Raw genomic sequence first — 57,671 nt, 5'->3', positions numbered from 1 at the left:
AGGCGATGCTTGTCACGTGGAGTGCGCTACTGTTAGCCCGTTCCGTCGCGGGCTGCCGTGGAGCATTAGAATATGTTCGAGACCTTTGGAGCCGTCTGGTCGGTCGCTATAATTCAATTGTCAGAGGCGAAGTGGTTGTGGGTAGACCTTTGGTCCCGAGCACAAATTGGGCATCCTCAAACTGAGCTTGTGCCGTTGGAGCGACCAAGAGTTGAGGCCGCAACGGGCCATGCTCTGATGCAGATGCGCAAGGCATGCATCCTAACTGACTTGGAAGCCGTGCTGCCGGAACTGGATCGGCTGGAAAAGACGATTTGGCCTGCCAGCCCGGACACGCCAGCGACGGGTGCGGACGGTGTCGCGACGGCCATTACGCATTTTCTTTCGCGTGTTCAGGACGAACTCAAAGCACAGTATTTCTTTCATCTCGACCAACGAGACGTTCCTTTCTTTGTCAACGAGCAGCCGTTCGGGCCACAAGTTGCGGAGAAGTTCGAGCGAGCCAACGAGGATATCGCGGAAGCGGGCAAATGCTTGGCTTTACAGCGTCCCACTGCCTGCGTATTTCATCTGATGAGAGCTATGGAGTCAGCGGTTCAGAGGCTCGGTAAGCGACTGAAGGTCCAAATCGACGTGAAAGTAGAAACTTGGCACCAAATCATGCTTCACGTGAACAAGAGCATTGAACAGTTGCCCTCTAAGACGCCACCGCAGAAGCGGAAGAAAGCGCTCTATGCTGAGTGCTCGGCACACCTGCAAAGCGTGCGATTAGCGTGGCGCAATGAAGTGATGCACCCGAAGCAAACCTATACTCGTCAAGAAGCGCTGGACATTTTCAACGCCACGCGGGCTTTCATGAGTTCAATCGCGCCACTCGTCTAAGCTTCAACCGAACGTAACCGGTGTTCCAGAAATTGGAGAGTTTTGACCAACGGGGATCGTCCGATAGCGAAGCCCCAAGAAGGACGATAGCTCAGCCGTTGAAAGTGGTCACAAGAGGTGGTACGAACCGTACAGCAGCAACGCTGATTTTCGCTGATTTTTCAATGTGAAGGCTGGGTATCCGTCGCCTCGTGTCGGGCGCGCCACTTCCGGGATTCGCGGTTGCGTAGATAACAACTCGCGGCAGAAATACTTGCCATACTTTCTTCGCGCAGTCCGAACCGTCCCAGCGAACGCCGCTGCAACACCATCCGCTCAGCCTGCGTCTTTCTCGAGTTCTGTCGGACACGCATAGAGCCCTATGCGGTCCGGCCACGCTTCGGGGTGCGCGTGGAACGCCGTTTTCATCGGTGTGTCGGTCCGATTGACGTCGGCGGCGCACATCACGCGCGGCCCGTCGTCGCCAACGGCCGCTGCACTCTGCGGACGAACGATGCAGGTGTGGCCGGGAACCTGATGCAGCGTTCCGTCGGGCTTCGTGACCGGCGGCGCCTTGTAGACGCCGACGACGAGCCGCCCCAAATTAGCGGCATCGACGGCGGCCTTGAGCGCTCCGGCGTCCCCGGTCGAGCCAAGCGCGACCCAGCCTGAGGCCGCGGCCGTGGGGCCGGGGTACGTCGCCTCGCCCGCGAGCCAGGCGGCCTGCGCGTTGGCGAGCAGTTCCTGGCTGTGGTTTTTAGGCCGCAAGAGGTAGATGTCGAGCATGAGGCCGACCGCGGCGATGAAGGCGCTGCAATGCGTCTCGGCCTCGGGACCCTGGCCTTCGGGAGCGTTCTGCTGCCCGGTCTGCCAGACGACGCGATGATGGTGGATCCAGCGGGTCGTCAGCGGTAGAGCGTCCAGGAACTCGGTTAGCCGAGGCCCGCCGGCCGGCGTGTAACCCGGCGCCGTGCCTGCGTCGCCTTGCGCCGTGATGGGATCGTCGGACATTTCTTTCCTCCGCTCTGGTTTGATTCCGCCATGCCATAGCGCCGCTTCATCGGGAGCCGGTGAGGACGCCCGTCTAGCGAATGGCTGTGGACCCGCCCGGAACGAATCGGCGCCGCACTCTGCAACGCGCGCCCGATCCGGCGTTTTTGCCTGTCTCATTGTTCTTGCCGGCTATATTCTTGCCGACTATGCGAAAATTGCTTGTTGTGGCGTTCGTGCCGTAAATTGCGAGACCGGTGGCGCCCCGGATCAGGAAAAATCTCGAGAAGTCTACTTCTGCGCGGCAATATAGAAAGTGAGATTTCCCACAGTCTGCTTGAATTTTCGCGCCGAACTCCAGACCTGAGGGGCTCGACGAAGCGCTGAGATTCATTTGAGTGCTAATGAGCGCCCATGTTGGCGAGCGTCCGAGAGCGCTGCGGCTGGAGTTCAGGAAACGCCGCTTGTCGCACATTCCCGCGGCGCCGTGCGATCCGGGAGGATGCCCAGCCGCTCCCCCGCGGCAGCCAACTCCTCGACTTCGACGTCTCCCAATCCTATATTGTGGCCATGACAAAGCTCCTTGATGAAGCAGTGGAGGCCGTGCGTCGCCTGCCGTCAGACGATCAGGATGACATTGCGCGCGCCATCATGCAGCTTGCAGGGTCCGACCTTGCCGCGCCGGTTGTCCTTTCGCCTGAAGAGCGCGAGGCCATTGCCCGCTCCAAGGCCACCGCCAGCCGAGGTGAATTCGCAACCGACCAACAGGTGCAGGCCGTGTGGGCCAAGCACGGCCTATGAGGCTGCGTTATACGCTTCCCGCGCTCGCCGATCTTGCATCGATTCTGGATTACATCGCTGACCGCTCTCCGCGGGGAGCCGCGCGCATCCATACCCGAATTCGCGCGGTCACCGATTTGCTCGTGCGCTATCCGCTGGCTGGCGCGAGGACCGACGATCCCACCATTCGGCGCATCACGACGACGCCGTATCCATATCTCCTCTTCTACGAAGCGACCGACGCAGAAATCATCATTCACGCGGTGCGCCACGGCGCGCGCAATCCTTCCGACAAGGTGCGATCAGAGTGAGCCATCAGCGGTATCCGGCAAGATTTGGCCCCGGCGGCGGAGAATTGGTTGCGGCATCATAGCGCCACTGGAAGCAATGGTGCCCATCTTCACCTGCCCGGGTGCGCCAAATTACACGCATTCCGGACCAAATAGCGCCCAATCGCGGCTTTGAGGCCCAGTCCAGCCGATCCTGCATGAGGGACAAGCGGTGGCGTTTTGGGCGCTGATGGCTTAAAGAGCCCCATCCCACTTAAATTCGTCGGGTCACGCGGCTGTGCATGTTTTGGGCATGCGAGCTTCGATTTCGAGAGCCATTCGATATTTCCTGGCTAAACACCAACCAAGATCGGCCATTTCGTGACATTCATGCCCACAAGTCCGCCGCTCGCCCGAGCCCTGGCGGAGCGCAATTACGACCAGCCGACGCCGGTCCAGACCGCCGTGCTGGCCGGCGACGCCGAAGGCCGCGACCTGCTGGTTTCGGCGCAAACCGGCTCGGGCAAGACCGTCGCTTATGGGCTCGCGATCGCCAAGGATCTGTTGGGTGATTCCGAGCGGTTCGCGCGCGGGGCTGCGCCGCTGGCCTTGATCGTCGCGCCGACCCGCGAACTCGCGCTTCAAGTGCATCGCGAGCTGGCATGGCTCTACCAATATGCCGATGCGCGGGTGGTTTCCTGCGTCGGCGGCATGGATCCGCGGCGCGAACAACGTGAGCTGGCCGAAGGCGCGCATATCGTGGTCGGCACGCCGGGACGGCTGTGCGATCATCTGCGGCGCGGCCGGCTCGATGTCTCGGAATTGAAGGCCGTGGTGCTCGACGAGGCCGACGAAATGCTCGACCTCGGCTTTCGCGAGGATATGGAGTTCATCCTCAAGACCACACCGGCCAGCCGCCGCACGCTGTTGTTCTCGGCGACATTGCCGCGCGGCATCGTCGCGCTGGCCAAGCAATATCAGCAACAGGCGTTTCGCGTCGACGTCGCGGGCGATGAAGGCGGCCACGCCGACATCGAATACCGCGCCATCCGCATCGCGCCCGGTGATGTCGAGCACGGCGTCGTCAACGTGCTGCGCTTCTTTGAATCGCCGAGCACGATCGTATTCTGCAACACGCGCAATGCCGTCAATCATTTGCAGACGGCGCTGTTGGAGCGCGGTTTCTCCGTGGTCGCGCTGTCGGGCGAATTGACCCAGAACGAGCGCACCCAGGCTCTGCAGGCGTTGCGCGATGGCCGCGCCCGCGTCTGCGTCGCCACCGACGTCGCGGCACGCGGCATCGATCTGCCCAACCTCGACCTCGTCATTCACGCCGACCTGCCGAATGATGCGGAGGTGATGCAACATCGCTCCGGCCGTACCGGCCGTGCCGGCCGCAAGGGCGTCAGCGTGCTTTTGGTCGTGCCGGCGCGACGGCGGCGCGCGGAATTGCTGCTCAATCTGGCGGGCATTGATGCGATCTGGGGCAAAGCGCCGGGCGCCGATGAAATCCGCAAGCTCGACCAGGAGCGCATGCTGCAGGATACCCTGTTTTCGGAAGCCAACACCGAGGAAGACATGGTGCTGGCGCGGGCGATGCTCGCCGAGCGATCGCCGGAGGATATTGCCGCGGCGCTGGCGCGGCTTTATCGCGCGCGGCTGCCTTCGCCCGAGGACATGCTCGAGCCCGAGCAAGGCCATGGCCGCTCGCGCGAGGAGCGCGGCCCGCGCAAGGACAGCCGGCCCGCGCGCGATGACAATCGCGACGCGCGACCGCCATCGAAACACAAGAAATCGTCGCGCGACGGCATGGCGGAGGGCAGCGTGTGGTTTCGCGCCGCGATCGGCAAACGGAAGAACGCCGAAGCGCGCTGGCTGCTGCCGATGATCTGCCGCCGCGGCGGCATCGAGAAACAAAGCATCGGCGCCATCCGCATCCACGACACCACAACCGAATTCGAAATTTCCGCTGCGGTCGCCGACTCCTTTGCCGCCCAGGTCAAACGACCCGACAAGGAAGACAACATCCGCATCGAATTGATGAGCGACGCGCCGGCGAGCCCAGCCGCGTTTGCCAAGCCGTCATCGCCGAAGCCGTCTTCCCCGAAGTCTTGGGACGGACCCAAGCACAAAGGCAAGGAGACCGGCCGCGACGCGCGTCACAACGACAGGCCGCGCGAGGAACGAGACTCCAGGCCGCACGGCAAGCCTCATCGCGAGGGCGGCCATCAATTTGACAAGGAATCTGGTCCCAAGAAGAAAGCAGAACACAGGACGGAACCGGGGAATTGGCTCGACACTATTGAACGACCGCGGCATCCCGGCGCATCGCCCGGGAAACCGGCCTTCAAGAAGAAGAAGCCCAAGAAAAAGGATCGCCGCGACTGACCACGGCTCACGGCGCGGTCTCACGGCAAATCCGTACGACGGCGCCGGGTGGCCGTTTGAGAAATTCCGGAAGTGACCATGCTTGAAATGTTTGAAAAGGATCTGCTGGGACTAGCCCAACAAGGCAGATTGCGCGCGCTGCGCGGCCGCGCGGGAGCGGATTTTACCTCGAACGATTATCTCGGGATGGCCGAATCCGATGAGCTGAGGCGCGCGGCCGCAGCCGCGATCGCGCGCGGCGTGCCGGTGGGGTCGGGCGGATCACGGCTGTTGCGGGGCAATCACCCCGAGCATGAAGCGCTCGAGCAGGAAGCCGCGGCCTATTTCGGCGCCGAGACCGCGCTCTATTTCGGCGGCGGCTACGTCGCCAACCTCGCGATCTTCTCGACGCTGCCGCAACGTGGCGACCTCGTGGTCCACGATGAACTGATCCATGCCAGCGTCCATGAAGGCCTGCGCCGCGGCCGCGCCGAGACGCTGAGCATTCCTCACAACAATATCGATGCCTCCGATACGGCGATCGTTCGCTGGCGCGCCAAGGGTGGGAAAGGCCGGCCGTGGATCTCGGTCGAGAGCCTCTACAGCATGGATGGCGACAGCCCCGATCTCGCGGCACTATTGACGGTCGCCGATCGCCACGAGGCGATGCTGGTGATCGACGAGGCGCACGCGACCGGCGTACTCGGGCCGCACGGCCGCGGGCTCGCCGCCGGCTTCGAAGGCCGCGACAACGTCATCACCTTGCATACCTGCGGCAAGGCGCTCGGCACCGTCGGCGGATTCATCCTGGCGCCGCGTATCATTCGCGACTTCCTGGTCAATCGCGCCCGGCCCTTTATCTTTGCGACCGCGCCCTCGCCCTTGATCGCCGCGATCACCCGCACCGCCCTCGAAATATCCCGGACCAATCCGGAGCGCCGCGAGCAGCTTGCCCGGCTGGTGCGATTTGCCGGCACTGAGCTTCGCCGCCGTTGCGGGATTGAAGGCTCGGGCACGCATATCCTGCCTGTGATCATCGGCTCCGATCAGGCCGCCGTCGACGTCGCCGCCGCGCTGCAACGCCGCGGCTTTGACATCAGGGCGATCCGGCCGCCGACCGTGCCGGAGGGAACGGCGCGGCTGCGTATCGCGCTGACGACGGCGGTCGATCAGGCAACCGTGGCCGCTCTGTTCGAAGCGCTCGCCGAGGACATGCGAGCGGCGGCATGAACCAGCGCCTCGTGGTCGTCGGTACCGATACCGGTGTCGGAAAAACAACCTTCGCCGCAGCGCTCGCGGGCGCGCTGGATGGCGTCTACTGGAAGCCCGTGCAGGCCGGCGATCTCGACCAAACCGACGCTGACACCGTGCGGCGGCTCTCGGGCCTTGCGCCCCAACAAATATTGCCGGAGGCCTATCGGCTGAAGACGCCGGCGTCGCCGCATCTCGCCGCCGAGATCGACGGCATCACGATCGATCCCGAGATGCTGGTGTTGCCGGAGTGCGATCGGCCACTGATCGTTGAAGGCGCCGGCGGCCTGCTGGTGCCCCTGACGCGCGAGATCACCTATATCGACATCATCGCGCGCTGGAAGATTCCCTCGGTGCTGTGTGCCCGGACCACGCTCGGCACGATCAATCATTCCTTGCTGTCGATCGAGGCGCTGCGTGCCCGCGGCATCCCGCTCGTCGGCATCGCGTTCATCGGTGACGAGAACGTCGAATCCGAACGCATCATCGTCGACATGGGGCGAACCAGGCGGCTCGGACGTCTGCCGCATCTGACACCCTTGACCCACGCCGCGCTGCGAGACGCCTTCATCAACCACTTCAGCGTCACCGATTTTCGCAAGGACGACGCGTCGTGAGTTCCAAATCCGCGGTATGGCATCCCTTTACGCAGCATGCGGTGCAGCCTGAGGCGATACTCGTCGACGGAGCCGAGGGCGCCTGGCTGCACGCGCCGGATGGTCGCCGCATCTTCGACGCGGTGTCGTCCTGGTGGGTGGTGACCCATGGCCATCGTCATCCGCACATCGTGCAGGCGATCAAGAACCAGATCGATCGTCTCGATCAGGTGATCTTCGCCGGCTTCACGCATCCGCCGGCGGAAACCCTGGCGCGGCAGCTCGTCGCGATCACGCCGCCAGAACTGGAATATGTCTTCTTCTCGGACAGCGGATCGACCTCGGTCGAGGTGGCGCTGAAAATGGCACTCGGCTTCTGGCGCCATCGCGGCGAAAACCGCAGCCGCATTCTGGCGCTGCAAGGCGCCTATCACGGCGATACCATCGGCGGCATGTCGGTCGGCGAACGCGGCGTGTTCAATGCGCCCTATGATTCCCTGCTGTTCGACGTCGAGCGGCTGCCATTTCCGTACCCCGGATCGGAACAGGCGACGCTCGAGGCGTTGAAAGCCGCATGCCGGAGCGGCGGGATCGCCGCCCTGATTGTCGAGCCCTTGATTCTCGGCGCCGGCGGCATGCTGATCTATCCGCCCTGGGTTCTCTCGGAAATGAAGCAGATCTGCCGGGCCCACAATGTGCTGTTCATCGCCGACGAGGTGATGACCGGGTGGGGCCGCACCGGCACGCTGTTCGCGTGCGAGCAGGCCGACGTCACGCCCGATATCGCCTGCTACTCCAAGGGGCTGACCGGCGGTTCGCTACCTCTGGCGGTGACGCTGTGCCGCGCCGATATTTTCGAGGCGCATTTTTCCACCGACCGCAGCCGGACCTTCTTTCATTCAAGTTCGTATACCGCCAATCCCGTCGCCTGTGCCGCGGCGGTCGCCAACCTGGAAATCTGGCAGCGCGAGCCGGTGAAGGCGCGCATCGACCGCATCGCCGCCACGCATGCCAGGCGGCTGGATCGGTTTCGCGACGACCGGCGCTTTGCCAATGTCCGCCAGATCGGGACCATCGCGGCGTTCGACATCGTGACGTCGGATGCCGGCTATCTCGCCACCATCGGGCCACAGCTCTACAAGGATTTCCTGGCGCGGGATGTGCTGATCCGGCCGCTCGGCAACACGATCTATCTCATGCCGCCCTATTGCAGCAGCGATCGCGAGCTCGACGCGGTGTACGACGCCATTGAAGGCGTCGTCGCCTAGCAAGCATCGGCTGCGGCCACCCTTCGAGACGCGGCCGAGGCTGCTGCTCGGGATGGCGGTCGTGGCGTGTTAGCTCGCCACGCACACCATCGTCATCCTGAGGTGCGCGCCATCTTTGGCGCGCCTCGAAGGATGGTGTTCAACTCTGTGCTTGTAGCCATCCTTCGAGGCTCGCAAGAGCTCGCACCTCAGGATGACGGCTGAGTTAGCTTCACATCCTCTCAGGATGACGCTGAATATGCTGGATATGTTAGCTAACGTGTCGGCAGCGGCTGTAGACATATCGAGAAACAAATATGCAACACGCGATCAAGAACTGATTAACCATACCACATTACAACCAGTTCATCTTTTCTGGCGGACTGGGAGCCACCTAATGACGTCGATCTCGGGTGTTGGATCTAATTCATACAGCCCTCTTCAATTACTTCAGTCCGAACTCCAATCGGAAGTGTCGGCCGGCACGGTAAGCTCAAGCGATGCGACGGCGCTGTCGTCCGCGCTGACCAGCATCAACAGCTCGCTTTCCGCCGGCCAGCAATCCTCTTCGTCCAGCGACAGCTCCAGTTCGACCAGCGACAGCAGCTCCGGACCGGGCGACATCAAATCCAAGATCGACGATCTGATCTCGGCCCAGGTTTCCAGCGGTGCATTGACCAGCGACCAGGCGACCGAACTGCAAAACCTTTTCGCCAACACATTCGCTGGCGGCCAGGGCGGTCAAGGCGGCCCCGGTGGCGCGGGCGGACCGCCGCCCGGCCCTCCGCCTTCCGGCGGAGCGTCGTCGGCGGACGGCTCGTCCTCGACCGGCACCGGGTTTTCCATCAGCGACCTGCTCTCTGAAGCGAGTTCTTCCTCTTCGACCAGCAGTTCGTCATCGACCGACAGCTCGTCCTCGAGCAGCGACAGCTCGACGAGCAATGTGCTTCAGGACTTTTTGAAACTGCTGCAGGATGCTCAGTCGTCGAGCTCCGGCTACGGCGCGGCCGGCACGGCGGCAGCGCAGAGTTCACTCAGCGCCTTGCTGGTCAATTATCAGACCTGAAATTCGCCCCATCCATAACACTAAAGCCGCCCCGTAACCCGGGGCGGCTTTTTTGTGTGGGACCGCAACGACGCGCCGTCGCGCCTCATGCGGCGCGGACGGTGTCCATGAACTTGCCGACTTCACGCTTCAGCCGGCTGCTCTCCTTTGAGAGCGACTGCGCGGCGGAGAGTACCTGCGATGACGCCGCACCGGTTTCGGAAACCCCGCGCTGAACGTCGGTGAGATCGGCAGCCCCTTGCGAGGTGCCTTCCGCGGCGCGCTGCACGTTGCGTGAGATTTCCTGGGTGGCGGCGCCCTGTTCTTCGACGGCCGATGCGATCGTCGAGGAGATTTCCGAGATCCGGCCGATGGTCGCCCCGATTTCCTTGATCGCGACCACGGAATCCGCGGTCGCCGACTGGATATCGGCGATTTGCTGACCGATCTCGCCGGTGGCTTTCGCGGTCTGCTCGGCCAGCGTCTTCACCTCGGCGGCGACCACGGCAAAGCCGCGGCCGGCCTCGCCGGCGCGGGCCGCCTCGATGGTCGCATTGAGCGCCAAGAGATTGGTTTGCCCCGCGATGGTCTTGATGAGATCGACCACATCGCCGATCCTTGCCGCCGCCTGCGACAACTGGCTGATGCGTGCATCGGTCTTTTGCGCCTGTTCGACCGCCTCGCTGGCAATGCGCGCGGAGGCGTCGACCTGGCGGCTGATTTCGACCACCGACGACGCCAGTTCCTCGCTCGCCGCGGCCACCGAGTGCACGCTCGCGGACGCATCACTCGACGCGTTGGCGGCGCGATGGCTGACTTTTTGAACGGTATCGGCGGTTTTGCTCAGGGTACCGGCCGATGCTTCGAGCTGGTTCGCCGCCGACGACACCAGCGTGATGATCTCGCCGACCTCGCTCTCGAACTGGTTGGCGAGTTGATTCATATCGGTCTTGCGCTGCTGCGCCTGGCGGCTCTCGACCGCCATTTGCTCCTCGCGCAACCGATTGGTTTCGATCATGGCGTCGCGGAACACGCCGACCGTGCGCGCCATCTGACCGATCTCGTCGGACCGATCCGCATCGGCGACGGGCGCATCGAGTTCGCCTGCGCTCAGCGAGGCCATGCGATCCCGAAGGCCGGTCAGCGGCTTGACGACACTGCGCGTGATCGCCCAGGCGATCGCGATCGACAGCAGCATCAAGAGCGCAATGACGACCGAAGCGGTCCGCACCATCGACCAGAACGAGGTATCGATCGCCGATATGTACTGCGCGGTTCCGATCATCAGATGCCACGGTGCGAAACCCCGCCCCCATGCAACCTTGTCGAGCGGCGTCGGATCGGTGCTGCTGCGCAGGAACGTATAGCGAATGCTGGAGCCGGCCCCGCCCTGGCGCGCGATATCGATCAGCATGGAGGCAAAGGGCAGCCCGTTGGCATCCTTGATCGGGCGCATGTCCTTGCCGAACAAAGTCGGAACGCCGGGATTGGCGACGCAGATGCCGGTCTCGGTGTCGTAGATGAAGACGTAATTGGTGTGCCCTTCGTACCAGAGCGAACTGGCGACCGCGTAGAACCGCGTCTTGGCTTCCTCCTCGGTCATCTTGCCCGCGGCAGCCGCCTGCTGAAAGCCGTCGGCGATCTGCCAGACCGCGTCGACGATCGCCTGCGCCTTCTCGGTGCGCTCCGATATCAACTGGTTGCGCGCAACCAGCAGCACGGAGGTCGCGACCAGCGCCATGCAGATGGCGCCGACAGTGGTCAGGGCGGCGAGCTTCGCCGCGATCGAGCGGTTCGAAAACAGGTTGAGCAGCTTTGACATCGGGATCCGTCCAGTGCGCGGCGCCGAGGGCGCCGTCCGGGCAATGTGTGGTAACACGCTAAACTAGGACGCGAATCGTTAACATCCGATTCAGTTTTGCGGCCATCCGGCAAAAATGCGCCCCGCGCGGGTTAACGCACTCGCGACGATACGAGGGTGTCGCGTCAACGCCCGTTAGCGATGTTCGTCAAGGTAAACAGCCGACTCAAGTTGACGCGTGCACGCCTCGGGTTAGATGATTACCGCAGCGGGGCTGCGTAGCAGCCTCGAAGCCCACTCGAGCCAGCAGGTATATTCATGTCCCGCGTTATTGCCGCGCTTATCGCCACCACCCTCGTCGCCGCCGCGATCCCGACCGCCGCTTTTGCCGGCTGCTATAGCTGCTACGTGCCGCCGCAGCCGTGCGGCACCTGCTATCAGGAACAGTACGTTCGCCCGCAATACCGCGCCGTCGAGCAGACCGTGATGGTGTCTCCCGGCCGCACGATCGCCCACCGCACGCCGGCGCAATATCAGACCGTGATGGTCCCGAAGACCGTGATGGTCGCGCCCGAAGGCGTTGCCTACGAAGAAGTGCCGCCGCAATACGCAACGCAGCAGCATGTCGAGATGGTGTCCCCCGGCTACAGCTACTACGCGCCGGTGCGGCCGCGTTGCGGCGGCTGCGGTTACTGAGCCTCGATTTCCGATCAGTCAACGCGTCCGGGCTTTTTTGAATGCCCGGACGCTTGAGCTGACGCGCATAGCCCGACCCGGGGCGGCGCGACGCGATCTACCGTGCGGATTGAACAGGTTCCGATGCCGGCGCGGCTTGCCCGTTGAGGCGCTTGCCCCATTCGATCGCCCGCACTTCAATCAAACGCCACGATAGCCAGGCGGCCGGCGCCGTCAGCAGGATCGCCACCAGGGTGGTGAGTACCGTGACGACAGACACCGGCATTCCCGCGGCATACAGTTCGAACGGATGCAGAAGCCGGATGGCGAAGCTGACGCCCAACAGATGCAGCAGATAGAAGCTGTAGGAAATCGCACCGAAGAACCTCGCCAACCTGGTGTCGAGAAGCCTGAACAGCGGCGCCGCCGGTTGCCAGACCACCAATATGACGAAGGTCGCCGCGGCGAGGCACTCCAGCAGCGCGACGATCGCCGACTGGTGTCTCGATCCGCAAATGCAGAACACTATCACGGACAGCGCCGCGACCGGCGTCGTCCAGTTCCGACCGATCGCCGACGCCACGCGCTCGCCGCGAAAATGAACCAGGCAACCGACGACGAAGGCGTGCATCGGCGTCAAATTGGTGAAGCCTCCGAGCAGATGCACATATTGGCCGAAGAACGAAAGCACGAACAGCACCGCGATCAACGCCCATAGCGTCCCTTCGCCGCGGTTCTTGAACAGCCACACGCTGGCCAGGATCAACGGCGTCGCCGCGCATTCGACCGTCATCGACCACATCGGCACATTGATGTCGGATTTGATCATCAGCATGTTGAGGATCAAATTGCCGGGCGCGAAATCCCCTTCGTTGCCGACGTAAATTCCGAACTTCCAGTGCAGCAACGCCAACAGAGCGACGATGGCAACCGCGGCTGGAAACAGCCGAAAGACCCGGTTGCGGACAAACCGAAACGGATCGGGGTTGGCGTCCAGCGAGCGCGCCAGCACAAAGCCGCTGATGACGAAGAAGGCCACCACGGCGCCGGTGCCATTGGCGGCAGCAGAAAAGACATCGTAGACGACACGGTCGATCCAGCCATCCGGCGCGCTCGCCGACATCACCGGCGCGACGTGATAGCCGACCACGGTAAGCGCTGCGACGCCGCGCAGGGATTCGATGCGCGGCAGAAATCTGGTGGATGAGCGGGGAGCGGCGACGTCTGACATGGTTCGCTTGGTAGCATCCCGGACCGGCCGCGAACAGGATTTGTCAGGATCGCCTGCGATCGGTCCCCGCGGAAATCTCGCTTAACCGGCCTTCAGAATGAATTTTCGCACCGCCTTGGCGAAGCCTTCGTCCTGATTGCTGTCGGTCACCGCTGATGCCTGCGACTTGACCTCGTCGCTGGCGTTACCCATGGCGATCGAGAAACCGCTTTTGCGGAACATCAGGACGTCATTGGGCATGTCGCCGATGGTCGCGATCTCCTCTGGAGAAATATTATCCAGTCTGGCCAGCGTCAGCACCACCGCGCCCTTGTTGGCGTTGGGGTGGGTGACATCGAGATAATAAGGCTGCGAGCGCGCGGCGCTGGCCCGCTCGCCCAGTTTTTGCTGCGCCAGTTTCTCGCACGACGCGACCTTATCGAGGTCATCGGAGACGCCGACGATCTTGACCGCGTCTTTCAGATCCGCCGCCGTGAATTCGCTCACGACCCTGGCGTCGAATTTCACCGTCCACGCCTCGCGCGCCACGTGCGGCGCCTTGGCGTCGCGGATCAGCCATTCGGTTTCGGTGTAGAGCCAGACGTCGAGGCCCTGATCGAGGATCAGTTGCAGGGTCTCGCGGGCGACCGCCGCATCGAGCAGATGGCTTTCGATCACCGACAAATCGGGATTGACGAACACGCCGCCGTTAAACCCCGCGATCGCGCCTTCGAGCTTGAGCGGCGCGATCAGCATGCTCATGCCGCGCGGCGGGCGGCCGCTGGTCAGTGCCAGCGTAATACCCGCCTCGCGCAATTCGCGCGCCGCGGCCACCGCCTGCTCGGTCAGCGTCTTGTCCTGGGTCACCAGCGTGCCGTCGACATCCGCCAGCAGCAATTTTATGTTCCGATTGTTGCTCATCTGTTCAATCCATCCGGTCAAGCGTGCGCCAACCTGGCATCAGGCCGTCCTAGAGCGGGATGACTTATCCCGCTCTATCTATTTATTTGAGCATGATCTCCGGGCAAACGTTTTGCGTTTGTCCCGAGGGAAAACCGGTATCCACTTTTCCGGATCATGCTCTAGCAACCGCGACCTCGAAATCGGCGCCTTGCCAGCGGTTTTGCCCGGGCCAGAACATCGTAAAGCGAACAACGCTTCCGGCGGCCAGAGGTTCGGTCGGCAGATCTAGGACATGAATCCCAAGGCCGGTCGCGACCGTCGGGCTGTCGGCCATCGTGGTCCAGTTGTCGGTCGACCAATGGACCCGGGCCTCGTCGGGGAATTCCAGCCGCAGCACGCGGCCGGGCGCGATGCCATCGATCGTTGCGGTGAGTTGCCAGATCAAGTGCGCCGGTGGCGGCGTGTTCTTGATATAGCGGTTGAACGTCTGCGGCGGCATGTCGAACACCGCATTATCGCGCAGCGAGCGCAGCAGCTTGATGTGTTCGGCGTGCGCCCACACCAGTGGCATCGCGCTGCCGGAAGGCCGGCCGAGAAACAATTCCCGCCCCGGGATATCCTCGCCGTCCCAGATCTGCTCCGGGATCAGGCCGCCGGAACTGGCGGAGGCCTCCAGGGCCGCGAGCAGCCGCCGCGCCTCGTCGGGGCGGCCGGCGGCGATCTCATAATGCGCGCGCTCGCCGGTCAGCAGCGGCCACAACCGGCCAACGCCCACGCCATCGAACGGCGCGCCGTCGTCGTGCTCGCCATAGCCGTCGTTATTGTAGCGATACCAGTAGGAGCCCGTCGGCAGTTCGCGCCGCAGCAGCGCATCGATGGCTTTCACCGTATTGAGAATGCGCGGATCGGCGGCGGCGCGCAGGCCAAATCGCACCAGCGCCAGCGCGTCGGGGCTGATCAGGAGCCCGGCTTCGATCGCTTCATTGCCGTTCGCCCGGTTCTTGATCGGGATCAGCCCATGCGACCGCGCATGGGCGTCGCCGGAGGCATAACCGATGCGCATGTAATAGCCGTCGACGCCGAGCTTGCGCGAGATTTCGGTGTCCCGCGCATAGGCCCAATCGTCGATCTGTTCGTTCCAGCTATCGGCGGTTTCGGTCAGGTATTTCGCAATCGCGCTTTCGCCGGCGGCCGCCATCGCCTCGGCCGCGGCGAGCAGCGCCGAGATTTCGACCGCAATGGTAAAGGCGGAATAGCCGCCGTCCTCTTCCCAGCGATCCTGCTGGGTCGCGGGCCCGTTGCGTACCATATAGCCCGCGGCGCCGCGGATCATGCTGGTGTAGCGGACGCGATCCGCCGGCGGGATAGCACCCGCGCGCAGCAGCATGTCATACAGCAGGATCGGAAAGCCGGTCTCGTCGATCTGGATGCCGCCCCAATAGGGGCGGCCGTCGAGCCACGAGTTTTGCGACCAATGCCCGTCCGCTTCCTGGATCGCGACCAAATAATCGAGCACGGACTTCGCCGACGCCGTGGCGCCCGCAGCCAACAGACCACCCGCGGTTTCGACCAGGTCGCGCGGCCAGACCAGATGATAGCCGCCAAGATCGTCATCGCCTTTGGCATAGCCCCAGGGAATCGACAGGCTGGCGATAATGGCGCCCGAGGCCTCATCGCGATGCGTGGCCAGCACCGCCGTGCTGACGCGGTACCGGTTTAGTCCCTTGCCCAACCGCTGCGGATCGCCGATGTCATCGAGCGGCAGCAAATCGGCCTGCCTTTGCCGCCAGCCCTCGCAATAATGTTCGAGCACAGGCGCCAGCGGCTGTTGCACGCTGAGCTGCGCGCGCAATCCGGCTTCCTCCGGCAGCATGCCGAAGCCGATCGCAAGCACGGCGTGCCCGCCGGATGCCGCAAGATCGAGCGTGCCTGAAAGGGCGACGTTGCCATTTTCGGCGCGCTGCAATTCCTCTCGCAAGCCCTCGCCTTGCGAGAGGCTGTGCCAGCCATCGGAAATTCCGACATAGCCCGCCGAACGCGCCAGCCAAGGCACCGAGGATGCCACCGCGAGCGAGGTCCCCCTGCCCTCGGCGAACAACATCGGCTGTCCCTTGAAATTGCCGTACCAGCCGGTGTTGTCGGCACCGGCGTTGACCAGATGCGGGGCAACGATGGCATGAACCTGATAATCGGAGAGCGACCCCGCCAGCGCTTCGAAATGGATCTGCTGCAACACCACCTCGCGCAGCGGATCGGAGAACACCGTCTTGGAAATCCGGTAGCGGCCGTCGATCGCGGTGTTGACCAGCCGAAACGCGGGAACGCCGTCTTCGATCATCTCGACCGTTTGATGGGTGTCGCGCTTCTCTTCCGAAAAATAGCCGCGCGCGGTGACGATGAATCCGAAATCCCGGATGCAGGCGCTATCAAGCCGCGGCGCGTAGATCTCGTTGAGGATGCCGTGGCTGATCGTGAACCAGACCCGGCTTTCCGCGCGCGCAGCGGTGCCTACCGCGCTCTTGGCGCTCGATGTCCAGCGTGGCGGAATTCCATGCGATCCTGTGAGGTCGTTCAAACGCACCAACCCTGTTTTACAAACGGCTTTATTGGAAGCATCGGTATTAGAACCATTGGGAGCATGAGACTAGCAGCGCCCGGTTGGAAGCGTCCATCTCCAAAGCCGACGCTGCGGCTGCGCTGATGAACACGGCCTTTCACGATCCAATCACAATTTCACCACCCGATGCGGCCCGATACGATCAAGATCATGAAATCGTGATATCGTTCACATAACAATGAATCGCCCGTTCTTATTCTCGGCGCACCGCCATGAGAGGTGAAGCCGATGAACAGTTCGCGGACCCGTAAAGCGACCCTCCTCGCCATTGCCATGCTGGCCCTTGTCGGCGCCGCGGCATTTGCGTCGGTCGAATTGACCCGGCCAAGGCCGTTTGCCAGCGTGATGCTGAACGGCCCATGGCAATGCACCAGGACCGCGGGAATCCTCACCGTCTGCACCAAGAAGCCGGGCTGAGCCCAAGCGGGTTTTACCGCGCCGGTGAGCATCTGTCGCTGCAGGGCAGCGAGAACGCCTGTCGCGATCAGGCCCGCTATTCACCCGTCATATTCTGTGAGACATTACTGCGTCTCACAGCGTTTGGAGCGCTTGATATGGCGATTGCAGCATTGACGGGCTGGACCAGCGAACAAAAGCATGTCGTCGCGGCGAGCTTTCTTGGATGGTCGCTGGACGCGTTCGACTTCTTCCTGCTGGTGTTCGTGCTGAAGGACATCGCCACCGAGTTCCACACCGATATTTCAAACGTCACGCTGGCCATCCTGCTGACATTGGCCATGCGCCCGGTCGGCGCGTTCATTTTCGGCCGCGCCGCCGATCGCTGGGGCCGCCGGCCGACCTTGATGGTCGACATCCTCTTGTACTCGGTGCTCGAATTCGCGTCGGGCTTCGCGCCAAGCCTGACGGTGCTGATCATTCTGCGCGCGTTGTACGGCGTCGCGATGGGTGGCGAATGGGGCGTCGGCGCCTCGCTGACGATGGAAACCATTCCCCCGCATGCCCGCGGGTTCGTTTCGGGCCTGCTGCAATCGGGTTACCCGACCGGATATTTCATGGCGTCGATCGTCTATGGCGTGCTGTTCCCCTATATCGGATGGCGCGGCATGTTCATGGTCGGCGTGATCCCGGCACTGCTGGTGCTTTACATCCGGCGCAACGTGCCGGAATCGCCGAGCTGGAGCAAGGAAGTCGCGGTCGAACGCGGCGGCACGCTCGCGGTGCTGAAATCGCATTGGCGGCTCGGCATCTACGCCGTCGTGCTGATGACCGCGTTCAATTTCTTCAGCCACGGCACGCAGGACATCTACCCGACCTTCCTCCAGGTGCAACACGGCTTCTCGCCGCACGTCGTCAGCATCATCGCCGTGGTCTACAATATCGGCGCGATCATCGGCGGGATCCTGTTCGGCACGCTGTCGGAACGGTTCGGCCGGCGCCGCTGCATCATCATCTCGGCGCTGCTGACCTTGCCGGTGATCCCGCTATGGGCGTTTTCGGATAGCCCCGTGATGCTCGCGATCGGCGCCTTCCTGATGCAATTCACGGTGCAGGGCGCCTGGGGCGTGATTCCCGTCCATCTCAACGAATTGTCGCCGGACAATGCCCGCGCGACGTTTCCCGGCTTCGTCTACCAGCTCGGCAATCTGCTGGCGTCGGTCAACGCGACGCTGCAGGCCGGCATTGCCACCTATTTCGGCGGCAATTACGGCCTGGCGCTGGCCATCGTCGCCGGCACGGTTGCGATCGTGATCGCGGTGCTGACGGCGGTCGGCACCGAGGCCAAGGGGGTGGCGTTCTCCAAGGCCAAGCCGGCCGCGGCCTAAATTACAGAAGCGTGACGTGGGCGGCTGGGAACCTGGCCGGCTTCGATCAGTTGGAACGTCAAATGGAGGACCGGCCATGAACACAAGGATCCTGGCAATCGGTTGCGTCATTCTCTCGACACTGCTGCCGGCGGCGGCGTTTGGCCGCGGTGGCGGAGGCCACGGAGGAATGCACCACTCGTCTTCGACGACGGGCGGTGCCGCAGGTACCTCGCCAGCCGCGCCCGGAACCAATTCGCTGGGAACCGCGCTGTCATCTTCCGGCACCGGTGGCGCCACCAAGGGTGCCGCGCTCGGCAGCGGCGATCCGGCCGTCGACCAGGAAGACCGCAAGGCCGCCAAGATGATTTCGTCGATCTGCAGGGGCTGCTGACGAAAGAGGTCGCTGACGCGCGCCGTTCAGTCACGGCGATCGCGACAGATCAGCCTCAAGAGCCTGACCGATCATCGCGGGAGCCGGATTTAGTCGTTGTAGAAGCTGTCGTAGTCCGAATAGCGGTCCCGGTGATGCCAGCGCGGCTCCAGCGGTCGCCCGAGCGCGACGCGCGGATTGACGCCGCAATAGAGCCCTCGCCCGGAGGCGGCGGCCATGCAGGACTGCATGCTCACGTAAGAGCAATCGCCCGGAATTCCCCAGTCCTTGCCCTGGATGCAATAGGGATAATCGAACGCGGCGGCGGGACCCGCGCCGGCCATCATCGCGGCGCTCGCCGACAGCAAACCAAACAGTGCCAACATGGTGCGGCGCATCGTCATCTCCTCTGCGTGGGCCTTGTTCGTATCGGTCCTAACGTTCAACCCTTTGGGATTTATTGCTGCCTCGGGATCAAAACAAGGCCGCCTCGGGAAGGTTCCCGGCCGCGGCTAATCGATGCGCAGGCCCGCGAACTTCACCACCTTTTCCCATTTCTCGGTCTCGGCCGCGATCATCTCGCCGAACGCTTCCGGCGTGCTGATCAAGGGGTCGCCGCCGAGCTCGATCAGGCGCTTCTTGACCTCCGGGTCGGCCAGCACCGCGTTGATCGCCTGGTTGAGCTTGGCGATGATCTCCGGCGGGGTCTTCTTCGGCGCCCCCATGCCGAACAACGCACTCGCCTCATAGCCCGGCACGGTCTCGGCGACGGTCGGCACGTCAGGCAATTCGGGAGACCGCGTCGCCGTCGTGACCGCCAACGCCCGCAAGGCTCCGCCTTTGATGTGTCCGATGATCGAGGGCATGTTGTCGAAGATCACCTGGACACGATCGCCGAGCAGGTCGGTGATCGCGGGCGCCGCGCCCTTATAGGGCACGTGCAGCATCTGGGCGCCCGACATCGCCATGAACAATTCACCGGACAAATGCACCGAGGTGCCGTTGCCGGATGAGGCCATGTTCACCTTGCCGGGATTGTCCTTCACATAGGCGATGAATTCAGCGACCGTCTTTGCCGGCACGCCGGGCGCGACCGTCATCACATTCGGCACCCGGTTAAAGGACGCCACCGGCGCGATGTCGCGGATGAAATTGAAGTTGAGGTTGGCGTAGAGTGAAGCGTTGACGAAATTCGCCGGATTGACCAGCAGTACCGTGTAGCCATCGGGCGCGGCGTTGACCACCGATTCGGTGCCGATATTGTTGCCGGCGCCCGGCTTGTTCTCGATGATGAATTGCTGGCCCATCCGCTCGGAGAGTTTCTGGCCGATCAGCCGCGCGATGATATCGGTGGCGCCGCCGGCCGGATATCCGACCACGAAGCGAACCGGCCGGGTCGGGTAATCCAGCGCCGACGCGCCACCCGTCGACCAGGCCAAGACCGAAAGCCCCATCGCGACCAGACCGATCGCCGCGCGACGTGATGCCATGCCGTTTCTCCCTTTCGGTTTTCTCTTTGCGTTTTGTTGGCGTCTACTTGGCGTTTTCTTGCCGTTTTCACGAATCCGGAAAGCCAGGGTTCGTTGCTGTTGAACTGGCGTGGGCCGGCGTTGTAACAAACAACGCCAAGTGCGGCCAGTGCGGCACACCCGCGTCGGACCGCGACGAAAGGATAATGCATGCCGGTCAAGATCCATGCGCTCGACCATATCGTGATCAACGTCTCCGATGTCGCGCGCTCCGCCGAATGGTATCGGAAAATCCTGGGCATGGAGGTCAGGGTATTCGACCCGGGCCAGGGTAAACCGACGCGCACCTCGCTGATTTTCGGCAACCAGAAAATCAACGTGCGGCCGCGCGACGCCGACACGGTGGAATGGTTCACGGCGGACCATGTCGCCGCCGGCAGCGACGATCTGTGTTTTCTGACCGGCGCCACGCCGCAGGACGTGGTCGCGCACCTCAAGGCAAGCGGCGTCGCAATCGAGGAAGGCCCGGTGGCGAAACAAGGCGCCCGCGGCACGCTGCGCTCTGTCTATTGCCGCGATCCCGACGGCAGCCTGATCGAGATTTCGTCGTATGAAGACGGGGCGGATTAGGCGAGATAGGACACCGTCATCCTGAGGTGCGAGCCCCTTGGCGAGCCTCGAAGGATGGCAACACGTGCGGCCATCCTTCGAGACGCGGCGAAGACGCCGCTCCTCAGGATGACGGCGATACCGTCATTTGCCCCCCGCGCGATCCAATGGCACGATACTCCCAAGCATAATGATAAGGGCGACCGCCAAGGCCGCCCGCGGGAGGATTAATGTCGAACGCACACCGCGCGCCGGGCGTCGTGGGACCTTTTGCCGGGATGGACGTGCCGTGGCTGCTGCGGATGCAGAGCCAGGCGCGCAAGGACCATCCGTTCCTGATCTGGGCGCCGTTCGACGCGCCGGCGCGAAGCTGGAGTTACGGCGAATTTCACGAGCGGGTCGGCGCGCTGGCCGCAGGCCTGGTCAAGCGCGGCATCCGGCCCGGCGAGTATGTGCTGATCCACCTCGATAATTGCATCGAGGCCCTGCTGGCCTGGTTCGCCTGCGTCGAACTCGGCGCCATCGCCGTCACCACCAACACCCGCTCGGCGCCGGCCGAGATGGAATATTTCGCCGGCCATTGCGGCGCCGTCGCCGCCATTACCCAGCCGGCCTATGCCGAGACGATCTCGGCGCATTGCCGGAGCCTGCGCTGGCTCGCCGTGATCTCGCACGATTCCGGCGCCGATCCCGCGCCCGGCAACGCCGCGCCGCGCGGCGATCGCTTCGAGGCGCTGTTCGCCGACAGCGTCGACCGGCCGCGGCGCGCCGCCGATCCCTCCGCCCCCTGCAGCGTACAATATACGTCGGGCACCACGTCGCGCCCGAAAGCGGTGCTGTGGACCCACGCCAATGGGCTGTGGGGCGCCAAGATCAACGCGTCGCACCAGGATCTGCATGCGGGCGACGTGCACCAGACTTATCTGCCGCTGTTCCACACCAACGCGCTGGCCTATTCGATGCTGGCGAGCCTGTGGGTCGGTGCGACCTGTGTGATTCAGCCGCGCTTTTCCGCGAGCCGGTTCTGGCCGGTCGCACTCGAACATGGCTGCACCTGGACCTCGACGATCCCGTTCTGCATGAAGGCGCTGCTCGATCACGAGATCCCGAAACAGCACAAATTCCGGCTGTGGGGCACCGCGGTGTGCGATCCACCGGTCTTCGCGCGCTTCGGCATCAAAATCATCGGCTGGTGGGGCATGACCGAGACCATCACCCACGGCATCATCGGCGAGGTCGATCAGCCCAACACCCCAATGTCGATCGGCCGCGCCGCGCCGGAGTATACCATCCGCATCACCGACGATGACGGCAGGCCGACCGAGGTCGGCGGCACCGGCAATCTCTCGATCAAGGGCGTGCCCGGGCTGTCGCTGTTTTCGGAATATCTGCACAACGAGAAAGCCACCACCGAGAGCTTTGACGAGCACGGCTATTTTGTCACCGGCGACCGCATCACGATGCTGGAACACGGGTTCGTCAAATTCGGAGATCGCGCCAAGGACATGCTGAAGGTCGGCGGCGAGAACGTCGCGGCCTCCGAAATCGAGCAGGTGATCGCGGTGGTGCCCGGCGTCCGTGAGGCGGCGGTGGTGGCCAAGAAGCACCCGATGCTCGACGAGGTGCCGGTGGCATTCATCATTCCGCATGCCGGGGTTGGTGGCTCGCCTGCGGAATTGCACGACACGGTCATGACCGCCTGCCGCAGCGCGCTGGCGGATTTCAAGATCCCGCGCGAGATCCGGTTTGTCGACGAGATGCCGCGCTCGACGCTGGAGAAAGTGGCGAAGGCTGAATTGCGCAAGATGCTCGATTGAGCCGCCGCTTTCGGAATCGCGCTTAATTCACCTCAAACCGAACGGGCAGTTTCTTCGGGCCGTTGACGAAGGTGGCCTGCGTCATCTTCACTTCGCCGTCGAGCGCGATCGACTTCAGCCGCGGCAGCAATTCCTCAAACAGGATCCGCATCTCCAGCTTGGCGAGATATTGTCCGAGACACAGATGCGCACCGTAGCCGAAAGCGACATGTCGGTTCGGCTTGCGGTCGCAGCGGAAGCTGAAGGGGTCCTCGAACACCTCCTCGTCGCGATTGCCGGACGCATAACACAGCATCAGCCAATCACCTTTGGCGATGCGGCGGCCGCCCAGTTCGGTGTCCGCGGTCGCCGATCGCATGAAATGCTTGACCGGCGTCATCCAGCGAACCGCCTCATCGACCAGACCCGGAATCAATTCCGGATGGGCTTTGACCTTGGCGAATTGTTCCGGATTTTCGGCCAGCGCCCAGATCGCACCGGCCGTCGACGATGACGTGGTGTCGTGGCCCGCGGTCGCGACGATCATGTAATAGCTCGTCGCATCATGGTCGGGCATGTATTCGCCGCCGATTCTGGCGTTGGCGATCACGGTGGCCAGATCGTCGCGCGGATGACTGCGCCGCTCCTCGGTAATTTTCCTGAAATAGGCACCGAAATCATTCACGATCGACTGCATCATGCCGGCGAACTGCTCGGGCGAGAGTGCCTCCCTGACCCGCGCCGTATCGGGGTCCTGCGATCCGAACAGTTCCTGCGTGAGCTTGAGCATCCTGGGTTCGTCCTGTTCCGGAACGCCAAGGATTTCCATGATGACGTGCAGCGGATAGCCAAGCGCCACGTCGGCGACGAAATCGCAATGCCCGTCCTTCTCCAGCATCCGCGCCACCGTGCTGCGGGCGATATGACGGACGCGCGCTTCGAATTTCCCGAGATTGGCGGGCATGAACCAGCCCTGCGTCAGCGCGCGGTATTTCGGATGATCGGGCGCGTCCATCTGAACCAGGGAGCGCACCAGGTTCGGTCCGCCGGTGATCCTGCGGATGCGCTCGATGCCCGCGCGTGCCGTCAGGACCGTCGCGCGGTCCGCATTGTGGAAGAGATCGTTCTGGCGGCTGATGGCCTGGATATGCGCGTGTTTGGTGACGACCCAGAACGGATCGAAATTCTCGGTCCGCGCAACCCCGAGCGGATTGTTGGTGCGGAGCCATCGATAGCTTTCATGAAGGCGGTTATCGGCATAGGCGGCCGGATTGACGAGGGTAGCTGCAATGTCCGGGGGAATGTCGACATTCCCGTTGAGGGTCGTTGCGGTATCCATGGATTTTCCTCCGCTCTCCGGGAGCCATTATACGCCGGCTTGGTCCTGTTGTAGAGCAAGACCGAGCGGTCGGCGGCCTGTTCACCCGCCCGAGAGTCATCTAGATTTGGTCGGCTGCCACATCCCATGCTTGCGTTGGGCAGCTAACCATGGCGACCCGAAGTCCCCGTGCGATCAAAATCAAGAAAATCAGGGGAGAGCGGACATGACGGGGATCAGCCAGCAATCAAGAATATCCACTAACCGATTGGCTCGATCTCTCGCGCTCGCGGTCTTGTGTCTCGCCTGGCCGGCCAGCATCGCCTGGGCGCAGTCAGCCGATACGATCCTGTTCAACGGCAAGATACTCACCGTCGACAAGGATTTTTCGACCAAGCAGGCGCTCGCGATCGCGCACGGCCAGGTACTCGCGACCGGCACCTCGGCGGCGATGAAGAAGCTCGCGGGCGACAGGGCCAGACTGATCGACCTCGGCGGCCGCACCGTCATTCCCGGCCTGACCGACGGTCATATCCACGGCATCCGCGCCGCATTGAACTTCGGCACGGAAGTGAACTGGGTCGGCGTGCCGACGCTGCGGGAGGCGCTGGCCAGAATCAGCCAGGCCGCGACAACGCAACAGCCCGGCAGCTGGATCGTGGTGGCGGGCGGTTGGACCGAGGAGCAGTTTGCCGAGAAGCGGCGCCCGACCGCGGCTGAGGTCGTGGCCGCGGCGCAGGACCATCCGGTCTACATCCAGCATCTCTACGACTGGCTGTTGCTGACGCCGAACGCGATGGAGGCGCTTGGCATCCACGATGATGCGGACGTCACCCCCGGCGGCAAGCTCGAGCGCAACAGCGACAACCAGCCGACCGGCGTGGTGATCGCCAACGGCAATGCGCTCGGCAAGATCTTCGACAAACTTCCGAAGCCGACCCTGGCGCAACAGGTCGAGGGCTCGCGGAAATTCTTCAGCGAGATGAACAGCCTTGGCATCACCGGCATCGTCGATGGCGGCGGGGTCAGCATGTATCCGGCCAACTATCAGGCGGTGTTCAAGCTGTGGCACGACAAGCAGCTCTCGGTACGCATTGCCTATCACCTCTGCGCGCCGAAGCCGGGCAGCGAACTTGCGGATTTGCAGAACCTGACGCAGTTGCTGCCGCAAGGCTTTGGCGACGCCATGCTGCATTTCAACGGACCCGGCGAGATTCTGGTGTGGGCCGACTGGACCGACGGCGACATCACGCCCGACGGCAAGGCGAAACTGGCAGAGTTGCTGCGCTGGGCCGCATCGAGGGGCTACACCATCCAGATCCACTGGAACCCGGACCGCACGGTGCATGACCTGCTCGATATCGTCGAAGGCATCGAGAAGGATTACCCGGTTCGCGATCTCAGATGGACCGTGCTGCATCTGTACAACGCCTCCGAGGACAGCCTGAAGCGGATGAAGTCGCTCGGCCTGATCTGGGGCGTTCAGGACGGCCTGTATTTCGGCGGCGAAGCGCTGCAGCGCGAGGTCGGCGTCGATGCGGCGAAGGCGATGCCGCGGATCGCAACGGCGATGAAGATGGGATTGACCGTTGCCGGCGGCACCGACGCGCACCGCGTATCGTCCTATAATCCATTCGTTGCGCTGCAATGGTATCTCGACGGCACGACGATCGGCGGCGTGCAGACCCGTGGACCGGAGCAGGCCCCGAGCCGCCAGCAAGCGCTGCAGATGTACACCCGCAATTCCGCGTTCATGGCCAATGACGACAACCGGCGCGGAACGCTTGAACCTGGCAAATTCGCCGATCTGGCGGTGCTGTCGGCCGACTATCTGACCGCACCGGTCAACGAAATCAGCAAGATCAGATCGGTTTTGACGATGGTCGGCGGCGACGTGGTGTATGCGGCCGCGCCGTTTGCGGAGTTAGCTGCGGGGAAGGCGCATTAGTTCGTCATTGCGAGCCAACGGGTCCGGCCTCTGGCCGGCCCCGTTGGCTCGCAATGACGAGGGAATGACGGCGGATCGCTCGCTAAGCCCCGAGCGCCACCGGACGGAATGCCTGCAACAGATGCTGGTCGAGCTTGCCGCCCATCTGCTCCATCACCTCAAAGGCTTTGGCGTGGGTGAACGGCAGCCGGTAGGCCCGCTTCTCCACCAGCGCGGCATGGATATCCACGATCGTGGTCAGGCGCACGATATCGCTGATCTGGTTGCCGCTCAGTCCGTCCGGATATCCGGTGCCGTCGAGAAACTCATGATGGTGCAGGATCACGTCCAGCATCTCCGGTGGAAAGCCGCCCTGGTCGGCCAGCGCATCGAAGCCGAGACGCGGGTGCTTCTGGATCTCGACCATCTCCTCGACGGTGAGCACGCCGGGCTTGTCCAGAATGGCCACGGGGATATACGCCTTGCCGACATCGTGCAGCAACGCCGCGCGCGCCAGCCGCCGCTGGTCGTCTTCGCGCATGCCGAGATGCTGCGCGAACGCCACGGCAAAGCCGGTGACGAACAGGCAATGGCGGTAGCTGTCGGTGTGGTGGCAGCCGACGGTGGTCAGCCACTCCCGCAGCGAGGAATGCTTGATGGCCTTGAGAATCTTGTTCTCGGCCTGGACGATGTCGTCCATCGTCAGCGGCACCCCGGCCGGCAGCTTCTCGAAGATCTTGACCATCACCACGTGGGCTGCGGCGACACCATTGTTCAGGGTCTGGCCGTGATCGGTCGCGTCGTAGCCATCGCTATCGGGGAATGAGGAGCGGATGCGCGCCAGAATCCCTTCCGCATCGAACGGGCGCGAAATCGTATCCGTCGCGCCGAGCGCCCAAGCCTGCATCGAGCCGTGGTGAAGCGCGTCGGCGAGAACGAACAGCCGCGGCAGGGCGCGATAGGCTTCGCCACGCAGCTTGTTGCGAACCCGCTGCACGCTTTCGGCGGAGCGCAAATTGATATCGACCACGATCCCCGAGAGGTTGCGGGCGGGAACTTCGGGAATATCCGAAGTCAAGATGGTGTCGACCTCGCTGACGGATTGCAGGATGCTGGCGAGTTCGCTGCTCTGATCGCTCCGATCCGACGCCAGCAGCAACCGGCGTTTGGTCGAAGTCTTGTTCGCTAGAGCTGACATGGGTCCCCTTTGAGCGCGGCAATTGGCCGATGCAAAGGTTACCTCGGAACCGGTTCCTTCCGGCTTAATAGGCGTCATCAACGATCGCTTGCCGCGACGTCTAAAAATTTAGCGATTATCCGGTTCCACGGTTCCACCTCGAGGCAGAAACGGTTCCGCCGGAAGCTGAGGGCTTCCGGCGGATCGATCTTGATGACGATGCGGTCGCTTTAAGCCTTCATGGCTGCCTTCACCGCCTCGGCCGTGATTGGCAGCGAGCGCACGCGGGCGCCGCTGGCATTGAAGATCGCATTCGCGAGCGCGGGCGCGATCACCGTCACCGCGGGTTCCCCGACACCGGTGGCTTTTTCACCATTGGCGATCACGCTGATGGCGACTTCCGGCATCTGACTCATCCGCAGTGGCGTGTAGGTATCGAAGTTGGTCTGTTCGATCGCGCCATCCTTCAGCGTCGCCTTCTCGTACAGTGCGAGCGAAAGTCCCCACAACGCCGCGCCCTCGACCTGGGCCCGGATGTTGTCGGGATGCACCTGGGTGCCGACGTCGGTGGCCACGGTCAGCTTCTTGACCTTGATCTCACCGGAATCGGACACCGCGACATGGGCCACGCACGCGGTCCAGCTTGCCGTCGCCCGTTCCTGCGACGACACGCAGGCAACGCCCATGCCTTCGCCCTTCGGGAGCTGCTTGCTGCCGTAACCCGACATGCCCATCGCGGCGAGCAAGGTGTTGCGCAAACGTTGCGCCCCACCGGCATTGGCGCCCTTGCCGTCGAGCATCTCGATCCGGTATTGCGCGGGATCCTTGCCGGCGGCATGGGCGAGTTCGTCGACCATGCTTTCGACCGCCCAGAAGGTCCAGCCCGGCGCCACCGACCGCAACTGTCCCGACGGGGTGGCGTTGTGGGCCATCTCGTTCTTGATCGCGCGCACATTGTGATTGGGCACGGAATAGAAGAAGTCCGCGCCGTTCACGGTGAAGGCATCCAGCGCACCCTTCTTGTCGACCGAGGGCGACATGAAGTCCGGGATTCCCCAGCGCTGAGTCGGCCACGCCGAGACCACGTCATGGTTCAACGCGATCAATTTGCCATCGGCATCGACGCCCGCTTTGACCTTCTGCAAGGTCAGCGGCCGCGAGAAGTCCATGGTCATGTCGTTTTCGCGGCTGTAGATGACCTTGACCGGCTTGCCGACGGCCTTCGCCGCCTGCACCGCCGGCACCATCATGTCGGCGTCCAGCCGCCGGCCGAAGCCGCCGCCCAGATACATCTGATGCATCACGACGAATTTGGGATCGACCCCGGCCGCACCCGCCGCGATCGCGCCGGAGCGCGTTGCGAACTGGTTGCCGGAATAGAGGTGCCAGATATCGCCCTGCAATTGCGCCGTGGCGTTCATCGGTTCCATCGGCGCATGGATGTTGATGCTGGTGGTGTATTCCGCCTCCACCACCTTCGCCGCGGTGCCGAATGCCGCGGCGGTGTCGCCCTCCTTGACGAAGAACTGCCCGGAATCGTCGAGCGCTTGAAGCCGCTTGGCTTCCGCAAATAGCGACTCGCTCGACACCTTGGCGTTCGGACCGCCGTCATAGTCGATTTTCAACGCATCGGCCGCGCGGCGGGCATTGGCGTAGGTGTCGGCAACCGCCACCACCCATCCGGTCGTGGTGGCCGTCTTGTCATCGAGCACGACGGCCTTGATGAAGCCCGGCACTTTCTTGGCCGCGCTGTCATCGACCGATTTCACCGTTGCGCCGTAACGCACCGGCGGTGTCACGACCTTGCCGTACACCATGCCCGGCAGCATCACGTCGATGCCGTATTTGGCGGTGCCGTTGGTCTTGGAGGGGATATCGATCTGCGGAACCGAAACCCCGATCATGGTGTACTGGTCGGGCGTCTTGAGCTTGATGGCCTTGAGTTCGTCCGGCGTGAAGGTCTTGGTCGCCTTTCCGCTCTTGACGATGTCGGCATAGCTCATCGATTTCTTCGACTTCGGATGCGAGATCGTGGAGTCGTGCACCACCAATTCGCCTGATGGCACGCCCATCGAGGCGGCGGCGGCTTCGGTCAATGCCATCCGTCCGGCGGCGCCGGCGCGGCTCATCGCGTCGTAGTTCATCATCGTCGACCAGCTACCGCCGGTGATTTGCGCGCCGAGCACGGGATCGTTGAACTTCGGATCGTTGGACGCAAGCTGGACCCGCATGTCCTTCCAGTTGGCGCCGAGTTCCTCGCAGATGATCTGCGCCATGGTCGATGCAATGTGCTGGCCCATGTCGGCCTTGCCGCAGGTGACCGTGACAATCCCGTCGGGTGCGATCGAATACCAGACGCTGGGGTCGAAATTGCCGGTCGCGGCAAACGCCGCATCGGCGCCGAGCAGACCGGGTACGCCGGAATAGCCGAGCGCAAGACCGGCTGTGGCACTGCCGACCAGAAACGAGCGGCGACTCAGATCGGCAGGCGTGCCGGCGGCGATATCCTTGTCGAGTTTGACGTGCGTATTCATGTTGCTCTCCGATCGGTGGCCGTGGATGCCGTGCGCATTTCGGAGGCCGCGCGCATAATCGCCTTCTGAATTCGTGAATAGGTCATGCAGCGGCAGAGATTGCCGTCCATGTGTTCGACCACCTGTTCCTTGGTCGGATCGGAGTTCTTGGCGAGCAGCGAGGCCGCCTGCATGATCTGGCCGGACTGGCAATATCCGCATTGCGGAACCTGCTCGGCGATCCATGCCTTTTGCAGCGGGTGGTCGCCCTTGGCGCTGAGCCCTTCGATGGTGGTGATTTTCTTGCCGACGGCATCGCTGAGCGAGGTCTGGCAGGATCGTACGGCTTCACCGTTGATGTGAACCGTGCAGGCGCCGCACAGGCCGGCGCCGCAGCCGAACTTGGTGCCGGTCATCTGCAATTGTTCGCGGATGACCCAGAGCAGCGGCGTGTCGTTCGCCGCCTCGACGGACATACTCCGTCCGTTGATAGTCAGGTTAGGCATTTCCTCTTTCCCCTGCCGGTGTAGGAAGCCGCTTACGGCGGCAACTCACTGTTGGGTCATGGCTGGCGCCCACCGGGTAAGCGCCAGTTGCATGCAGGATGATACCGTTCGCATCGCGAGGCAATGCAAATTAGAATCGGTCGAAGAGAATAATTTCTCGGAGTTTCTGTTGTGCACTGCGGCGAACGGCTGCCGCGCGGTCCATCGACAGGTCAAATCAACTCGCCGAATCGACTTTGCATATGCGTCGGCGCTGCTAGCGTTTTTGCGCATTTCACAACGGCGAACGGATCGCGCTAGGATGGCGGCGCACACCGTTTGATCCGGCAGGCCGCCAGGAAATCCCAAGATGCCAACGATCGATCGCGACGGGACCAAGATCCATTACGAGGTCCATGGCAGCGGCCCGCCGCTGATCCTGACCCACGGCTATTCATCGACATCGGCGATGTGGCAGGGCCAGATCGAGGCGCTGGCGAAACGCCACAAGCTGATTGTGTGGGACATGCGCGGCCACGGCCAGTCCGATTACCCCGACGATCCGGCGGCCTATAGCGAGGCGCTGACCGTCGGCGACATCGCAGCCCTGCTCGACGAGGTCGGGGCCGCCAAGGCCATCGTCGGCGGGCTGTCGCTCGGCGGTTACATGTCGCTGGCATTTTACCGGGCGCATCCCGAACGGGTCAGTGCATTGCTCATCATCGATACCGGACCAGGCTTCAAGAAGGACGACGCCCGCGAGGCCTGGAACAAGCGCGCGCACGACACCGCCGACCGCTTCGAGCATCACGGCCTCGATGTCCTCAAATCCGCCAGCCGCGAGCGCTCGAGCGTGAGCCATCGCGACGCCTCGGGCCTCGCCCGCGCCGCGCGCGGCATGCTGACCCAGCGCGATGCCCGGGTGATCGAGTTATTGCCCGAGATCAAGGTGCCGTCGCTCGTGGTGGTCGGCGCCGACGACACGCCGTTCCTCGCGGCCTCCGACTATATGGCGGCGAAGATTCCCGGCGCGAAGAAGGTGGTGATCGCCGCCGCCGGCCACGCCGTCAACATCGACCAGCCGCAGGCGTTCATCGACGCGGTGGTGCCGTTTCTCGATGCGCTGCCGCGCGGCGCCGAACAGGTGGCTTCATGACCAATAGCCGGCCGTATCGCACCACGTTTGTGGCGCTGATGTCCGTTGCATCAGTCGGCTTGGTATCAGTGACCTTGGCATCCTTTGGCCCAGCCGCGGCGCAATCCGCCGCATCGGGCAACGGCACGCATTCCCCGCCCTTCACCACGACGCTGTCGAACATCACGCCGCTGGTGGTCGGGATGAATCTCGACGACGCCACCCAGGCGCTGAGGACCCAATTGAGTTACGTCAGCGGCCGTCCGGGCGATGAAGTCTTTCTCGCCCACCGCAATGTCGGCGGCAGCGGGTTGTTCGATCATAACGACCGGCTCTATCTGCAATTCCGCCAGGGCAGGCTGGCGGCGTGGAAGGGCGATTGGGGCCATAACTGGATGTGGCAATAGCCCCGTTTTCCGCGCGTCCTTGCCAGCCGACGACGCGGCTTGCGACGATCACCTCTCGAACGACGACGACCTCTAGACGCAACCCCTAACCAATGGATCAATCGTGGGACAAGATATCAAGCTGACGGCTTCGGATGGTTTTCAATCGGGCGGCTACCGGGCCGAGCCCGCGGGCGCGCCCAAGGGCGCCATCGTGGTGATCCAGGAGATCTTTGGCGTCAATCACCACATCCGCGCGGTCTGCGACCGGCTCGCCGGCGCCGGCTATGTCGCGATCGCGCCGTCGATCTTCGACCGCATCGAGCCCCATTTCCAATCCGGCTACTCGGCCGACGAGGTCGCGGTGGCGCGCAAATTCGTCGCCAATCCGGACTGGACGGCCATGCTGCTGGACACCCAGGCTGCGATCGATGCGGTGAAGAATGTCGGACCGGTCGGGATCATCGGCTTTTGCCTCGGCGGCAGCATCGCCTATGCGGCGGCGACCAAGCTTGAGGGATTGTCGGCGGCGATCGGCTATTACGGCGGCGCCGTCGTTCGTTTCGCCGACGACAAGCCCAAGGTGCCGACGCAACTGCATTTCGGCGAACAGGACCATGGCATTCCGCTCACCGACGTCGATACCATCAAGGCCAAGCGGCCAGAGGTCGAGGTCTATGTCTATCCGGGCGCGCAGCACGGCTTCCATTGCGACGAACGCGCAAGCTATGACAAGGCCAGCGCCGATATCGCCTGGCCGCGCAGCCTCGAGTTCTTTGCCAAGCATTTGAAGTGATGTGATCCGCGTCGTACCCCTGAAGGCGCGTATCCAGCAAGGCCTGTAGCCCGGATGAGCGCAGCGATATTCGGGACAGCAGTCCAGGATGTCGCTGCGCTCATCCGGGCTACGACCACAACTCCGCGATCTCGCGACACGATAGATTTATTTGATCGCGCGACCGCGGATCGAGCTTTCTTCAGAACCAGCGCTCGCCGACCAGCACGGTATCGCCGGGGCCGAGCGGCGTGCCGAGCGGCACCACGGCGCGCATCGAGCCTGACGCGTCGGTATGGGTCAGCGTGACCGAGTCGCGCCGCGCCCGTGGCGAGAAGCCGCCGGCGATCGCCACCGCGCTTTCGACGCTCATATTGGGCACGTAGGGATATTGGCCGGGAGCGGCGACCTCGCCGAGGATAAAGAACGGCCGATAGGATTCGATTTCGACCGCCACCGACGGATCGCGGATGTAACCGTTGCGCAGTTTGGCGGTGATCTCGGAAGCCAACCCCGCGGGCGTGCGTCCGCGCGCCGGCACCGCGCCGATCAGCGGCATCGTGATCGAGCCGCCGGCATCGATCGCATAGGTGTTGGTGAGACCGTCCTGGCCGAACACCACGACCCGCAACTTGTCACCGGCGTCGAGCCGATAGGCGGAATCATAGGCCACGGGCTGAGGCGCGGCCGCGTAGCCGACCGGCACCGCGACCGGGCCAGCTGCATATCCAGGCGCATAATAGGCTGGGCGCTGCGAGGCAAAACTGTTGCGGAGCGCGCTGATGGCGCCGCCGCCATCGTTCGAAGGCGCCGCGACCACGACGCGCGGCGATGCCGCATAGGGCTGACCATAGGCCATGGCGTCGAGATCGCCTTGCGGCTGCACGGTCGCGACCGGCCCGGATGCGTGCATGCAGCCCGACAGGCTGAGCGCAGTCATGGCGGCAATCATCGGTAGTCGAAACGCGCGCACAACCCGCACTGGTGCCATCCCTCATAGCGAGACAGCTCAAGTCTTGCACCCTTTATGGTTAACAAATGGTATTTGCCGGCCAACATGGCAGCCGGCGCCGCAGCTCCAGAGCATTTCTGGTTCTGATGGAATCAGAACCAGAAATGCTCTAGCTTTTGTTTTGACGCGTTTTCTTGACGCGAACCGGTACCCACTTCGCTCGAAAACGCTCCAGCATCGACGCGGCGCCGACGCCGCGTCAGCTCCTGGAATAGCCGATCAACGGCTTGCGCGGCCGGAACAGCAACATCAGCAAAATACCGGCGATCCCCATCACCGCGAAGACCGGCTGATCCAGCACAATCTGGATGACCTTATTCCAGAGCCAGGGCGCGTGGCTCTCGACCCAGGCGTGAAAGGCCGTCTGGCTGGATTGGTGGATGTCGTTCCAGAAGTCGCCGAACCGGGTGAAACGCAAGGTCTGGTCGGCCACCCAGCGCGCGCCGTCATAGACCATGAAGATGAATCCGCCGGCCAGCAGCAGCAGCCCCAGTAGTCGGAAAAAACCGCGGATCATCCGTCATCCTCTCACTGGCACGCCCGAAAGCCGTGCCAGCATTCGAGCCCGATGACGTTTTCCCGAAACGTCATTCCGCTCTATCCCGTTATTAAAGCATGATCTTTTCGGGAAACCGGCACCCAACTTCCCGGATCATGCTCTAGCGGGACGGCACAAGAAATTCAACCTCATCAGCAGCTTATCGGCCTTCCCCGGTCCGGTCGGCCGGTTCCGAAGCGGCTGGAAGGCGTTGACGCTGGTAGCCGCGCCCTCTATAAGACCGGCAATGGCGGCAGGCGCAATCCTGCCGCCGCTATTCTTTGAACGGCGCCGCGATGTGAGCCTTTTCGCTCCAGCAATGGCATCCCTCGAGAATACCCGGAAATACACCAGCGTCGATCAATTGGTTGAACGGCCGGCGCGTTCAAGTCCGACCAACCACGACCGGTCCACGCCCAAGGAATTTGAGAACATGGCCAATACCACTTCCGCCAAGAAGGCGACCCGCAAGATTGCCCGCCGCACCATCGTCAACAAGTCGCGCCGCACCCAGATGCGCGGCGCGGTTCGCACCGTCGAAGAGGCGATCAAGAGCGGCGACCGCGATGCGGCACTGAAGGCTTTCGCGAGCGCCGAACCCGAACTGATGCAGGCAGCGCAGCGCAACATCATTCACAAGAACAATGCGAGCCGTAAGGTCTCGCGGCTCGCCCATCAGATCGCCAAGCTCGCCAAGTAACTCGCCAAGTAAGCTGATCGAGTGAGCTGATCGAGACAATCCGATTGGGGCAACCGATTGGACTGTTCCGATGGAATGAGACGATCGGAAACTGAACTGATCGAAACAAACATTCGTCAAAGCCCGGCTCTGCCGGGCTTTTTGTTTTTCGGTCCTACGACCTGATGACCGCACGACGAGCCGCGCGTCATATTTCTATCCGTAGTTTTACGCGGTGCCGTTTTGATGCACCGGAAACTTTGATGGCTCGGAAACATTGCGCATTGCGGCGGTCAACTGGCGCTCGATGCGATCCGGATGCGATCGCTCGTGATTTTCGATCGGAAAAAATACCGCGCGGGAGTTACCCTCAAAAACAATCGCGAAAAGCTCCGCATCGCTAGTCACTTATCCACATAGCGAGGCCGAGCGGTTTGAAAAACGCGCTTCTTGCGATCAAACGTAAATATTTTGTGAAAAAATTTCTCGATTGTGGCGAGATTTGTGACAGTGCCCGGCGCGCGCGATTCTGTGCGCTGATTCAAAACGTTGCTTTCGAGCTTCGCGCTTGCAGCGCCGCAACACCGACGAAGACTCTCTCGCCGCCAGTGAAACAACGGATTGTCAGAAGTTGTGCATAGTGTATTTCTTTAATCGTTCGCGGCGCCCACGGCTCTCCAGATCAGCGCGATTAGAGAACCAGGGGCGAACGTGCAAATCGGCGGCGGTGTGCGCGTAAGCGGCGTTTCCAAGCGATGATCGGGTTGTAACTCATAGCAAATATGAGGACGGCGGTTCTGTGTCGAAATTTCTCAAGCGAGGCCTCGGTCTCGTTCGCGTAAAAATGAGAGATAGGCATCGGCCGGTGAACCCGTCGCGCGGACGCGAAGCAAGTGAACGAGGACGGCGGGCTGAGGTGTGCGGCTAGCGACTGAACGATTTTAAACTTCAGGCGTTGCCGACCGAATTTGAAATATGTGCGGACTGACAACTTGCCGTGGGCAACCGCGGTGGGACGGGGAGGTTGTATGCTTTACGGTATCATCGCGGCGGTCGATCAGATTTCATTTTCAAATGACAGCGAACTGAATGCCCCCTCGGGGGCGGCCGGTACACGGCCACCCGCGTGCGCTCCGGACAGGCCGTCGAGTACGCGCTGACCTCGCGGAGACCCCTCGCTTTCAACCCATGATTTGCCACGCGGCGTTTCGCCGGACGGCTGGTCTATGGCTGAAGACGAAGCCCCGCTTGAGGTCACGCCGCGCGAAAGTCTCGCACGGCGGTTTTCACCCATCCAAGAATTACTCCTTTTTGAAAAGTCATCGGGAAATGTCGAACATGGAACAGGATCGCTGGTCACGCGTGAAGGGCCGTCTGCGGACGAGCGTCGGAGAAGACGTCTACACCAGCTGGTTTGCGCGGATGGATCTGGAAAGCGTGCAGTCGGAAAGCGTCCACATGTCGGTTCCGACACGGTTTCTCAAGAGCTGGATCCAGGCCCATTACGCCGAGCGCGTGCTGTCGTGCTGGCAGGCCGAGATGCCCGAAGTGCACCGCATCGACCTCACCGTACGCACCGCGATGCGATGCGCGGCGCCGGCCAAGGACGCCCCCGCACCGGTCGATGCGCGCCGCTCCGAGCGAACCGACAACCGGCCCGCGCAAGAATTGCGCGCTACCGCGATCGCGCCGGTTTCCGCCAGCCATGACGCGCTCGGCGGCTCGCCGCTCGATCCGCGCCTGACTTTTGGCAGTTTTGTCATTGGCCGCTCGAATACGCTGGCGCACGCCGCGGCCCGCCAGGTCGCGGAAGGACGGCGTGGCGACAGCGTGATGTTCAATCCGCTCTATATCCATGCCGGCGTCGGCCTCGGCAAAACCCATCTGCTGCAAGCGGTAACCTGGGCCGGCAATTCCGGCAGCGAGCGCAAGGTGCTGTATCTCACCGCCGAAAAATTCATGTACGGCTTTGTCGCCGCGCTGAAGACGCAGACCGCGCTGGCCTTCAAGGAAGCGCTGCGCGGCATCGACGTGCTGGTGATCGACGATCTGCAATTCCTACAGGGCAAATCGACCCAGGCGGAGTTCTGTCACACCCTCAATGCGCTGATCGACGCCGGGCGTCAGGTGGTGATCGCCGCCGACCGCCCGCCATCCGATCTGGAGAGCCTCGACGATCGCGTGCGCTCGCGGCTGGCCGGCGGCCTCGTGGTCGAGATGGGTTCGCTTGGCGAGGAATTGCGGCTAGGAATCCTGAAGTCCCGCGTCGCCGCCGCCCGCGCCCATCACGCCAGCTTCGACGTGCCGGAACCGGTGCTGGATTATCTGGCGCGGACCATCACCCATAATGGCCGCGATCTCGAAGGCGCCATCAACCGCCTGCTGGCCCATTCCAAGCTCAACGCCCAGCCGGTCACCCTGGAAATGGCCGAGCGTGAGGTGCGCGACCTGATCCGCCCGCAGGAGCCCAAGCGGATCAAGATCGAGGACATTCAGCGTGTGGTGGCCCGGCAGTACAATGTCAGCCGCTCGGATTTGTTGTCGTCGCGCCGGACCGCCAATGTGGTGCGGCCGCGCCAGGTGGCGATGTATCTGGCCAAGACGCTGACCTTGCGCTCGCTGCCGGAGATCGGCCGCAGGTTCGGCGGACGCGACCACACCACGGTCCTGCACGCCGTGCGCAAGATCGAGGCGCTGGTGGCCAAGGATGTGGCGCTGTCCGAAGAGGTCGAATCGCTCAAGCGCCAGTTGCACGAATAGACTCCAAGTATGGACCCACGGCTGCCGAGCCGCGCCGGCCCGGCACTATCCCTCGTTGGACCGCTCCGGCGCATGCCGGGGCGGTTCCGTAAATGGGTCGCCGCCACGGCAAAACGTGGGGAACGGGGCCACGCATCTCTTGCGCTGGCGCGCCATCCGCGCCACCTTGGGCTCCCCCACGGGCCCGATCAAATCCAGCTTTGATCGGGCCCTCCGGGTCTCAAACGCCCGGCGCGCCCTTGGGCCGCCACGGCTTTTCCATCTTCGGATCGGGCGGGTATTGCTATGAAGGTTACCGTCGAACGCGCGCAACTCCTGAAATCGCTGGGGCACGTCCATCGTGTGGTCGAGCGGCGTAACACCATCCCGATCCTCGGCAACGTGCTGCTGCGCGCCGAGAGCGCGCGGCTGTCGCTGAAAGCCACCGACCTCGACCTCGAGGTGACGGAAACCCTGCCGGCGGAATCCGCAACCACCGGGTCGACCACGGTGCCGGCGCATATGTTCTACGACATCGTGCGCAAATTGCCCGACGGCGCCCAGATCGTGCTGGAAGGCGACGGCGATCGCTCGGTGCTGGCGATCCGCGCCGGCCGGTCGCGCTTCACCCTGCAAACGCTGCCGGAAAACGATTTCCCGGATCTCGCCGCCGGCGACATGACGCATTCGTTCACGCTTGCCGCCTCCGACGTCAAGCGGCTGATCGACCGCACGCAATTCGCGATCTCGACCGAGGAAACCCGTTACTATCTCAACGGCATCTATCTGCACGCGGCCGGCAGCGCCAAGGCCGCGACCCTGCGCGCGGTCGCCACCGACGGGCATCGCCTCGCCCAGATCGACCTGCCGCTGCCGAAGGGCGCCGACGGGATGCCGGGCGTGATCGTGCCGCGCAAGACCGTCGGCGAGGTGCAGCGCCTGATCGAGGATAGCGAGGCCGAAGTCCTGATTGAATTATCGCAAGGCAAGATCCGCTTCACCATCGGCAATGTGGTGCTGACCTCGAAACTGATCGACGGCACATTCCCGGATTACGGCCGCGTGATCCCGCAAAACAACGACAAGGAACTGATCGTCGACAAGAAGGATTTCGAGGCCGCGGTGGATCGCGTCTCGACGATCTCTAGCGAACGCGGCCGCGCGGTGAAACTGGCGCTGTCGGCGGGCAAGCTGGTGCTGTCGGTGACCAACCCGGATTCCGGCAGCGCCACCGAGGAGCTGGAAGTCGAATACGCCTCCGACGCGCTCGATATCGGTTTCAATTCACGTTATCTGCTGGATATCGCCGCCCAGATCGAGGGCGAAGTCGCGGTGCTGCGATTGGCCGATCCCGGCTCGCCGACGCTGGTGCAGGACAAGGACTCCAAGGGCGCGCTCTACGTGCTGATGCCGATGCGGGTGTAGGGATTCTCTAACTGTCATTGCCGGGCTTGACCCGGCAATCCATTCCCTTCAGAAAATGAGCTATTGGGTATACATTCTCGCCAGTAAGCCCGGTGGAACGCTATACATCGGCGTCACGAACAATCTGATCCGCCGGGTTTACGAACATCGCGAGGGCTTGGCCGAGAGCTTCACCAAGCGCTACGGCATCAAGATGCTGGTCTATTTTGAAGAGCACGACACGATAGCTGCTGCACTTCAACGCGAGAAAAATATCAAGCACTGGTCTCGCGAATGGAAGGTCGACCTGATCGTCGCAGGCAATCCTGACTGGAAAGACCTATATGATGAAATTGTCCGCTAGCGCGGACGATGGATTGCCGGGTCAAGCCCGGCAATGACGACTGAGATTATATGACCCCCTCCCGCATTCATCGCCTCAGCCTGACGCATTTCCGCAATTATCGGGCGGCGAGCCTGCAGACGCGGGGGGATGTGGTGGTGCTGGTCGGGCCCAATGGGGCCGGCAAGACCAATTGTATCGAGGCGATCTCGTTTCTGTCGCCGGGGCGGGGCCTGCGCCGCGCGACGCTCGACGATGTCGCCGACATCGAGGGCGACGGCTCGTGGGCGGTGTCGGCCGAGGTCGAGGGCGCGCTGGGACTCGCCACGCTCGGCACCGGGATCGACGCGCCGGGCAGCGAGGCCGCCGCCAGCGGCCGGCGCTGCCGGATCGATCGCGAGGCGGTGAGTTCGGCGACCGCCTTCGGCGATCATTTGCGCATGGTCTGGCTGACGCCATCGATGGACGGGCTGTTCACGGGAGCAGCATCTGACCGGCGGCGGTTCTTCGACCGGCTGGTGCTGGCGATCGACAGCGAGCATTCGGCGCGGGTCTCCGCACTCGACCGCTCGCTGCGATCGCGCAACCGGCTGCTCGAGGTGCGTAATTTCGACGATCACTGGTGCGACGCGATCGAACGGGAAACCGCCGAGCTCGCGGTCGCGGTCGCGGCAACGCGCGGCCAGACCCTGACAAGACTGGCCGCGATGTTGCGCGCGCGCGGTGCGCAATCCGCCTTTCCCGCCGCCGATATCATGCTCGACGGCTGGATGGAAAACGCGCTGATGCACGAGCCGGCTACCGCCATCGAGGACCGCTACCGCGACATCCTGCGCCAGGGCCGCCCTCGCGACGCCGCGGCGGGCCGTACGCTCGACGGCCCGCATCTGACCGATCTGCAGGTGATCTACGCGCCGAAGAACATGCCGGCGCGCGACGCCTCCACCGGCGAACAAAAGGCGCTGCTGATCGGGCTGGTGCTGGCGCACGCCACTCTGGTCGCGGAAATGACCGGCATCACCCCGCTCTTGCTGCTCGACGAAATCGTCGCCCATCTCGATCCCGCCAGGCGCAAGGCGCTGTTCGATGAACTGGCAAAACTCGGCGCCCAGGTATGGATGACCGGCGCCGACCCCGCGGCGTTCGCCGAACTCGACACCTCGGGTGAAATTTTCAATGTCGAGAACGGCCGCATCACGCGGCGCGGCTGACGGCGCGGACGCGGCTGATTTGAACCGAAAGCGCCGCGGCCGCGACTAGCGTTGGGAGCCGAACGGACCCGCGCCATCGCTGCCGCGCGGGCGCCGGGCATCGGCAACATACCGGAGATCATGAATGGCTGAAACGACGGGCGGGACGCCGGTCCCGACACGCAAATGGTTGCTGGCTGTCATCGTTGCGCTGGTCGTGGCCCAACCGATCGCCGCCCGTGCCGACGACGGACTGGTCGATGTCCGCACCTTGCCGCGCCTTGAGGGCGCCGTGGAAGACACCAGCCGCACCAGCTCGAATAAGTTGATGTACATCGTTCCAACGGGGCTCGCCGAGACGACCCCTGCGATCAAGCGGCTGTTGGGCGCCGACGGCTGGGCGCAGTACACACAGCCGCTGGAAGACGCCGGCACCTCGCTGTTGTTCAAGAAGGGCCGGCAGGGTCTGTACGTGTCGTTTACACAGCGGCCGAAGACGCCCGACCAATCCTCGGTGTATTATGACGCCGGCCGGATCAACGCCAACCTGCCGTTTCCCGATGGCGCCGCCGATATCGTGTTCGACGAGAACCGGCCTTATCTGAACTGCGTCAGCACCGCCACGGTCGACGCCACGCTCGATTTCTTCCGCCAGGCGCTCCCCGCGGCCGGCTGGTCGCCGCTCTCCGCCGCCGACGCCGCTGCGCGCTGGCCCAACGTCAGCCTCGACGACAAGATCGAGAACGGCGCGCGCGCCTATTACCGCCGCGACGGCGATTCCGGGCAGGCGCCGATCATGCTTTCGTTGCAGCGCCGCACCGACGGCAAGACCAACGTCGATATCAGGATAGTGCCGTTCGCGCTGGTCCACGATCTCGGCAACGGCAGCGAGATGGCGGGCTTGCCGACGCCGGATCATATCAAGACCTTCGGAGGCGAAGGCCGCGCGGATTCCAATATCCGCAAATTGCGCGGCACGGTCATTGCCGAAATACCGGCGGTGCTCGGGTTTTTCCGCCGCGAGCTCGCCGCGCGGAACTGGCGAGAAGAGACCAGCGGTGCGACCGTCACCACCGATGACGTCACGCTCAACTTCTCCTCGGCGGAAGAGACCGCCGTTCTGAAGCTCGGAAGCAAATACGACCTGACCACGGTCAGCTTGGTCACGCAGGTCAAGCCCACCGCGCTCGCGGCGCGGGCGAAAGCCAAGAAAGAGGCTGACGACAAGTTTTTCAGCGACGCACAGGCTACGGCGAAGTCGCTGATGGCAACCGATGAAGCCCGACGCATGGCCCAGGCAGCCAACCTTTCGGACGCGCCGCTGCAAGCCCGCGCCGACAACATCGCGCCGGTGCCGGTGCCTGAGGGTGCAGGAACCGTCCAATTCAGCGCGGCTGAAGGCCGGCTCGAATTCGATTCCTCTTCGAGCGTTCAGGCGCTGGCGACGTTCTATCGGGGCGCCCTCAAATCGATGGGCTGGAAGGAAGAGCCTTCGGTGATCAACAAATCCAACATGGTCGTGATGGAATTCGCCAAGGGCGGCAAGCGGCTCTCGTTCACCGCGCTACAGATCGGCCCCAAGGTCAATGTCAGCGCCAGCGGATCGGGCCTCGTGATGGCTGCCGCCGAACCGGACCCGGCCGGCCAACGAAAGCCCTCGGCGGCGGCGGCGCAGACGGCGGCGAAGGATCTCGAAGCCGATCCCGATTCAGCGCTGCCGGTGCCAAAGGAGCACAGCATGAGTTCGCTCGGAACCGGGAAAATGCCCGGCAACGAAACGCCGTTCCGCCGGGAGCTCGACGCCAGTGTCCCCGCCGACATCCATTCAGTGCTGGCCTTTTACCGCGGCCAACTCGGCAAGCTTGGCTGGAAGGAGATCGCCGATCGGGCGACCGTAAAGCCGGATCAGGCCCAGCTCGCATTTTCTTCCCCCGAGGGACCGGCGATCCTGAAGCTCGGCCGCCTCGATGGCGAGACCACGATCAACCTCGCCCAGAAAATTCCAGCGGCAGCCGCGAAGGCGGATGTTGCGCCGAGACCCGGCCAGGCCAAGCTGTTGCTCGGCAATCTCGGCGACAGCGACGCATCGTTGACCATCAACAAGCAGACCATCAAGGTCGCGGCCGGCGCCGGCGGGCCGGGCGTAAAAGGACCGACGCTCGAACTGCCGCCGGGCAAATACCAATATTCGGTGAAAGTCGCGGGCGGCCCGGCTCAGAACAATGAAATCGAGGTCGCCGCGGACGATGCCTGGGGGCTGATGCTGGCGCCCGACGCCACGGTGCTGGCGTTGCACGTGTACTGACGCAAAGAGCGCCATCACGGACGGCGCTGGCGTTAAAAATCCGGATTTGGGGACCCGGCAATCGGTCCTCGAATCGCGCTTTTCGAGAGCCGCCGAATCGGCTTTCCGTCGGCTTGAAAAACCATCAAAAAATCCCATTTATTCAATAGTTTATTGATGAGGGCTTTGCGCTAGGCGTGAGGCCTGTTTCATGGCATAATTAAGTCCATCAGCGCCCAATGTGCGCAGCTGATTCGGGACATCCTCGAAGGCCTCACATGACAGAACCTGCCCGGCAGACCACCGCCGACACTGAGCATTCCATCCCTGTTGAATACGGCGCGGAATCGATCCGGGTTTTGAAGGGCCTCGACGCCGTGCGCAAGCGGCCGGGCATGTATATCGGCGACACCGACGACGGCTCCGGCCTGCATCACATGGTCTACGAAGTCGTCGACAACGCGATCGACGAGGCCTTGGCGGGCCACGCCACCGCGGTGGAAGTCGTGCTCAACGCCGATGGCTCGGTCACGGTGCGTGACGACGGCCGCGGCATTCCCGTCGACATCCATAAGGGCGAGGGCATTTCCGCCGCCGAGGTCATCATGACCCAGCTCCATGCCGGTGGAAAGTTCGACCAGAATTCCTACAAGGTTTCGGGCGGCCTGCACGGCGTCGGCGTCTCCGTCGTCAACGCGCTGTCGAGCAAGCTGCAATTGCGGGTCTGGCGCGACGGCAAGGAGCATCTGATCGAGTTCGCGCATGGCGACGCGGTGGCGCCGCTGAAAGAGGTCGGCGACGCCAATGGCAAGCGCGGCACCGAGGTGACGTTCCTCGCGTCCACCGAGACCTTCACCAATGTCGAATATGATTTCGCCACCCTCGAACATCGCTTGCGGGAACTCGCGTTCCTGAATTCCGGCGTCAATATCGTGCTGTCCGACATCCGTCACGCGGTCGAAAAGCGCGAGGTGATGCGCTACGATGGCGGTGTCGAGGAATTCGTGAAATATCTCGACCGCAACAAGAAGGCGATGATTCCGGCGCCGATCATCGTGCGTTCCGAGCTGAACGGCATCGGGGTCGAAGCCGCTTTGTGGTGGAACGACAGCTACCATGAGAACGTGCTGTGCTTCACCAACAACATCCCGCAACGCGACGGCGGCACCCATCTGGCCGGCTTCCGCGGCGCGCTGACGCGCCAGGTCAATGGCTATGCGGAAGCCAACGCCAAGAAGGAAAAGATCGCGCTGACCGGCGACGATTGCCGCGAGGGCCTCACCGCGGTGCTGTCGGTCAAGGTGCCGGATCCGAAGTTTTCCTCGCAGACCAAGGACAAGCTGGTGTCCTCGGAAGTGCGCCCGGTGGTCGAGAACGTCCTCAACGAGGCGCTCGCCGCATGGTTCGAGGAACATCCGGCCCAGGCCAAGGAAATCGTCGGCAAGGTGATCCAGGCCGCCGCGGCGCGTGAAGCCGCGCGCAAGGCGCGCGAACTGACCCGCAAGAATCCGCTCAGCGTCTCCTCGCTGCCCGGCAAGCTCGCCGACTGCCAGGAAAAAGACCCCGCCAAATCCGAACTGTTCATCGTCGAGGGCGATTCGGCCGGTGGCAGCGCCAAGATGGGCCGCAACCGCGAATTCCAGGCGGTGCTGCCGCTGCGCGGCAAGATCCTCAATGTCGAGCGCGTGCGCACCGACAAGATGCTGTCGAGCGAACAGATCGGCACCCTGATCACCGCGCTCGGCACCGGCATCAGCACCGATTTCAGCGCCGACAAGCTGCGCTATCACAAGATCATCGTGATGACCGACGCCGACGTCGACGGCGCCCACATCCGCACCCTGCTGCTGACCTTCTTCTACCGGCAGATGCGCGAACTGATCGATCGCGGCCACCTCTATATCGCGCAGCCGCCGCTCTACAAGGTATCGCGCGGCAAGTCCGAGCAGTACCTGAAAGACGAACGCGCGCTGGAAGACTATCTGATCGAAACCGGTCTCGACGATTGTGTCTTCAAGCTGGCCTCGGGCGAAGACCGCAGCGGCCGCGATTTGCAGGCGCTGGTCGAAGACGCACGGCTGATCCGCGGCACGCTGCATAATCTGCACAGCCGCTATAACCGCAAGGTGGTCGAGCAGGCCGCGATCGCCGGCGTGCTGAGCCCGAAAATCACCAGCGACGTCGCCACCGCCAATGCCGCCGCGGACTATATCGCGCGCCGGATGGATGCGCTGGCCGACGAGGTCGAGCGCGGCTGGGTCGGACGTTTCACCGAAGGCGAGGGCTTCTCGTTCGAGCGCACCGTGCGCGGCGTCAAGGAAGTCGCCATCATCGACGACGCGCTGCTCGGCTCCGCCGACGCGCGCAAGCTCGACGATTATGCCGCCAGGCTTCAGGAGGCCTATCCGAAGACCGGCCTGCTGCGCCGCAAGGATACCGAGACCGCGATCCACGGGCCGGTCAGCCTGTTCGAGGCGGTGACCGACGCCGGGCGCAAGGGCGTGACGCTGCAACGCTACAAAGGTCTCGGCGAAATGAACCCGTCCCAGCTCTGGGAAACCACGCTCGACACCAACGAACGCTCGCTGCTGCAGGTCAAGATCAAGGAGGTCGACGAGGCCGACGACATCTTCACCAAGCTGATGGGCGACGTGGTCGAGCCGCGCCGCGAGTTCATCCAGGATAATTCGCTCAGCGCCAATGTGGACGTGTAAAGCGGGTGGCCCCCGTCCAGTACATCGTTGAAGGCGGCCACCGGCTGACGGGGACTATCGAGCCGTCCGGCAACAAGAACGCCGCGCTGCCGATCATCGCCGCGGCATTGTTGACCGAACATCCGGTGACGCTGGAAAACGTGCCGCGGATTCGCGACACCGAAACGCTGGTCGAGCTGATCCGTTCGGTCGGCGCCTCGGCCGAATGGCAGGGGCGCAACACGCTTGCGATCCATGCCAAGGAAATCCGCGCCGCCGATCTCGATCCGGATCTGTGCGCCCGGATTCGCGCCTCGATCCTGCTGGCCGGCCCGTTGCTGGCCCGCTGCGGCGAAGTCGCGCTGCCGCCGCCCGGCGGCGACGTGATCGGGCGGCGGCGTCTCGACACGCATTTCCTGGCCTTCGAGCAGCTCGGCGCCACCGTCACCGCGACCCACCGGCTTGAATTCCGCGCCGCGCGCCTCACCGGCGCCGACGTCTTCCTCGACGAACCCAGCGTAACCGCGACGGAAAACGCGCTGGTCGCCGCGGTCGCCGCCCACGGCACCAGCTATCTGCGCAACGTCGCCTCCGAGCCGCATGTGCAGGACCTCGCGCATTTCCTGGTGATGCTCGGTGCGCGGATCGAAGGCATCGGCACCAACACCATGATCGTGCACGGGCCGGCCACGCTCGGCGGCGGCCGCTATTCGATTGGGCCCGATCACATCGAAGTCGGATCGCTGATCGGGCTCGCCGCGGTGACGCGCTCACCGCTGCGTATCGCGCGCGCCGGCGTCGAACATCTGCGCTCGATCCGGATGGGTTTTGAGCGGCTCGGCATCGTCTGCGGCGTCGAAGGCGATGATCTGGTGGTGCCTTCGGGCCAAACCATGAAGATCCGCGACGATTTCGGCGGCCATGTGCCGAAGCTGGAAGACCAGCCGTGGCCGGCCTTCCCGGCCGACCTGATGTCGATCGCGATCGTGACCGCGACCCAGTGCGACGGCGTCATCCTGATGTTCGAGAAGATGTTCGAGTCGCGGATGTTCTTTGTCGACAAGCTGATCTCGATGGGCGCCCGCATCGTGCTGTGCGATCCGCACCGCGCCATCGTCGCCGGACCGAGCCGGATGCACGGGGCGTCGATGATCTCGCCCGACATCCGCGCCGGCATGGCGATGCTGCTGGCCGCGGTCTGCGCCGAAGGCACCAGCACCATCAACAACGCCGACCAGATCGAGCGCGGCTATGAGCGCATCGACGAACGCCTCAACGCACTCGGCGCCAAGATCACCCGAGTCCCCGCGCGAACGGAGTAGCGTGCGACGCTCTCTTCCCTTCTCCCCTTGTGGGAGAAGGTGGCGCGGACGAAGTCCGTGCCGGATGAGGGGTAGCAACATAACGAGAGGCTGAGACCCCTCATCCGCCTTCGCTTCGCGAAGGCACCTTCTCCCACAAGGGGAGAAGGGAAAGAAGCAGGCGACACACTTTCAGCCGGCGACGGTGCTAACAGTCCCTCATGTCTTCCCTCGACAAAATCGCATCAGCATCACGCGCATCACCACGCGCGCCCCACCGTCTCGGCCATGAACTGACCGAGACGCTCGCTTTGGCGGTGCCGATGGCGCTGACGCAGTTGAGCCAGATCGCGATGATGGCGACTGATCTGGCCTTCATCGGGCGCCTCGGCAACGAAGCCGTCGCCGCGGCGGCGCTGGCGGGCACCATCTACTTCGTCAGCTTCACCATCGGAATGGGACTGGTATCGGCGGTGGCGCCGCTTGCCGCCCAAGCCTTCGGCGCCCGCGATCCGCGCCAGGTGCGGCGGGCGCTGCGAACCGGGCTTTGGGCGGCGCTGCTGATTTCGCTGCCGATCATGCCGTTCTCGCTGTATGGCGAGCCCATCCTGCTGGCGCTGGGCCAGGCGCCGGCGGCCGCGCGTCTGGCGCAGCATTATCTGTTCGGCCTGGTCTGGGGCGTCATGCCGGCGCTGTGGTTCATGGCGATCCGCGGCTTCATGGGCGCGGTCAACCGGCCGCAGCCGGCGTTGTGGATCACTTTGGCGGCGATCCCGGCCAATGCGCTGCTGGTCTATCCGTTGATCTACGGCGAATGGGGATTTCCGCGGCTGGAATTGTTCGGCGCGGGGCTTGCCACCACCACGGTCAATTTCGGCACCGTGCTGGCGAGCCTCTGGTTTGCGACACGCCGTCCGCCGTTCCGGAAATATCGCGTGCTCGGACGGATCTGGCGGATCGATTGGCGCCTGATGCGCCAGCTTGTCGCCATCGGCGCGCCGATCTCGCTGTCGTTCATGATGGAGTATGGGATGTTTTCCTCCGCGGCGCTGCTGATGGGCCTGATCAGCACCACCGCGCTGGCGGCGCATCAGGTGGCGTTGCAGGTCGTCGCGACCCTGTTCATGGTGCCGTATGGCATCTCGATGGCGGCCACCGTGCGGGTCGGGCACGCCATCGGCCGCAACGATCCGGGCGCGGTCAAGCGCGCCGGGCTGGTCGCGATCCTGCTGGGGATCGTTCTCGTCGCCGGCTTCACGCTGGCCGTGATCGCCGGCCGGTTTGCCATCGCGCGGCTTTTTTTTGGCGTTGCCGAGGACGCCAGCACCACCGTCGCGCTGACCGCCAATCTTCTATTGATCGGCGCGACATTCTTTATCGCCGACGGCATCCAGACCATCGCCGCCGGATCGCTTCGCGGCATGAACGATACGCGGATGCCGCTATTATTCGCCGCGATCAGTTACTGGTTGATCGGATTTACCCTGGCCTGCCTGCTTGGTTTCCAGACCGAACTTGGCGCCATCGGCGTCTGGATCGGACTATCGGTCGGGACCGCGATCTATGCGACACTTCTGATCTTGCGTTTCCGGCTGCTGGCGAGCAGGCTCGCATCATGATCAGGGTTCAAGAGGTCGCGCCCGAAATTGACGCCGGTCCGCTGCTGTCGGGCGCGCAATTCGCCGATGCGTTTCGCATCGATGTCGCGGGCCGTACGCTCGATGCGCGGCAAGCCGCGCAGCGCATGATGGGACGGTCGCCGCGATGGGTCGAAGCGCTGCTGACGCTGCGCCATCTCGTGGTCGCGCCGCTCGGCTTGAAAACATCGGGCAACACCGAAAACCCGCCGCGCGAGACCATCGGCCTGTTTCCGATCCTGACCCAGACCCCGGGCCGGCTGGTCGCGGGCTTCAACGACAAGCATCTCGATTTCCGCGTGGTGGTCGACGTCGCAACGTCGGGACCTGATGACACGTCCGGCCAGCAGGTCACCGCGACGACGCTGGTCAAGACCCACAATGCGCTGGGCCGGATCTATCTGGCCGTCATCAAACCGTTTCACCGCGTGATCGTGCCCGCGATGCTGCGGCAGATCGCAGCGTAACTCACCGCAGCGGCGCAACCGGTGCGCCGCTGCGAGCGAACGAGGTTGATAGAATCAGCCTTTACTGACCTGTTCGCCGAGTTCGGCATTGGTCATGGCGCGGCCGTTGAAATTCCATGCGCCGTCGACGGCGTGAACGACGTTGATGAAGATGCGATCCCGAGGTTGCTTGCCGCCGGACAGCTCATGGATGATGTCGGTCGCTTCTGAGAAATAGCCGAGCTGGATGTCGCGATCGGCGAAGGCAAACGACGGCACCTTCCACTCGACGATCGCAATCGGCGCCTCCTCCATCGCGCTGAAGGTCTCGTGGCTCGGCAGCACCCGAACCTCGCCGATGACGTTGGGCAGCATGGCCTTGTTGCCGGTCAGGCCGTGCCATCTCAGCATGGCTTCCGACAGTCGCGCGAAGGCGATTTTTTCCTGGCCTTTGGGCAGAACACCTTCGGTAAGGGTGAGTTGGAGCGGCATGAGGACCTCCCGGACATTGAGAAAGCTGCCCAAACGCGGTATTGCGAGTTGGGTTGCGATCGTTACATAACGATCGTGATGTTGTTAAAATAGCGATCGTTATGCTGTCAAGCATAAAATAACGATCGCAATGTAATTGAGGTCTGCCGTGTCGAGATATGCGCCGGGACACCGGGAAGAAGCGAGGGCCCGAATCCTCGTGGCGGTCGGCCGTGGCTTTCGCAAGCGCGGCTATGGCGGCATCGGCGTCGACGGCTTGGCCAAGGAGGCCGCGGTCACGTCAGGCGCGCTGTATGGCCATTTCCCGTCTAAGGAAGCGGCCTTCAAGGAGGCTGTGGTCGCCGGCCTCGATGAGCTGCGCGCCGGGATCGAGGCGTTGCGCGCCGAGCACGGCGTCACATGGATCGAAATCTTCGTCGATTTCTATCTTGGCTATAAACGCACCTGCGAACTCGGCGACAGTTGCACCTTGCAAAGCCTGACGCCGGAAGTTCAGCGTTCCGACAGCGAGACCAAGACCGCCTACGAAGCGCGGATGAAATTGGTTGCGGATGCGGTGGCCGACGGACTTTCCGGGGCGGACGCGGCGGACCGCCTGCAGCGCGCCTGGGCGTTGCTGGCGATCCTGACCGGCGGCGTAACATTGGCGCGCGCGGTGGAAGATCAAGCTACTTCAGACACGATCGCTGCGGCCGTTCGCAAGACGGCGCTCGCGGCGGTCGATTGACGCCATGCAAAGCAAGGGTCTGCCCCGCCATAGCGCATGTTGACGAGGCGCATGGGCGGCCTTAACCAAAATTCCAATGAGACTAACGAGGCAACGCCGAGGCACACGATGGCCAACGAAACCGCAACGCTCGCAGCTTACGTCGCCGACCTGAAATTCGCCGATATCCCTCCGCACGTGCTGGAGCGTGCCAAGGTTCTGACACTTGATTTTCTCGGCAGCGCCATCCGGGCCCGGCGCGATGCGGAATCCACGCCCTCGCTGCTCAAGATGCTGGAAGCGCTGGCGCTCGACGGCAAGGGCCAGTCCACCGTCTTCGGCGACAGCAAGACCTGGACGCCCGCGGTGGCGGCACTGCTCAACGGCGCGCTCGGCCACTCGCTTGATTTCGATGACACCCATGCCGATTCCTCGCTGCATGCCAGCGCCCCGGTGGTGCCGGCTGCGTTCGCGGTCGGCGAACTGGTCGGTGCATCGGGCCGCGATGTGTTGACCGCGATCGTCGCCGGCTACGAGGTCTGCTGCCGGCTCGGCAATGCGCTCGATCCGACCTCGCATTACGCGCGCGGTTTTCACCCCACCGCAACCGCGGGGACCTATGGCGCGGCGGCGGCCGCCGCCAAATTGTTCGGCCTTTCGAAAGACCAGATCGTAGCTGCGTTCGGCGTCTCCGGCAGCCAGGCCGCGGGCTCGCTGCAATTTTTGGTCAACGGCGCCTGGAACAAGCGCTATCAGGTGGGCGCCGCCGCCATGAACGGCGTGATCGCAGCGACCCTGGCGCGCAATGACTTCATCGGCGCGACCGAATCGGTCGAAGGCAAGCATGGCCTCCTGGTCGGCTACAGCGACAACGCGCATCCCGACAAGGCCGTAGCGGGGCTCGGCGATATCTACGAAACCATGAAGATCGGCGTCAAACCCTATCCGAGCTGCCGCTATACCCATGCCGCCCTCGATGCTTTGATCGCGATGCGGCGCGAGCACAATCTGACGCCGGACCAGATCAGGAAAGTCGAGATCGGCCTGCACCGCAACGGCATCACGCTGACCGGCGATGCCGCCACCAAGCGGCACCCGACCTCGATCGTCGGCGGCCAGTTCTCGATGTTCTTCACCGGCGCGGTGGCGCTGGATCAAGGCCGCTTCGGCTGGGACGATTACGAACGGCTCGGCGACGCCGCGGTCGATGCGCTGGCCGACAAGTTCAACGTGGTGCAGGATGATCGGCTGGAAGTCGGCCGCACCCATCCGTTCGGCGCGCGCGTCAGCATCACCACGGACGACGGCGTGCATGAACGGCTCTACGCCGATCCCTCCGGCGAGCCGAGTTCATTTCCGGATGCCCAGGCGATGCAGCAGAAATTCCTGACGCTGGCCCGCCCGGTGTTGAACGGCCGCGCCGATCAACTCGCCGACGCGATCCTGTCGCTAGAACGATTCGATCGGGTCGAGCAAGCAACGCAGTTGGGGCGGCAATAGAGCAAGATAAGATTGGATTCAGCCGGGGTTATCCGCGCGCTTCCCTTCACCTCTCCCCGTCGGGGAGAGGTGAAAAAAACGCAACCCATCGAATCAAAGTTTCGACAGACGTAGAGCACCTAGCTTAGCCGCTATTCGCGCTTCCGCTCTTCTTCGGGCGGCCTTCCGGGCTGCGCCGGTCGCGGGGGCGGCGCGGCGGCCGGTCGTGGCGGCTGCGGCGGACGCGCTTCCTGAACTGGCGGTCGCGGCTGTTCAGCGCGCGGCGGGGGCTGTCGCTGTGGCTCTTCCACTCTGGGCGGCTCGGCCCTTGGTGGCTCGGCCCTTGGCGGTTCAGCTCTTGGTGGCTCAGCCCTCGGTGGCTCAGCCCTTGACGGTTCGGCTCTTGGCGGCTCTTCGACCCTCGGCGCTTGTCTCGGCGCTTCCCTGTTGATGTCACCCGGCCGCGGCTCGTTGGGGCGCGGCGCCTCGGCAGAGCCTGGCCGAGCTTCAGGTTTCGGCGCTTCCCGGTTCGGCTCCACGCCGGGCCTTTCCGAGCCAGGTCTTTCCGAACCAGGCCTTTCCGAGTCAGGTCTTGCGGCACCGTTCGGCAGCGGCTCGTTGCCGGGTCTGGCCGCAATCGGCGTGCGCGATCCGCGCACCACGCCGGCGCCCTGGAACACACCGGCGCGCGGCGTCGCCGCGATCGCGGGCTCGCCGTGATTCTGCTTGGAGAATAGCGACCGATCCCGGCTGGCGGTTTCGACCTGCTGACGCTGAACCGGCGTTGCCTCGACGTGCCGCTCGCGGCCGAACGCCTCCTGTTGCGGCGTCGGCCTCGCCGCGATGCCGCCATTGCCGCCGTTGAAACTCACACGCGTGGAATTGTTATGCACCACCACCGTCTCATTATAGATGTTGGTGATGTGGATGCTTTCCACGTTGTTGACGGTGCGATTGTAGAAGAACGCGCCGTTATTCCAGCGGCCGCCGTAATAGCCGTCGCCGTTATATCCGTAGCCATAGTCGACCCCGCCGTAGAAGCCGACTTCGTGCCCCCAATAGCCGGGGTAGAAGGCATAGCGGCCCTCGTTCCAGCCCCAATAGGCCGGCGTCCAGAGCAGGTCGCGCTGCGGCGGCTCGACCCACGTTCCCGGCACCCAGTAATAATCGACCGCTACGGGATCCCATGCCCAATAACCGGGGACCCAAAGATAGCCCTCAGCCGGAATAACCGGTTGCTCATAGTATGGCAGCGGCGGCGGCGCGACATCGACGCGAATGTCGACCGATATTTGCGCTCGAGCCGGCGCAACCAAGATGGCGGCAGGCGCAGCACTCAACATCAGTGCAAGCACTGAAGAGCGGATCATTCGCATCGGGAGATTTTCCTGGTCAAGGCAGAGGGCGGGACGGCATAACGCCATTCGCAGTACTTGGTTCCCGATCCGGATCGTTCGATAGCGAGCGCTGATCGAAACCTCACATCGAGTTGCGGCTCGCGGATCGGGCCCCACCGCCGGTTGCAGCGATGACATCGCTGACAAGCCGCGACACGCCGTCGACGTCAGGCCAGTTCGGCGACAGGCCGAGCCGCACGATCACCAGACGCTCGGATGGAACAATGATGACATATTGCCCGATCGTTCCCTTGGCAAAGAACGCATCGCGCGGCCAGCCATGATGGATGCGATAGTCGGCACCAAAGCTATCGCCCTGGTTGGTCCAGAAGCCAGCGCCATAGCCGACCCAGGCATTCGGCGTTGGCGACGCCGAATATTTGACCCAACCTTCGGGCAGTATGCGTTTGCCGCCGACGACACCGTCATTGAGATAGAGCATGCCGAAGCGTGCCCAGTCGCGCGCGGTCGCCAGCATCTGGCTCGATCCTTCCGGATTGCCCGAGGCGTCGAACTCCAGCGTGACGTTGCGCATGCCGAGCGGGCCGAACAATTCCTGTCGCGCGAAACGCAGCACATCCGCCGCGTGGCCGCCAACCGCCTCGCGGATCAGTTGCGAGAGAATGACATAATTGCCGTCATTGTAATTCCAGGCGCTGCCGGGTGGCGTTGCAAGCTCCAGGCTCTCGGCATAGCGCGCCATGTCCGATTCCATGAACTTCATGCGGTTGACCGGCTCCAGCGCGGCGCCGAGCGACGCCGCGAGCGAACTGCCGATCGCAAGTCCCGCGGTATGACGCAGCAGATGATCGACCGTGACCGCGCGCCTCGGATCGCCAGGGCTTTGCCACGCCGCGACCGGCGCGGGCCGATCGAGCGCAAGCTTGCTCTGCCGCACAAGAATTCCCGTCAGCGCTGACATCACCGACTTGGTCGCGGAGAAGCCGAGGATCGGCGTGTCGATGCCGTAGGCCTCGGCGTAGCGCTCGGCGACGATGTGGCCGTCTTTCAATACCACGACGGCCTTGGTGTGGCGGCGCGGCGGCGCCTCGGGCTCGGCAAACGCGCGGTCGAGCGCGGCATCGAGTTGCGGATTGATGGGCGCGACCAACGCCGGCCCCGCGATCGCAGGCAATAACGCCTCGGGCTGTCTGGTATCCGCCGTCGGCACCGCGAGTTCGGCGACGGCATTGCCATGATCGAGAGTGCAACCAAACCCGTCGCGATAGACGGCATGGCTGCGGCCGAGGCCCAGCAATGTCACCGTGACGTCCTTGTGCGCGCGATCGACATCGGTGCTGAGCGCCCACATGATCAGGCCGGTACCGGGCATCGCCTCCGTGGTCTCGGCGAGCACGCGATCCGGATCGAGGCCGGACACAAAAATCGACGAGCAGAGAATGCCGGCGACGAACCCGGTGACCACCTTGGGAACATCGCGCGCGCGTGCCGTGAAAGCGAGCGTGCTCAGCGCTGTCGTGGTCGCCAAGATAAGGACAAGGATCAGGATAAGGCGTCGTCGGGTCATGGCGAGCTCCGGCATGGCGCTTGATGCGCGTACCAGCCATCAAGCCGAACAGGCTGCGGATCGCTCGCCGGATTTGAAAACGGGCTGGTCGAACTTGGAGGAGGCCTCGCCGATTCCGAAAATTCCAAGAAATTATAATGACTTATAGCGTCAGATCGCGGGCGCCTTGAGGCGGCGATACTCGGTCGGGGTCACCCCCGTGATGGCCTTGAAGGCGCGATTGAAGGGCCCCAGCGACTGGAAACCGGCGTCCATCGCAATCGTAATCACGGGCACCTCGGCCTGCGTCGGATCGGCCAATGCGGCCTTGGCTTCCTCGATCCGGTGGTTGTTGAGAAAAACATTGAAGTTGCGGTAGCCGAGCCGCTGGTTGATCAGCCGCCGCAATCTGTATTCGGGTATCCCGAGCTTGGTCGCCAATGCGCCGATGGTGACATTGTCGTGGCGATAGATCCGTTCATCAGCCATCAGGCGCATCAGCGCGTCCAGCAGCTTCCGATCGGCGGCGTTCGATTCCTCGACCGCAACCGGCCCGCCGGAAACTTCCGCCACGGATACGGCGGGGGCCACGAACAAATCCGACGCGGTGACATTTGTCATCGCATAGGATATCGCGGCGACGATACCGGCAAGCATGACGGAATTGACCACATTGGCGATATCCGCCGTATCGCTGCCGCGAATGAATATCTGCAGCATCGCGTTGATGCCGCCGTAAAGCGCGGCCGCGCCGACAATGAAGAGCCGCAGTCGTCGGCGGCGCTCAACCAGATCCTGCGACCATGAGGCGATGGTCTGCCAGACGGCGAGCCCGATAAAACTCAGCGCGAGCAGGTTGATCGCGATAATCGACGCCCGTGCGTAGCCCGCTGGTGCGATCCACATGCAATTGACGAAACTGAACGCCGCTACCGCGGCCCAGACGACCGCGTGCCACCAGCGCAGCGTAAATGCATCGTCGAACAGCGCCCGTGTGAACAGCCAGAACACCACGACGTTGCCGGTCGACAGCGCGATCAGAGGCGCATGCCAGATCGAGACCGGTGCCGGCGAGCCGATCGCAGAGGTGACGGCGTGCGCGGCCGACCCCAGCGCCAGGGCAACCGCCAGCCGTCCCGCGACGACGGTGCGAAAATCGCGAAACAGCGATGCGGCCAGCACCAGCAGCAAGGCCACGGTACCGGAACGCAGAGCAATATCCAGAACGGCAAGCGGCATCACATGGGCCCGATCCAACAGGACGTGGCGGATTTTACGGGAGATCGCTGGTTTGTTCAATTTGTCGAGGGTTGGCCACCCGCAATGTCATCCCATGAGGCCGGGACGACGCCGAGGTGGCTTGGGCTGCGATTGCTGCTATGATCGCCGCGAACATCCCGGAGACTTCTCATGAGCTGGCTTCCCTCCAGCGATCCCGTTCTCGGCGATCCGCAATCCTGCGATGCGCTTGAACTCGTCATCGTGCCGCGCACCCGCGACCTCGGCGACGGGTTCGAGGTGCGCCGCGCGCTGCCGCATGGCAGGCGCCAGATGGTCGGTCCGTTTATTTTCTTCGACCATTTCGGCCCGGTGCAGTTCATCGCCGGCAAGGGCATGGACGTGCGCCCGCATCCGCATATCGGGCTTGCCACCGTGACCTATCTGTTCGACGGCAGCATCATGCACCGCGACAGCGAGGGCAATATCCAGGAGATCCAGCCCGGCGCGATGAACCTGATGACCGCCGGCCGCGGCATCGCCCATTCCGAGCGCACCCCCGACGTGCTGCGCCGCGACGGCCAGAAGATGCTCGGCCTGCAAAGCTGGATCGCGCTGCCCGCAGGCTCCGAAGAGATCGCGCCGTCGTTCCAGCATTATTCCGCGGAAAGCTTGCCTGTGGTCAGCGACCGCGGCTTCACCGCGCGGATCATCGCCGGCAGCGCCTTCGGCGCGACATCGCCGGTGACGATGGTCTCGCCGTGGTTCTACACCGAGGTGACGGCGCAAGCTGGCGTCAGCCTGCCGCTCGATCCCGATCATGAGGAGCGCGCGATCTATGTGGTCGATGGCGAAATCGAGATCGCGGGCGAGCGCTACGAGCAGGCGCGGCTATTGATCTTCCGGCCCGGCGACCGCATCACCGTGAAGGTGCTGAAGCCGACGCGGATGATGTTCCTCGGCGGCGACGCGCTGGAAGGCCCGCGCCATATCTGGTGGAATTTCGTCTCTTCCAGCCAGGAACGCATCGAGCAGGCCAAGCAGGACTGGAAAAGCGGCCGCTTCGCCCATGTTCCCAACGAACACGAGTTCATTCCGCTGCCGGAATAGACTTTCCTCTGTTGTCCCCGCCGTGTCCCGCGCTTGCGCGAGGCCGCGCATGCCATGAAAGCCTGATTGATGAACACGATGCTCGCCAGCGATCTTCCTCTGCCACGAATCGGACGCGGCAAGGTGCGCGATATCTATGCCGTCGGCGAGGATCGCGTCTTGCTGCTGACCACCGACCGCATCAGCGCCTTCGACGTGGTAATGGCCGAGACCATCCCGATGAAGGGCGCGGTGCTGACCCAGATCAGCGCCTGGTGGTTCGCCCAACTCGAAGGCGTCGTTCCCCATCACATGATCAGCGCCGACGCCGATGCCATCATCGGCGAGGTGCCCGCGTTGGCCGGCCATCACGCCGCGCTGGCCGGGCGCGCCATGCTGTGCAAGCGCACGACCGTGTTCCCGATCGAATGCGTGATCCGCGGTTATATCTCGGGCTCGGCGTGGAAGGAGTATGCCGCGCAGGGCACGCTGGCCGGCGAGAAGCTGCCGCCAGGCCTGCTTGAGAGTGCAAAACTGGAGCCTTCGATCTTCAGCCCGGCAACCAAGGCCGAGACCGGCCACGACGAGAACATCACGATCGGGCGGATGCGCGAGATCCTCGGCGAGGAGGTCACCCATACGCTGGAGAGCATGACGCGTGCGGTCTATACGCTCGGCGAGAAAATCAGCCGCGACCAGGGCATCATCATCGCCGATACCAAATTCGAATTCGGCCGCGACAAGGACGGACGCATCATCCTGATCGACGAGGTGATGACCCCCGACAGTTCGCGCTTCTGGGCGGCGGACGTTTACAAGCCCGGCCAGCCGCAACCGAGTTTCGACAAGCAGCCGCTGCGCGATTATCTCGACGTCGAGCGCCACGCCGGCCGCTGGAACGGCGACGCCCCGCCGCCGCCGTTGCCGGCCAGCGTCGTCGACGCCACCAGCAAGCGCTATCTCGAAGCCTATCGCCGCGTCACCGGCGCCGAATTGGTGATCTGAGGAGCCAAGTCCGGCGCAGCGGGTTTTGCATCGGGCGAGTGCCGTCGTCCCGGCGAAGTAGCCTGTGAAGCTGTCTCGGACGTCATCCTGAGAGTGTGAGAATGTTTCGTTCTGGCCCGCAGAATTTTGCATTTAATGGTCGGGAGGACACATCGACCGGGAAATTTTGGCTGA

At 63.4% G+C, this 57,671-nt stretch carries 50 protein-coding genes; 33 read left to right on the top strand and 17 right to left on the bottom strand.

The window, feature by feature from the left end:
- Window positions 1-72 precede the first annotated feature (72 nt).
- Entirely contained in the window at window positions 73-882 is an 810-nt protein-coding gene (locus GSQ88_RS12940; RefSeq protein WP_159008145.1) for a hypothetical protein, read from the top strand.
- Between the two features lie 315 nt (window positions 883-1,197).
- On the opposite strand, the gene GSQ88_RS12935 is transcribed toward GSQ88_RS12940, so the two are convergent.
- Window positions 1,198-1,872 (bottom strand): hypothetical protein, encoded by a 675-nt coding sequence (locus GSQ88_RS12935; RefSeq protein WP_159008144.1) that lies wholly within the window; start codon window positions 1,870-1,872, stop codon window positions 1,198-1,200.
- Between the two features lie 549 nt (window positions 1,873-2,421).
- Here GSQ88_RS12935 and GSQ88_RS12930 point away from each other — a divergent pair.
- From GSQ88_RS12930 to GSQ88_RS12900, 7 genes are all read left to right on the top strand, one after another.
- Complete coding sequence (locus GSQ88_RS12930; protein ID WP_159008266.1) at window positions 2,422-2,652, top strand: hypothetical protein; 231 nt, start codon at window positions 2,422-2,424, stop codon at window positions 2,650-2,652.
- Window positions 2,649-2,942: a type II toxin-antitoxin system RelE/ParE family toxin gene (locus tag GSQ88_RS12925; RefSeq protein ID WP_159008143.1), complete on the top strand. Its 294-nt coding sequence runs from the start codon at window positions 2,649-2,651 to the stop codon at window positions 2,940-2,942. The genes GSQ88_RS12930 and GSQ88_RS12925 overlap by 4 nt, the downstream gene beginning before the upstream one ends.
- Window positions 2,943-3,290: 348 nt before the next feature.
- Window positions 3,291-5,288, top strand: coding sequence for a DEAD/DEAH box helicase (locus tag GSQ88_RS12920; RefSeq protein ID WP_502706728.1), 1,998 nt, complete (start codon window positions 3,291-3,293; stop codon window positions 5,286-5,288).
- 78 nt (window positions 5,289-5,366) lie between these two features.
- Entirely contained in the window at window positions 5,367-6,497 is a 1,131-nt protein-coding gene (locus GSQ88_RS12915) for an 8-amino-7-oxononanoate synthase (RefSeq protein ID WP_159008141.1), read from the top strand.
- Window positions 6,494-7,135 carry a dethiobiotin synthase gene (gene bioD / locus GSQ88_RS12910; RefSeq protein ID WP_159008140.1) on the top strand — a complete coding sequence of 214 codons (642 nt, stop codon included), beginning with the start codon at window positions 6,494-6,496 and terminating at the stop codon, window positions 7,133-7,135. The genes GSQ88_RS12915 and bioD overlap by 4 nt, the downstream gene beginning before the upstream one ends.
- Entirely contained in the window at window positions 7,132-8,382 is a 1,251-nt protein-coding gene (locus tag GSQ88_RS12905) for an adenosylmethionine--8-amino-7-oxononanoate transaminase (RefSeq protein ID WP_159008139.1), read from the top strand. Before bioD ends, GSQ88_RS12905 begins: the two co-directional genes overlap by 4 nt.
- Before the next feature lie 376 nt (window positions 8,383-8,758).
- On the top strand, window positions 8,759-9,427 hold the full coding sequence (locus tag GSQ88_RS12900; protein ID WP_159008265.1) for a hypothetical protein: 669 nt from the start codon (window positions 8,759-8,761) through the stop codon (window positions 9,425-9,427).
- An 85-nt stretch (window positions 9,428-9,512) separates the two neighbouring features.
- Here the strand turns inward: GSQ88_RS12900 and GSQ88_RS12895 are convergent, their stop codons facing one another.
- Window positions 9,513-11,228, bottom strand: a complete 1,716-nt coding sequence (locus GSQ88_RS12895) for a methyl-accepting chemotaxis protein (RefSeq protein WP_159008138.1) — start codon at window positions 11,226-11,228, stop codon at window positions 9,513-9,515.
- 297 nt (window positions 11,229-11,525) lie between these two features.
- Here GSQ88_RS12895 and GSQ88_RS12890 point away from each other — a divergent pair, with 297 nt between their 5' ends.
- Window positions 11,526-11,903 carry a hypothetical protein gene (locus GSQ88_RS12890; RefSeq protein ID WP_159008137.1) on the top strand — a complete coding sequence of 126 codons (378 nt, stop codon included), beginning with the start codon at window positions 11,526-11,528 and terminating at the stop codon, window positions 11,901-11,903.
- 97 nt (window positions 11,904-12,000) lie between these two features.
- On the opposite strand, the gene GSQ88_RS12885 is transcribed toward GSQ88_RS12890, so the two are convergent.
- The 3 genes from GSQ88_RS12885 to GSQ88_RS12875 all read right to left on the bottom strand — a co-directional run bounded on the left by GSQ88_RS12885 (window position 12,001) and on the right by GSQ88_RS12875 (window position 16,576).
- A complete protein-coding gene (locus tag GSQ88_RS12885) occupies window positions 12,001-13,113 on the bottom strand; it encodes an acyltransferase family protein (RefSeq protein ID WP_159008136.1) in 1,113 nt (370 codons plus the stop codon).
- 81 nt (window positions 13,114-13,194) lie between these two features.
- Entirely contained in the window at window positions 13,195-14,013 is an 819-nt protein-coding gene (locus tag GSQ88_RS12880; RefSeq protein ID WP_159008135.1) for a Cof-type HAD-IIB family hydrolase, read from the bottom strand.
- Window positions 14,014-14,167: 154 nt separating this feature from the next.
- Window positions 14,168-16,576, bottom strand: a complete 2,409-nt coding sequence (locus GSQ88_RS12875; protein ID WP_502706727.1) for a glucan 1,4-alpha-glucosidase — start codon at window positions 16,574-16,576, stop codon at window positions 14,168-14,170.
- A 264-nt stretch (window positions 16,577-16,840) separates the two neighbouring features.
- On the opposite strand from GSQ88_RS12875, the gene GSQ88_RS12870 reads away from it, so the two are divergent.
- The 3 genes from GSQ88_RS12870 (at window position 16,841) to GSQ88_RS12860 (ending at window position 18,769) form a co-directional block, all read left to right on the top strand.
- Window positions 16,841-17,029, top strand: coding sequence for a hypothetical protein (locus GSQ88_RS12870; protein WP_159008133.1), 189 nt, complete (start codon window positions 16,841-16,843; stop codon window positions 17,027-17,029).
- A 137-nt stretch (window positions 17,030-17,166) separates the two neighbouring features.
- Window positions 17,167-18,396, top strand: coding sequence for an MFS transporter (locus GSQ88_RS12865; RefSeq protein ID WP_159008132.1), 1,230 nt, complete (start codon window positions 17,167-17,169; stop codon window positions 18,394-18,396).
- 76 nt (window positions 18,397-18,472) lie between these two features.
- Window positions 18,473-18,769, top strand: a complete 297-nt coding sequence (locus GSQ88_RS12860; RefSeq protein WP_159008131.1) for a hypothetical protein — start codon at window positions 18,473-18,475, stop codon at window positions 18,767-18,769.
- A gap of 89 nt (window positions 18,770-18,858) precedes the next feature.
- Here the strand turns inward: GSQ88_RS12860 and GSQ88_RS12855 are convergent, their stop codons facing one another.
- Window positions 18,859-19,146, bottom strand: coding sequence for a DUF3551 domain-containing protein (locus tag GSQ88_RS12855; protein WP_159008130.1), 288 nt, complete (start codon window positions 19,144-19,146; stop codon window positions 18,859-18,861).
- A 114-nt stretch (window positions 19,147-19,260) separates the two neighbouring features.
- Window positions 19,261-20,238, bottom strand: coding sequence for a Bug family tripartite tricarboxylate transporter substrate binding protein (locus tag GSQ88_RS12850; RefSeq protein ID WP_159008129.1), 978 nt, complete (start codon window positions 20,236-20,238; stop codon window positions 19,261-19,263).
- Window positions 20,239-20,427: 189 nt separating this feature from the next.
- Here GSQ88_RS12850 and GSQ88_RS12845 point away from each other — a divergent pair, with 189 nt between their 5' ends.
- On the top strand, window positions 20,428-20,847 hold the full coding sequence (locus GSQ88_RS12845; protein WP_159008128.1) for a VOC family protein: 420 nt from the start codon (window positions 20,428-20,430) through the stop codon (window positions 20,845-20,847).
- A 209-nt stretch (window positions 20,848-21,056) separates the two neighbouring features.
- A complete protein-coding gene (locus tag GSQ88_RS12840) occupies window positions 21,057-22,643 on the top strand; it encodes an AMP-binding protein (protein ID WP_159008127.1) in 1,587 nt (528 codons plus the stop codon).
- Between the two features lie 22 nt (window positions 22,644-22,665).
- On the opposite strand, the gene GSQ88_RS12835 is transcribed toward GSQ88_RS12840, so the two are convergent.
- A complete protein-coding gene (locus GSQ88_RS12835) occupies window positions 22,666-23,961 on the bottom strand; it encodes a cytochrome P450 (protein ID WP_159008126.1) in 1,296 nt (431 codons plus the stop codon).
- 247 nt (window positions 23,962-24,208) lie between these two features.
- Here GSQ88_RS12835 and GSQ88_RS12830 point away from each other — a divergent pair, with 247 nt between their 5' ends.
- Window positions 24,209-25,888 (top strand): amidohydrolase, encoded by a 1,680-nt coding sequence (locus tag GSQ88_RS12830; protein WP_246735260.1) that lies wholly within the window; start codon window positions 24,209-24,211, stop codon window positions 25,886-25,888.
- An 82-nt stretch (window positions 25,889-25,970) separates the two neighbouring features.
- Here GSQ88_RS12830 and GSQ88_RS12825 read toward each other — a convergent pair whose 3' ends face one another.
- The 3 genes from GSQ88_RS12825 to GSQ88_RS12815 all read right to left on the bottom strand — a co-directional run bounded on the left by GSQ88_RS12825 (window position 25,971) and on the right by GSQ88_RS12815 (window position 30,063).
- Window positions 25,971-27,065 carry an HD-GYP domain-containing protein gene (locus GSQ88_RS12825; protein ID WP_159008124.1) on the bottom strand — a complete coding sequence of 365 codons (1,095 nt, stop codon included), beginning with the start codon at window positions 27,063-27,065 and terminating at the stop codon, window positions 25,971-25,973.
- Window positions 27,066-27,274: 209 nt separating this feature from the next.
- Window positions 27,275-29,578: a xanthine dehydrogenase family protein molybdopterin-binding subunit gene (locus GSQ88_RS12820; protein WP_159008123.1), complete on the bottom strand. Its 2,304-nt coding sequence runs from the start codon at window positions 29,576-29,578 to the stop codon at window positions 27,275-27,277.
- Complete coding sequence (locus tag GSQ88_RS12815; protein WP_159008122.1) at window positions 29,575-30,063, bottom strand: (2Fe-2S)-binding protein; 489 nt, start codon at window positions 30,061-30,063, stop codon at window positions 29,575-29,577. Before GSQ88_RS12815 ends, GSQ88_RS12820 begins: the two co-directional genes overlap by 4 nt.
- Before the next feature lie 349 nt (window positions 30,064-30,412).
- Here GSQ88_RS12815 and GSQ88_RS12810 point away from each other — a divergent pair, with 349 nt between their 5' ends.
- From GSQ88_RS12810 to GSQ88_RS12800, 3 genes are all read left to right on the top strand, one after another.
- A complete protein-coding gene (locus GSQ88_RS12810) occupies window positions 30,413-31,198 on the top strand; it encodes an alpha/beta fold hydrolase (protein ID WP_159008121.1) in 786 nt (261 codons plus the stop codon).
- Window positions 31,195-31,584 carry a hypothetical protein gene (locus tag GSQ88_RS12805; RefSeq protein ID WP_159008120.1) on the top strand — a complete coding sequence of 130 codons (390 nt, stop codon included), beginning with the start codon at window positions 31,195-31,197 and terminating at the stop codon, window positions 31,582-31,584. Before GSQ88_RS12810 ends, GSQ88_RS12805 begins: the two co-directional genes overlap by 4 nt.
- 103 nt (window positions 31,585-31,687) lie before the next feature.
- Complete coding sequence (locus tag GSQ88_RS12800; protein ID WP_159008119.1) at window positions 31,688-32,359, top strand: dienelactone hydrolase family protein; 672 nt, start codon at window positions 31,688-31,690, stop codon at window positions 32,357-32,359.
- Window positions 32,360-32,540: 181 nt separating this feature from the next.
- Here the strand turns inward: GSQ88_RS12800 and GSQ88_RS12795 are convergent, their stop codons facing one another.
- On the bottom strand, window positions 32,541-33,278 hold the full coding sequence (locus GSQ88_RS12795; RefSeq protein ID WP_246735258.1) for a polysaccharide biosynthesis/export family protein: 738 nt from the start codon (window positions 33,276-33,278) through the stop codon (window positions 32,541-32,543).
- A 271-nt stretch (window positions 33,279-33,549) separates the two neighbouring features.
- Window positions 33,550-33,867, bottom strand: a complete 318-nt coding sequence (locus tag GSQ88_RS12790) for a hypothetical protein (RefSeq protein ID WP_159008117.1) — start codon at window positions 33,865-33,867, stop codon at window positions 33,550-33,552.
- Window positions 33,868-34,321: 454 nt separating this feature from the next.
- Here GSQ88_RS12790 and rpsT point away from each other — a divergent pair, with 454 nt between their 5' ends.
- The 10 genes from rpsT to GSQ88_RS12740 all read left to right on the top strand — a co-directional run bounded on the left by rpsT (window position 34,322) and on the right by GSQ88_RS12740 (window position 48,625).
- Complete coding sequence (gene rpsT, locus GSQ88_RS12785) at window positions 34,322-34,588, top strand: 30S ribosomal protein S20 (protein ID WP_159008116.1); 267 nt, start codon at window positions 34,322-34,324, stop codon at window positions 34,586-34,588.
- Between the two features lie 1,308 nt (window positions 34,589-35,896).
- Window positions 35,897-37,327, top strand: a complete 1,431-nt coding sequence (gene dnaA, locus GSQ88_RS12780) for a chromosomal replication initiator protein DnaA (protein ID WP_159008115.1) — start codon at window positions 35,897-35,899, stop codon at window positions 37,325-37,327.
- 285 nt (window positions 37,328-37,612) lie between these two features.
- Window positions 37,613-38,731 carry a DNA polymerase III subunit beta gene (gene dnaN / locus GSQ88_RS12775; protein WP_159008114.1) on the top strand — a complete coding sequence of 373 codons (1,119 nt, stop codon included), beginning with the start codon at window positions 37,613-37,615 and terminating at the stop codon, window positions 38,729-38,731.
- Between the two features lie 55 nt (window positions 38,732-38,786).
- Window positions 38,787-39,074: a GIY-YIG nuclease family protein gene (locus GSQ88_RS12770; RefSeq protein ID WP_159008113.1), complete on the top strand. Its 288-nt coding sequence runs from the start codon at window positions 38,787-38,789 to the stop codon at window positions 39,072-39,074.
- Window positions 39,075-39,124: 50 nt separating this feature from the next.
- Window positions 39,125-40,264, top strand: coding sequence for a DNA replication/repair protein RecF (gene recF / locus GSQ88_RS12765; protein ID WP_159008112.1), 1,140 nt, complete (start codon window positions 39,125-39,127; stop codon window positions 40,262-40,264).
- A gap of 124 nt (window positions 40,265-40,388) precedes the next feature.
- Window positions 40,389-42,548: a hypothetical protein gene (locus tag GSQ88_RS12760; protein ID WP_159008111.1), complete on the top strand. Its 2,160-nt coding sequence runs from the start codon at window positions 40,389-40,391 to the stop codon at window positions 42,546-42,548.
- 257 nt (window positions 42,549-42,805) lie between these two features.
- Window positions 42,806-45,241, top strand: coding sequence for a DNA topoisomerase (ATP-hydrolyzing) subunit B (gene gyrB, locus GSQ88_RS12755; RefSeq protein WP_159008110.1), 2,436 nt, complete (start codon window positions 42,806-42,808; stop codon window positions 45,239-45,241).
- A gap of 5 nt (window positions 45,242-45,246) precedes the next feature.
- A complete protein-coding gene (gene murA, locus GSQ88_RS12750) occupies window positions 45,247-46,542 on the top strand; it encodes a UDP-N-acetylglucosamine 1-carboxyvinyltransferase (protein WP_159008109.1) in 1,296 nt (431 codons plus the stop codon).
- 200 nt (window positions 46,543-46,742) lie between these two features.
- Complete coding sequence (locus GSQ88_RS12745; RefSeq protein WP_159008108.1) at window positions 46,743-48,140, top strand: MATE family efflux transporter; 1,398 nt, start codon at window positions 46,743-46,745, stop codon at window positions 48,138-48,140.
- The gene (locus GSQ88_RS12740) at window positions 48,140-48,625 is read left to right on the top strand and encodes a DUF2867 domain-containing protein (RefSeq protein WP_159008264.1); all 486 of its coding nucleotides are present in this window, start codon (window positions 48,140-48,142) and stop codon (window positions 48,623-48,625) included. The genes GSQ88_RS12745 and GSQ88_RS12740 overlap by 1 nt, the downstream gene beginning before the upstream one ends.
- A 54-nt stretch (window positions 48,626-48,679) precedes the next feature.
- Here GSQ88_RS12740 and GSQ88_RS12735 read toward each other — a convergent pair whose 3' ends face one another.
- Window positions 48,680-49,096, bottom strand: coding sequence for a 4-oxalocrotonate tautomerase (locus tag GSQ88_RS12735; RefSeq protein ID WP_159008107.1), 417 nt, complete (start codon window positions 49,094-49,096; stop codon window positions 48,680-48,682).
- A gap of 148 nt (window positions 49,097-49,244) precedes the next feature.
- Here GSQ88_RS12735 and GSQ88_RS12730 point away from each other — a divergent pair, with 148 nt between their 5' ends.
- Window positions 49,245-49,823 carry a TetR/AcrR family transcriptional regulator gene (locus GSQ88_RS12730; RefSeq protein WP_159008106.1) on the top strand — a complete coding sequence of 193 codons (579 nt, stop codon included), beginning with the start codon at window positions 49,245-49,247 and terminating at the stop codon, window positions 49,821-49,823.
- A gap of 108 nt (window positions 49,824-49,931) precedes the next feature.
- Window positions 49,932-51,302 carry an MmgE/PrpD family protein gene (locus tag GSQ88_RS12725; RefSeq protein WP_159008105.1) on the top strand — a complete coding sequence of 457 codons (1,371 nt, stop codon included), beginning with the start codon at window positions 49,932-49,934 and terminating at the stop codon, window positions 51,300-51,302.
- A 131-nt stretch (window positions 51,303-51,433) separates the two neighbouring features.
- Here the strand turns inward: GSQ88_RS12725 and GSQ88_RS12720 are convergent, their stop codons facing one another.
- Both GSQ88_RS12720 and GSQ88_RS12715 read right to left on the bottom strand, forming a co-directional pair.
- A complete protein-coding gene (locus tag GSQ88_RS12720; protein ID WP_210253800.1) occupies window positions 51,434-52,657 on the bottom strand; it encodes a YXWGXW repeat-containing protein in 1,224 nt (407 codons plus the stop codon).
- A 103-nt stretch (window positions 52,658-52,760) separates the two neighbouring features.
- Window positions 52,761-54,206, bottom strand: a complete 1,446-nt coding sequence (locus GSQ88_RS12715) for a serine hydrolase domain-containing protein (protein WP_159008103.1) — start codon at window positions 54,204-54,206, stop codon at window positions 52,761-52,763.
- 13 nt (window positions 54,207-54,219) lie between these two features.
- On the opposite strand from GSQ88_RS12715, the gene GSQ88_RS35965 reads away from it, so the two are divergent.
- A complete protein-coding gene (locus tag GSQ88_RS35965) occupies window positions 54,220-54,354 on the top strand; it encodes a hypothetical protein (RefSeq protein WP_283810679.1) in 135 nt (44 codons plus the stop codon).
- Between the two features lie 2 nt (window positions 54,355-54,356).
- Here the strand turns inward: GSQ88_RS35965 and GSQ88_RS12710 are convergent, their stop codons facing one another.
- Complete coding sequence (locus GSQ88_RS12710) at window positions 54,357-55,424, bottom strand: helix-turn-helix domain-containing protein (RefSeq protein ID WP_174247995.1); 1,068 nt, start codon at window positions 55,422-55,424, stop codon at window positions 54,357-54,359.
- Between the two features lie 171 nt (window positions 55,425-55,595).
- Between GSQ88_RS12710 and GSQ88_RS12705 the strand changes: the two genes are divergently transcribed.
- Complete coding sequence (locus GSQ88_RS12705) at window positions 55,596-56,513, top strand: pirin family protein (protein ID WP_159008102.1); 918 nt, start codon at window positions 55,596-55,598, stop codon at window positions 56,511-56,513.
- Window positions 56,514-56,582: 69 nt separating this feature from the next.
- Window positions 56,583-57,497 (top strand): phosphoribosylaminoimidazolesuccinocarboxamide synthase, encoded by a 915-nt coding sequence (locus tag GSQ88_RS12700; RefSeq protein WP_159008101.1) that lies wholly within the window; start codon window positions 56,583-56,585, stop codon window positions 57,495-57,497.
- The last annotated feature ends 174 nt before the right edge of the window (window positions 57,498-57,671 follow it).

It is taken from the genome of Bradyrhizobium sp. S69 (assembly GCF_009766005.1).
Taxonomy (GTDB): domain Bacteria; phylum Pseudomonadota; class Alphaproteobacteria; order Rhizobiales; family Xanthobacteraceae; genus Bradyrhizobium.
Note: the sequence above shows the minus strand (reverse complement) of the source record. Positions and strands in the feature narration are given on the sequence as shown.

Excerpts from the sequence above, each read along its gene's own strand:
- GSQ88_RS12940 (WP_159008145.1), top strand. The coding sequence starts at position 73 with ATGTTCGAGACCTTTGGAGCCGTCTGGTCGGTCGCTATAATTCAATTG.
- GSQ88_RS12935 (WP_159008144.1), bottom strand. The coding sequence starts at position 1,872 with ATGTCCGACGATCCCATCACGGCGCAAGGCGACGCAGGCACGGCGCCG.
- GSQ88_RS12930 (WP_159008266.1), top strand. The coding sequence starts at position 2,422 with ATGACAAAGCTCCTTGATGAAGCAGTGGAGGCCGTGCGTCGCCTGCCG.
- GSQ88_RS12925 (WP_159008143.1), top strand. The coding sequence starts at position 2,649 with ATGAGGCTGCGTTATACGCTTCCCGCGCTCGCCGATCTTGCATCGATT.
- GSQ88_RS12920 (WP_502706728.1), top strand. The coding sequence starts at position 3,291 with ATGCCCACAAGTCCGCCGCTCGCCCGAGCCCTGGCGGAGCGCAATTAC.
- GSQ88_RS12915 (WP_159008141.1), top strand. The coding sequence starts at position 5,367 with ATGCTTGAAATGTTTGAAAAGGATCTGCTGGGACTAGCCCAACAAGGC.
- bioD (WP_159008140.1), top strand. The coding sequence starts at position 6,494 with ATGAACCAGCGCCTCGTGGTCGTCGGTACCGATACCGGTGTCGGAAAA.
- GSQ88_RS12900 (WP_159008265.1), top strand. The coding sequence starts at position 8,759 with ATGACGTCGATCTCGGGTGTTGGATCTAATTCATACAGCCCTCTTCAA.
- GSQ88_RS12895 (WP_159008138.1), bottom strand. The coding sequence starts at position 11,228 with ATGTCAAAGCTGCTCAACCTGTTTTCGAACCGCTCGATCGCGGCGAAG.
- GSQ88_RS12890 (WP_159008137.1), top strand. The coding sequence starts at position 11,526 with ATGTCCCGCGTTATTGCCGCGCTTATCGCCACCACCCTCGTCGCCGCC.
- GSQ88_RS12885 (WP_159008136.1), bottom strand. The coding sequence starts at position 13,113 with ATGTCAGACGTCGCCGCTCCCCGCTCATCCACCAGATTTCTGCCGCGC.
- GSQ88_RS12880 (WP_159008135.1), bottom strand. The coding sequence starts at position 14,013 with ATGAGCAACAATCGGAACATAAAATTGCTGCTGGCGGATGTCGACGGC.
- GSQ88_RS12870 (WP_159008133.1), top strand. The coding sequence starts at position 16,841 with ATGAACAGTTCGCGGACCCGTAAAGCGACCCTCCTCGCCATTGCCATG.
- GSQ88_RS12865 (WP_159008132.1), top strand. The coding sequence starts at position 17,167 with ATGGCGATTGCAGCATTGACGGGCTGGACCAGCGAACAAAAGCATGTC.
- GSQ88_RS12860 (WP_159008131.1), top strand. The coding sequence starts at position 18,473 with ATGAACACAAGGATCCTGGCAATCGGTTGCGTCATTCTCTCGACACTG.
- GSQ88_RS12855 (WP_159008130.1), bottom strand. The coding sequence starts at position 19,146 with ATGCGCCGCACCATGTTGGCACTGTTTGGTTTGCTGTCGGCGAGCGCC.
- GSQ88_RS12850 (WP_159008129.1), bottom strand. The coding sequence starts at position 20,238 with ATGGCATCACGTCGCGCGGCGATCGGTCTGGTCGCGATGGGGCTTTCG.
- GSQ88_RS12845 (WP_159008128.1), top strand. The coding sequence starts at position 20,428 with ATGCCGGTCAAGATCCATGCGCTCGACCATATCGTGATCAACGTCTCC.
- GSQ88_RS12840 (WP_159008127.1), top strand. The coding sequence starts at position 21,057 with ATGTCGAACGCACACCGCGCGCCGGGCGTCGTGGGACCTTTTGCCGGG.
- GSQ88_RS12835 (WP_159008126.1), bottom strand. The coding sequence starts at position 23,961 with ATGGATACCGCAACGACCCTCAACGGGAATGTCGACATTCCCCCGGAC.
- GSQ88_RS12825 (WP_159008124.1), bottom strand. The coding sequence starts at position 27,065 with ATGTCAGCTCTAGCGAACAAGACTTCGACCAAACGCCGGTTGCTGCTG.
- GSQ88_RS12820 (WP_159008123.1), bottom strand. The coding sequence starts at position 29,578 with ATGAATACGCACGTCAAACTCGACAAGGATATCGCCGCCGGCACGCCT.
- GSQ88_RS12815 (WP_159008122.1), bottom strand. The coding sequence starts at position 30,063 with ATGCCTAACCTGACTATCAACGGACGGAGTATGTCCGTCGAGGCGGCG.
- GSQ88_RS12810 (WP_159008121.1), top strand. The coding sequence starts at position 30,413 with ATGCCAACGATCGATCGCGACGGGACCAAGATCCATTACGAGGTCCAT.
- GSQ88_RS12805 (WP_159008120.1), top strand. The coding sequence starts at position 31,195 with ATGACCAATAGCCGGCCGTATCGCACCACGTTTGTGGCGCTGATGTCC.
- GSQ88_RS12795 (WP_246735258.1), bottom strand. The coding sequence starts at position 33,278 with ATGACTGCGCTCAGCCTGTCGGGCTGCATGCACGCATCCGGGCCGGTC.
- GSQ88_RS12790 (WP_159008117.1), bottom strand. The coding sequence starts at position 33,867 with ATGATCCGCGGTTTTTTCCGACTACTGGGGCTGCTGCTGCTGGCCGGC.
- rpsT (WP_159008116.1), top strand. The coding sequence starts at position 34,322 with ATGGCCAATACCACTTCCGCCAAGAAGGCGACCCGCAAGATTGCCCGC.
- dnaA (WP_159008115.1), top strand. The coding sequence starts at position 35,897 with ATGTCGAACATGGAACAGGATCGCTGGTCACGCGTGAAGGGCCGTCTG.
- dnaN (WP_159008114.1), top strand. The coding sequence starts at position 37,613 with ATGAAGGTTACCGTCGAACGCGCGCAACTCCTGAAATCGCTGGGGCAC.
- GSQ88_RS12770 (WP_159008113.1), top strand. The coding sequence starts at position 38,787 with ATGAGCTATTGGGTATACATTCTCGCCAGTAAGCCCGGTGGAACGCTA.
- recF (WP_159008112.1), top strand. The coding sequence starts at position 39,125 with ATGACCCCCTCCCGCATTCATCGCCTCAGCCTGACGCATTTCCGCAAT.
- GSQ88_RS12760 (WP_159008111.1), top strand. The coding sequence starts at position 40,389 with ATGGCTGAAACGACGGGCGGGACGCCGGTCCCGACACGCAAATGGTTG.
- gyrB (WP_159008110.1), top strand. The coding sequence starts at position 42,806 with ATGACAGAACCTGCCCGGCAGACCACCGCCGACACTGAGCATTCCATC.
- GSQ88_RS12745 (WP_159008108.1), top strand. The coding sequence starts at position 46,743 with ATGTCTTCCCTCGACAAAATCGCATCAGCATCACGCGCATCACCACGC.
- GSQ88_RS12735 (WP_159008107.1), bottom strand. The coding sequence starts at position 49,096 with ATGCCGCTCCAACTCACCCTTACCGAAGGTGTTCTGCCCAAAGGCCAG.
- GSQ88_RS12725 (WP_159008105.1), top strand. The coding sequence starts at position 49,932 with ATGGCCAACGAAACCGCAACGCTCGCAGCTTACGTCGCCGACCTGAAA.
- GSQ88_RS12720 (WP_210253800.1), bottom strand. The coding sequence starts at position 52,657 with ATGCGAATGATCCGCTCTTCAGTGCTTGCACTGATGTTGAGTGCTGCG.
- GSQ88_RS12715 (WP_159008103.1), bottom strand. The coding sequence starts at position 54,206 with ATGACCCGACGACGCCTTATCCTGATCCTTGTCCTTATCTTGGCGACC.
- GSQ88_RS35965 (WP_283810679.1), top strand. The coding sequence starts at position 54,220 with ATGGCGCTTGATGCGCGTACCAGCCATCAAGCCGAACAGGCTGCGGAT.
- GSQ88_RS12710 (WP_174247995.1), bottom strand. The coding sequence starts at position 55,424 with ATGCCGCTTGCCGTTCTGGATATTGCTCTGCGTTCCGGTACCGTGGCC.
- GSQ88_RS12705 (WP_159008102.1), top strand. The coding sequence starts at position 55,596 with ATGAGCTGGCTTCCCTCCAGCGATCCCGTTCTCGGCGATCCGCAATCC.
- GSQ88_RS12700 (WP_159008101.1), top strand. The coding sequence starts at position 56,583 with ATGAACACGATGCTCGCCAGCGATCTTCCTCTGCCACGAATCGGACGC.